At 68.7% G+C, this 57408-nt stretch carries 51 protein-coding genes and 2 pseudogenes (2 of these 53 only partly in view); 28 read left to right on the forward strand and 25 right to left on the reverse strand.

Annotated features, from left to right (window positions below; genetic code table 11):
* The 7 genes from pgsA to D7316_RS03540 all read left to right on the forward strand — a co-directional run.
* Positions 1 to 33, forward strand: partial view of a CDP-diacylglycerol--glycerol-3-phosphate 3-phosphatidyltransferase gene (gene pgsA, locus D7316_RS03510; protein ID WP_124707065.1) — the 3' portion only. Its footprint begins 666 nt before the window's first position; the window shows 33 of its 699 coding nt (coding positions 667-699); its start codon lies beyond the left edge, outside the window; it ends in the stop codon at positions 31 to 33.
* Positions 34 to 249: 216 nt separating this feature from the next.
* Positions 250 to 612, forward strand: a complete 363-nt coding sequence (locus tag D7316_RS03515) for a helix-turn-helix domain-containing protein (protein ID WP_124707066.1) — start codon at positions 250 to 252, stop codon at positions 610 to 612.
* Between the two features lie 133 nt (positions 613 to 745).
* On the forward strand, positions 746 to 1570 hold the full coding sequence (locus tag D7316_RS03520) for a PspA/IM30 family protein (RefSeq protein WP_124707067.1): 825 nt from the start codon (positions 746 to 748) through the stop codon (positions 1568 to 1570).
* Positions 1571 to 1692: 122 nt separating this feature from the next.
* Positions 1693 to 2886, forward strand: coding sequence for a glycosyltransferase (locus tag D7316_RS03525; protein WP_124707068.1), 1194 nt, complete (start codon positions 1693 to 1695; stop codon positions 2884 to 2886).
* A 9-nt stretch (positions 2887 to 2895) separates the two neighbouring features.
* Entirely contained in the window at positions 2896 to 3090 is a 195-nt protein-coding gene (locus D7316_RS03530) for a DUF3046 domain-containing protein (protein WP_124707069.1), read from the forward strand.
* A 240-nt stretch (positions 3091 to 3330) separates the two neighbouring features.
* The gene (gene recA / locus D7316_RS03535; RefSeq protein WP_124707070.1) at positions 3331 to 4374 is read left to right on the forward strand and encodes a recombinase RecA; all 1044 of its coding nucleotides are present in this window, start codon (positions 3331 to 3333) and stop codon (positions 4372 to 4374) included.
* Between the two features lie 8 nt (positions 4375 to 4382).
* The gene (locus D7316_RS03540; protein WP_124707071.1) at positions 4383 to 4898 is read left to right on the forward strand and encodes a regulatory protein RecX; all 516 of its coding nucleotides are present in this window, start codon (positions 4383 to 4385) and stop codon (positions 4896 to 4898) included.
* 74 nt (positions 4899 to 4972) lie between these two features.
* Here D7316_RS03540 and D7316_RS03545 read toward each other — a convergent pair whose 3' ends face one another.
* Genes D7316_RS03545 through D7316_RS03560 form a run of 4 tightly spaced genes read right to left on the reverse strand, consistent with a single transcriptional unit; the run spans position 4973 to position 8323 of the window.
* A complete protein-coding gene (locus D7316_RS03545) occupies positions 4973 to 5866 on the reverse strand; it encodes an amino acid ABC transporter permease (protein WP_124707072.1) in 894 nt (297 codons plus the stop codon).
* Positions 5863 to 6546, reverse strand: a complete 684-nt coding sequence (locus tag D7316_RS03550; protein WP_124707073.1) for an amino acid ABC transporter permease — start codon at positions 6544 to 6546, stop codon at positions 5863 to 5865. The genes D7316_RS03545 and D7316_RS03550 overlap by 4 nt, the downstream gene beginning before the upstream one ends.
* Before the next feature lie 18 nt (positions 6547 to 6564).
* A complete protein-coding gene (locus D7316_RS03555) occupies positions 6565 to 7593 on the reverse strand; it encodes a glutamate ABC transporter substrate-binding protein (RefSeq protein ID WP_124707074.1) in 1029 nt (342 codons plus the stop codon).
* Position 7594: 1 nt separating this feature from the next.
* The gene (locus D7316_RS03560) at positions 7595 to 8323 is read right to left on the reverse strand and encodes an amino acid ABC transporter ATP-binding protein (RefSeq protein ID WP_197718319.1); all 729 of its coding nucleotides are present in this window, start codon (positions 8321 to 8323) and stop codon (positions 7595 to 7597) included.
* Between the two features lie 156 nt (positions 8324 to 8479).
* On the opposite strand from D7316_RS03560, the gene miaB reads away from it, so the two are divergent.
* Positions 8480 to 10066 (forward strand): tRNA (N6-isopentenyl adenosine(37)-C2)-methylthiotransferase MiaB, encoded by a 1587-nt coding sequence (miaB, locus tag D7316_RS03565; RefSeq protein WP_408609963.1) that lies wholly within the window; start codon positions 8480 to 8482, stop codon positions 10064 to 10066.
* Positions 10066 to 10764: an Rv2732c family membrane protein gene (locus D7316_RS03570; RefSeq protein WP_408609964.1), complete on the forward strand. Its 699-nt coding sequence runs from the start codon at positions 10066 to 10068 to the stop codon at positions 10762 to 10764. Before miaB ends, D7316_RS03570 begins: the two co-directional genes overlap by 1 nt.
* Positions 10765 to 10781: 17 nt before the next feature.
* On the opposite strand, the gene D7316_RS03575 is transcribed toward D7316_RS03570, so the two are convergent.
* Positions 10782 to 11669, reverse strand: a complete 888-nt coding sequence (locus tag D7316_RS03575) for a LysR family transcriptional regulator (RefSeq protein ID WP_164473719.1) — start codon at positions 11667 to 11669, stop codon at positions 10782 to 10784.
* Positions 11670 to 11888: 219 nt separating this feature from the next.
* Between D7316_RS03575 and D7316_RS03580 the strand changes: the two genes are divergently transcribed.
* Entirely contained in the window at positions 11889 to 12665 is a 777-nt protein-coding gene (locus D7316_RS03580; RefSeq protein ID WP_232016740.1) for an SDR family NAD(P)-dependent oxidoreductase, read from the forward strand.
* Between the two features lie 16 nt (positions 12666 to 12681).
* Positions 12682 to 13380, forward strand: a complete 699-nt coding sequence (locus D7316_RS03585; protein WP_124707078.1) for a hypothetical protein — start codon at positions 12682 to 12684, stop codon at positions 13378 to 13380.
* A 57-nt stretch (positions 13381 to 13437) separates the two neighbouring features.
* Here the strand turns inward: D7316_RS03585 and D7316_RS03590 are convergent, their stop codons facing one another.
* Complete coding sequence (locus D7316_RS03590; protein WP_197718175.1) at positions 13438 to 14868, reverse strand: DUF349 domain-containing protein; 1431 nt, start codon at positions 14866 to 14868, stop codon at positions 13438 to 13440.
* Positions 14869 to 15064: 196 nt separating this feature from the next.
* Between D7316_RS03590 and D7316_RS03595 the strand changes: the two genes are divergently transcribed.
* From D7316_RS03595 to hflX, 4 genes are read left to right on the forward strand one after another with little or no spacing between them, the layout of a single operon-like run.
* Positions 15065 to 15805, forward strand: coding sequence for a class III extradiol ring-cleavage dioxygenase family protein (locus tag D7316_RS03595; protein WP_124707080.1), 741 nt, complete (start codon positions 15065 to 15067; stop codon positions 15803 to 15805).
* Entirely contained in the window at positions 15802 to 16731 is a 930-nt protein-coding gene (gene miaA, locus D7316_RS03600; RefSeq protein WP_124707081.1) for a tRNA (adenosine(37)-N6)-dimethylallyltransferase MiaA, read from the forward strand. Before D7316_RS03595 ends, miaA begins: the two co-directional genes overlap by 4 nt.
* Positions 16732 to 16765: 34 nt before the next feature.
* Positions 16766 to 17680 (forward strand): diaminopimelate epimerase, encoded by a 915-nt coding sequence (gene dapF, locus D7316_RS03605; protein WP_232016741.1) that lies wholly within the window; start codon positions 16766 to 16768, stop codon positions 17678 to 17680.
* Positions 17681 to 17732: 52 nt separating this feature from the next.
* Positions 17733 to 19235, forward strand: coding sequence for a GTPase HflX (gene hflX / locus D7316_RS03610; RefSeq protein ID WP_124707083.1), 1503 nt, complete (start codon positions 17733 to 17735; stop codon positions 19233 to 19235).
* A 152-nt stretch (positions 19236 to 19387) separates the two neighbouring features.
* On the opposite strand, the gene D7316_RS03615 is transcribed toward hflX, so the two are convergent.
* The 4 genes and pseudogenes from D7316_RS03615 to D7316_RS03630 form a co-directional block, all read right to left on the reverse strand.
* On the reverse strand, positions 19388 to 19648 hold the full coding sequence (locus D7316_RS03615) for an HPr family phosphocarrier protein (RefSeq protein WP_124707084.1): 261 nt from the start codon (positions 19646 to 19648) through the stop codon (positions 19388 to 19390).
* A gap of 147 nt (positions 19649 to 19795) precedes the next feature.
* Positions 19796 to 21883, reverse strand: a complete 2088-nt coding sequence (locus D7316_RS03620) for a PTS fructose transporter subunit IIABC (RefSeq protein ID WP_124707085.1) — start codon at positions 21881 to 21883, stop codon at positions 19796 to 19798.
* An 84-nt stretch (positions 21884 to 21967) separates the two neighbouring features.
* Positions 21968 to 22969, reverse strand: a complete 1002-nt coding sequence (locus D7316_RS03625) for a 1-phosphofructokinase family hexose kinase (RefSeq protein WP_232016742.1) — start codon at positions 22967 to 22969, stop codon at positions 21968 to 21970.
* Positions 22966 to 23735 (reverse strand): annotated as a pseudogene (locus tag D7316_RS03630) (DeoR/GlpR family DNA-binding transcription regulator). Before D7316_RS03630 ends, D7316_RS03625 begins: the two are co-directional and overlap by 4 nt.
* Positions 23736 to 23901: 166 nt before the next feature.
* On the opposite strand from D7316_RS03630, the pseudogene D7316_RS03635 reads away from it, so the two are divergent.
* Positions 23902 to 25571: pseudogene (locus D7316_RS03635) on the forward strand (putative PEP-binding protein).
* 92 nt (positions 25572 to 25663) lie between these two features.
* On the opposite strand, the gene lexA reads toward D7316_RS03635, so the two are convergent.
* Positions 25664 to 26434 carry a transcriptional repressor LexA gene (gene lexA, locus D7316_RS03640; protein WP_124707086.1) on the reverse strand — a complete coding sequence of 257 codons (771 nt, stop codon included), beginning with the start codon at positions 26432 to 26434 and terminating at the stop codon, positions 25664 to 25666.
* A 188-nt stretch (positions 26435 to 26622) separates the two neighbouring features.
* Between lexA and D7316_RS03645 the strand changes: the two genes are divergently transcribed.
* Positions 26623 to 27252, forward strand: a complete 630-nt coding sequence (locus D7316_RS03645; RefSeq protein WP_232016743.1) for a LysM peptidoglycan-binding domain-containing protein — start codon at positions 26623 to 26625, stop codon at positions 27250 to 27252.
* 102 nt (positions 27253 to 27354) lie between these two features.
* Positions 27355 to 27843, forward strand: a complete 489-nt coding sequence (nrdR, locus tag D7316_RS03650; protein ID WP_124711081.1) for a transcriptional regulator NrdR — start codon at positions 27355 to 27357, stop codon at positions 27841 to 27843.
* A gap of 15 nt (positions 27844 to 27858) precedes the next feature.
* On the opposite strand, the gene hrpA is transcribed toward nrdR, so the two are convergent.
* The gene (hrpA, locus tag D7316_RS03655) at positions 27859 to 32097 is read right to left on the reverse strand and encodes an ATP-dependent RNA helicase HrpA (RefSeq protein ID WP_232016744.1); all 4239 of its coding nucleotides are present in this window, start codon (positions 32095 to 32097) and stop codon (positions 27859 to 27861) included.
* Between the two features lie 109 nt (positions 32098 to 32206).
* On the opposite strand from hrpA, the gene D7316_RS03665 reads away from it, so the two are divergent.
* The gene (locus D7316_RS03665) at positions 32207 to 33436 is read left to right on the forward strand and encodes an aminotransferase family protein (protein WP_124707087.1); all 1230 of its coding nucleotides are present in this window, start codon (positions 32207 to 32209) and stop codon (positions 33434 to 33436) included.
* 100 nt (positions 33437 to 33536) lie between these two features.
* On the opposite strand, the gene D7316_RS03670 is transcribed toward D7316_RS03665, so the two are convergent.
* Entirely contained in the window at positions 33537 to 34070 is a 534-nt protein-coding gene (locus D7316_RS03670) for an alkyl hydroperoxide reductase (RefSeq protein WP_124707088.1), read from the reverse strand.
* 11 nt (positions 34071 to 34081) lie between these two features.
* On the reverse strand, positions 34082 to 34669 hold the full coding sequence (locus tag D7316_RS03675) for a peroxiredoxin (protein WP_124707089.1): 588 nt from the start codon (positions 34667 to 34669) through the stop codon (positions 34082 to 34084).
* A 133-nt stretch (positions 34670 to 34802) separates the two neighbouring features.
* On the opposite strand from D7316_RS03675, the gene D7316_RS03680 reads away from it, so the two are divergent.
* Positions 34803 to 35738: a hydrogen peroxide-inducible genes activator gene (locus D7316_RS03680; RefSeq protein ID WP_124707090.1), complete on the forward strand. Its 936-nt coding sequence runs from the start codon at positions 34803 to 34805 to the stop codon at positions 35736 to 35738.
* Positions 35739 to 35774: 36 nt separating this feature from the next.
* Here D7316_RS03680 and D7316_RS03685 read toward each other — a convergent pair whose 3' ends face one another.
* Both D7316_RS03685 and D7316_RS03690 read right to left on the reverse strand, forming a co-directional pair.
* Complete coding sequence (locus tag D7316_RS03685; protein ID WP_124707091.1) at positions 35775 to 37877, reverse strand: DEAD/DEAH box helicase; 2103 nt, start codon at positions 37875 to 37877, stop codon at positions 35775 to 35777.
* The gene (locus tag D7316_RS03690; RefSeq protein WP_124707092.1) at positions 37874 to 38857 is read right to left on the reverse strand and encodes a PAC2 family protein; all 984 of its coding nucleotides are present in this window, start codon (positions 38855 to 38857) and stop codon (positions 37874 to 37876) included. Before D7316_RS03690 ends, D7316_RS03685 begins: the two co-directional genes overlap by 4 nt.
* A gap of 241 nt (positions 38858 to 39098) precedes the next feature.
* On the opposite strand from D7316_RS03690, the gene D7316_RS03695 reads away from it, so the two are divergent.
* Together D7316_RS03695 and D7316_RS03700 are read left to right on the forward strand one after the other, a co-directional pair.
* On the forward strand, positions 39099 to 39755 hold the full coding sequence (locus D7316_RS03695; RefSeq protein WP_232016745.1) for a hypothetical protein: 657 nt from the start codon (positions 39099 to 39101) through the stop codon (positions 39753 to 39755).
* Positions 39756 to 39912: 157 nt separating this feature from the next.
* Positions 39913 to 41037: a DUF4192 domain-containing protein gene (locus D7316_RS03700; protein WP_124707093.1), complete on the forward strand. Its 1125-nt coding sequence runs from the start codon at positions 39913 to 39915 to the stop codon at positions 41035 to 41037.
* Between the two features lie 3 nt (positions 41038 to 41040).
* Here the strand turns inward: D7316_RS03700 and D7316_RS03705 are convergent, their stop codons facing one another.
* The gene (locus D7316_RS03705) at positions 41041 to 41724 is read right to left on the reverse strand and encodes a metal-dependent transcriptional regulator (RefSeq protein ID WP_124707094.1); all 684 of its coding nucleotides are present in this window, start codon (positions 41722 to 41724) and stop codon (positions 41041 to 41043) included.
* A 157-nt stretch (positions 41725 to 41881) separates the two neighbouring features.
* On the opposite strand from D7316_RS03705, the gene D7316_RS03710 reads away from it, so the two are divergent.
* Both D7316_RS03710 and D7316_RS03715 read left to right on the forward strand, forming a co-directional pair.
* On the forward strand, positions 41882 to 43147 hold the full coding sequence (locus D7316_RS03710) for an acetoin utilization protein AcuC (RefSeq protein ID WP_232016746.1): 1266 nt from the start codon (positions 41882 to 41884) through the stop codon (positions 43145 to 43147).
* The gene (locus D7316_RS03715; RefSeq protein WP_124707095.1) at positions 43140 to 46025 is read left to right on the forward strand and encodes a bifunctional acetate--CoA ligase family protein/GNAT family N-acetyltransferase; all 2886 of its coding nucleotides are present in this window, start codon (positions 43140 to 43142) and stop codon (positions 46023 to 46025) included. The genes D7316_RS03710 and D7316_RS03715 overlap by 8 nt, the downstream gene beginning before the upstream one ends.
* A 16-nt stretch (positions 46026 to 46041) precedes the next feature.
* Here the strand turns inward: D7316_RS03715 and D7316_RS03720 are convergent, their stop codons facing one another.
* A complete protein-coding gene (locus D7316_RS03720; RefSeq protein WP_124707096.1) occupies positions 46042 to 47061 on the reverse strand; it encodes a sigma-70 family RNA polymerase sigma factor in 1020 nt (339 codons plus the stop codon).
* 157 nt (positions 47062 to 47218) lie between these two features.
* On the reverse strand, positions 47219 to 47644 hold the full coding sequence (locus D7316_RS03725; protein ID WP_232016747.1) for a DUF3099 domain-containing protein: 426 nt from the start codon (positions 47642 to 47644) through the stop codon (positions 47219 to 47221).
* 154 nt (positions 47645 to 47798) lie between these two features.
* Here D7316_RS03725 and D7316_RS03730 point away from each other — a divergent pair, with 154 nt between their 5' ends.
* Entirely contained in the window at positions 47799 to 48068 is a 270-nt protein-coding gene (locus D7316_RS03730; protein WP_124707098.1) for a DUF3039 domain-containing protein, read from the forward strand.
* A 9-nt stretch (positions 48069 to 48077) separates the two neighbouring features.
* Here the strand turns inward: D7316_RS03730 and D7316_RS03735 are convergent, their stop codons facing one another.
* Positions 48078 to 49313, reverse strand: a complete 1236-nt coding sequence (locus D7316_RS03735; protein ID WP_124707099.1) for a YihY/virulence factor BrkB family protein — start codon at positions 49311 to 49313, stop codon at positions 48078 to 48080.
* A gap of 372 nt (positions 49314 to 49685) precedes the next feature.
* On the opposite strand from D7316_RS03735, the gene D7316_RS03740 reads away from it, so the two are divergent.
* Complete coding sequence (locus D7316_RS03740; protein WP_232016748.1) at positions 49686 to 51467, forward strand: DEAD/DEAH box helicase; 1782 nt, start codon at positions 49686 to 49688, stop codon at positions 51465 to 51467.
* A gap of 123 nt (positions 51468 to 51590) precedes the next feature.
* Here D7316_RS03740 and D7316_RS03745 read toward each other — a convergent pair whose 3' ends face one another.
* Positions 51591 to 51800, reverse strand: coding sequence for a DUF7455 domain-containing protein (locus tag D7316_RS03745; RefSeq protein WP_124707100.1), 210 nt, complete (start codon positions 51798 to 51800; stop codon positions 51591 to 51593).
* A 262-nt stretch (positions 51801 to 52062) separates the two neighbouring features.
* Positions 52063 to 53037, reverse strand: a complete 975-nt coding sequence (locus D7316_RS03750) for a sulfite exporter TauE/SafE family protein (protein ID WP_124707101.1) — start codon at positions 53035 to 53037, stop codon at positions 52063 to 52065.
* Positions 53038 to 53283: 246 nt separating this feature from the next.
* On the opposite strand from D7316_RS03750, the gene D7316_RS03755 reads away from it, so the two are divergent.
* A complete protein-coding gene (locus D7316_RS03755; RefSeq protein WP_124707102.1) occupies positions 53284 to 53658 on the forward strand; it encodes a DUF952 domain-containing protein in 375 nt (124 codons plus the stop codon).
* Positions 53659 to 53742: 84 nt separating this feature from the next.
* On the opposite strand, the gene D7316_RS03760 is transcribed toward D7316_RS03755, so the two are convergent.
* Positions 53743 to 55179 carry an RNA polymerase sigma factor gene (locus D7316_RS03760; protein ID WP_124707103.1) on the reverse strand — a complete coding sequence of 479 codons (1437 nt, stop codon included), beginning with the start codon at positions 55177 to 55179 and terminating at the stop codon, positions 53743 to 53745.
* A gap of 201 nt (positions 55180 to 55380) precedes the next feature.
* Entirely contained in the window at positions 55381 to 56175 is a 795-nt protein-coding gene (gene ppgK, locus D7316_RS03765) for a polyphosphate--glucose phosphotransferase (RefSeq protein ID WP_124707104.1), read from the reverse strand.
* A gap of 181 nt (positions 56176 to 56356) precedes the next feature.
* On the opposite strand from ppgK, the gene D7316_RS03770 reads away from it, so the two are divergent.
* Positions 56357 to 57259: an inositol monophosphatase family protein gene (locus D7316_RS03770; RefSeq protein ID WP_124707105.1), complete on the forward strand. Its 903-nt coding sequence runs from the start codon at positions 56357 to 56359 to the stop codon at positions 57257 to 57259.
* A gap of 17 nt (positions 57260 to 57276) precedes the next feature.
* Here D7316_RS03770 and cei read toward each other — a convergent pair whose 3' ends face one another.
* Positions 57277 to 57408, reverse strand: partial view of an envelope integrity protein Cei gene (gene cei, locus D7316_RS03775; RefSeq protein WP_124707106.1) — the end only. 576 nt of this gene lie beyond the right edge of the window; only the last 132 of its 708 coding nucleotides appear in the window; its start codon lies off the right edge, out of view — the gene reads right to left on this strand; it ends in the stop codon at positions 57277 to 57279.

Here is a 57408-nt window from a genome sequence, read left to right on the forward strand (position 1 = left end):
GGTGATCCGCGGACCGACGCCGGTCAGCGGTGAATCGGCCCTCGTTGTTCGCCCTCGGCGCAACCGCGGATTCACACGCGAGCCGAACGACGCCCACCGCGATATTCGACTACTGTCGTCGGCACGGACGTCAGGTGAACTGTCGGTGTGGATCGGCGGCCCCGGATCGTCGGGAACCCGGACCGGTGTCGCGGACGTTGTGTTGACGACATCATCAGTGACGGACAGTGAGCAGTGAGGAGGACCTCGATGGCAGTGCTACTGCGGGAGGCGCTGGGCGACAGTCTGCGCCGGGTGCGCACGGCGCAGGGGCGAACCCTGCGTGAGGTGTCCAATGGTGCCCGGGTCAGCCTCGGCTACCTGTCGGAGGTCGAGCGTGGACAGAAAGAGGCGTCCAGCGAGCTCCTCGCGGCGATCTGTGATGCGCTCGACGTGGAGATCGCCGAACTCCTGCTCGACATCGGCCATGCCATGCTCCCGGCCGGCGGTGAGCACCTGATCGGTGCCACCGAAGCGGCAGGCACCGGAGCGGAGGTCGGAGTGCTCGACGCCAAGGTCGTCATCCCCGGACCCGCCGGACACGCGGACACGGCAGCACTCGCGGCCGCCTGATCGCCTCGCCGTCCACCGGTCATCCGGTCGTCGCGTTGGTCGGCACGGAACCGCGGTGCCCCACCGGGCGACGGCCGCAGACGCTAGATTGGTTACACACTCACCGACCACCGGGAATGGAGTTGACGCAAGCATGGCGAACCCGTTCGTGAAGATGTGGCGATACCTGATGGCATTGGGTAACGCCAAGATCGACGAGAACGCAGATCCGAAGATCCAGATCCAGCAGGCGATCGAGGACGCGCAGCGTCAGCATCAGGCCCTGTCCCAGCAGGCTGCGTCGGTCATCGGCAACCAGCGGCAGCTGGAGATGAAGCTCAATCGCCAGCTCGAGGAGATCGAGAAGCTGCAGGCCAACACACGGCAGGCGCTGACGCTGGCCGATCAGGCCACCTCCGCAGGCGATGCGGCCAAGGCGCAGGAGTACACCAACGCGGCCGAGGCGTTCGCGGCACAGTTGGTCACCGCCGAGCAGAGCGTCGAGGACCTGAAGGTCCTGCACGACCAGTCGTTGCAGGCTGCGCAGCAAGCCAAGCAGGCCGTCGAGCGCAACGCGATGATGTTGCAGCAGAAGCTCGCCGAGCGGTCCAAGCTGCTCAGCCAGCTCGAGCAGGCCAAGATGCAGGAACAAGTCAGCGCCTCGCTCAACTCGATGAGCGAACTCGCGGTCCCGGGGAACACCCCCAATCTCGACCAGGTCCGCGACAAGATCGAGCGTCGGTACGCCAACGCACTCGGCGAGGCCGAACTGGCGAAGAACACCGTGCAGGGCCGGATGCAGGAGGTCGAGCAGGCCGGGGTGCAGATGGCCGGTCACGCCCGCCTCGAGCAGATCAGGGCGAGTATGCACGGCGGCGCGTTGCCGTCCGCGGGCACCGGGGCGGCACAACCGTCGGCGCAACCCGCGCAACCGGCGGCACAACCCGCGACCGAGCAGCCACCCCAGACCGGGAACTGAGCGGGCGTCACCAGCACCAGACCGAACGGCCTCCTACCGATGTGGGGGGCCGTTCGCTTGTCCACAGGGCGGCGTCGCCGTCCGCGAGACGACATCGGGCACCCGGCACGGCGAGGAGAACCATGGCACGCGTCGCGATCGTGGCGGGACCCGATGCGGGACATGCGTTTCCGGCGTTCGCGTTGGCCGATCGGCTGACCGGCGACGGGATCGAGACGGTGGTCTTCACGGGGACCCGGTGGTGTGCGCGGGCCGGGAACCGGGGCCTCGACGTCGCCGAACTCCCCGGTCTGGTCGCCCGGGACGCCGACGACGACACCGATGCCGGCGCCAAGCTCGGTCGCCGGGCGGCTCGGATCGCGGTGGAGCTGGCGCCGCTGCTGGCGCAGCGCGCTATCGATCTGGTGATCTCCGACGTGATCACCGTCGGCGGGGGATGGGCGGCCGAACTGACCGGGATCCCGTGGGTGGAGTTGTCCCCGCATCCGCTGTATCTGCCGTCGCGCGGGCTACCGCCGATCGGTGCCGGGCTGGCGCCCGGCACCGGTGTGTCCGGACGGCTGCGCGACACCGCCATGCGCGTGGCGACCGGGCGTTCCCTGCGGCAGGGCGAGCGGCAACGCGCGTTGGCCCGGGCGGACATCGGACTCGTCGGGCGCGGTGGTCCGGCGGCTCGCTTCGTCGCGACCCTGCCTGCGCTGGAGGTGCCCCGACCGGACTGGCCGGAGGACACCCACCTGATCGGACCGTTGCTGTGGGAGCCCACCGATGCACTGTTCGACCGTCCGGCCGGCACCGGTCCGCTGGTGCTCGTGGCTCCGTCGACGGCCGTGACCGGAGCCGCGGACATGGGTACCGTCGCCCTGGCCGCACTGTCCTCCGACAACCTCGGAATCCCGGTGCGAGTGGTGTTCTCGGCCCTGCACGTCCCGGCCGGAGTGGATCATGCCGATCATGTGGTGGCCGGCACGGCACGGCAGGACGAGATCCTCGCCGACACCGATCTGGTGGTGTGCGGTGGCGGACACGGCATGTTGGCCAAGGCGCTCTCGGCCGGTGTGCCGGTGGTCACGGTACCGGGTGGTGGCGACCAGTGGGAGCTCGCCAATCGCGTGCAGCGACAGGGCAGCGGACTCCTGGTCCGTCCGGTCGAGGTCGGGTCGCTCTCGTCCGCCGCGGGCCGCGTGCTCACCGAACCGGCCTTCGCCGCGGCGGCCGGGCGGGCATCGGCATCGGTGGACGGGGTGGTCGACCCGGTGCGGATCGTTCGGCGGCTGCTGCGGCTCCGACGCGACCGGGTCGCCGCTCGTCGGTAGGCTGGCCGCGTGCGTCTGACCGAATTCACCGAACTGATCACCGCCCAATTCGGGGAACTGTCGGCCGATTCGATCCTCGTCGACCACGTCCTGACCGAGTTCGGCGGCCGAACCGGTGCGCAGGCGATCGACGACGGCATCGATCCCCGCGACGTCTGGGTGGCCATCTGCCGGGACTTCGACGTCCCCCGCGACCGCTGGTAACCGAGCGGTCCACACGCCTGCGCGTGTCATGCTTGCCATCGAACACATGTTCGTTCATTGTGGTGTTCGAGGGAACCACGCTCCCGTCGAGAACGTCCAAGATACGGGAAGACGAGTAACCCGAGAGCTGAGCCGACGAACGTTGTCAGACCCCACGGCTAGCGTGCGAGTCACGTCAGCCAAACCACAGACCCACACATCACGGTCGGCTCACCGGCCGAGAGTTCGGAGGAGAACCCCATGGCAGCAGCACCGCAGGATCGGGAGAAGGCACTCGATCTGGCCCTCGCGCAGATCGACAAGAACTTCGGCAAGGGGTCGGTCATGCGGCTCGGCGAGGAGACCCGCCAGCCCATCGAGGTGATCCCGACCGGATCGATCGCCCTCGACATCGCGCTCGGCATCGGCGGTCTCCCGCGCGGCCGAGTCGTCGAGGTCTACGGCCCGGAGTCGTCGGGTAAGACCACTGTCGCCCTGCACGCGGTGGCCAACGCGCAGGCCGCCGGCGGGATCGCGGCCTTCATCGACGCCGAGCACGCCCTCGACCCCGACTACGCCGCCAAGCTCGGCGTGGACACCGACGCGTTGCTGGTCTCCCAGCCCGACACCGGTGAACAGGCGCTGGAGATCGCGGACATGCTGATCCGGTCCGGCGCCCTCGACATCCTGGTCATCGACTCCGTCGCCGCCCTGGTGCCGCGCGCCGAGATCGAGGGCGAGATGGGTGACAGCCACGTCGGTCTGCAGGCCCGTCTGATGAGCCAGGCGCTGCGCAAGATGACCGGTGCGATGAACAACTCCAAGACGACGGCCATCTTCATCAACCAGTTGCGCGAGAAGATCGGTGTGATGTTCGGCTCGCCGGAGACCACCACCGGCGGCAAGGCGCTCAAGTTCTATTCGTCGGTGCGACTGGACGTCCGGCGCATCGAGACCCTCAAGGACGGTACCGACGCCGTGGGTAACCGGACCCGGGTGAAGGTCGTCAAGAACAAGGTGGCGCCGCCGTTCAAGCAGGCCGAGTTCGACATCCTGTACGGGCAGGGGATCAGCAAGGAGGGCTCGCTGATCGACATGGGTGTCGCCGAGGGCTTCATCCGCAAGTCCGGGTCGTGGTTCACCTATGAGGGCGATCAGCTCGGCCAGGGCAAGGAGAACGCCCGCAAGTTCCTGCTGGAGAACCTGGACATCCGAGACGAGATCGAGAAGAAGATCAAGGAGAAGCTGGGTATCGGAGCGGTCGTCGACGCCGACGACGTCGCACCCGCCCCGGTGGAATTCTGATCGGCCCCATGAGTACGACGCCGGACCCCGAGGAACGGACCGGTCCCAGCGCCTGGGACGCGGCACTCCGACTCCTCGGGGTCCGTGCCCGTTCGCGGCACGAGATGGCCGAACGCCTCGCCCGTAAGGGATTCGACGCGGAGACGGTGGACGACGTGATGACGCGGCTGGACCGGCACCGCCTCGTCGACGACACGGATTTCGCGACCGAATGGGTGCGCTCGCGACACACGCACTCGGGGCGAGGTCGTGTCGCGCTGCGACAGGAACTACGCGCCAAGGGCGTCGACGCGGCCATCATCGAGGCGGCCCTCGCCGAGGTGGATCCCGACGACGAGCGTGCCGTGGCCGCCGATCTCGTCGCGAAGAAACTGACACCCACCCAGGTCGACCGGCTGCAGGCCGACCCCGCCATGCGTGAGACGCTCTTCCGGCGATTGGTCGGCATGTTGTTGCGACGCGGCTACCCTCAGTCGCTGGCGATCGACGTGGTCACCGAGTCGCTCGACGGCGTCACCGCCTGAGACCCGGTCGCCCGCAACGTCTCTGCTCGAGACCTGGCCGCCCGACCACTTGCCGCCTGATACCTGCCGCCCGACTACTTGCCGCCGAAGGTGGGCATGTTCTCCATGGCGGCCAGGTCCGCCTCCTCGGGGTCGGCGACCGCCGTCTTACGCCGGCCACGCCGCAGTCGGCCCTCGAGATAGGTGGCGAGAGATGACAATCCGAAGTTGATCAGGATCATCACGATCGCGACGACGACCAGTGCGGGCAGGTAGTTGCCGTAGTACGAGGCCGACTGGATGCCGGAGCGGACCACCTCGACATAACCGATGGCGAAACCGAGGGCACTGTCCTTCAACGCGATGACCATCTGGGACACCAACGCCGGCAGCATCGCCGTCACCGCCTGGGGGAGGAGGATCACCCGCATCATCTGGGACTTGCTCAGCCCCAGGGATTTCGACGCCTCGGTCTGCCCCTTGGGAAGCGAGTTGATGCCCGACCGCAGGATCTCCGCGATCACCGATCCGTTGTACAGGGTGAGGCCGGTGACCACCGCCGCGAATGCCAACTGCGACGACGGGAAGATGGCGTAGTCGGCGAACAGGTAGTAGGCGAAGATCATCAGGATCAGCACCGGGATGGCGCGGAACACCTCGACGAACAGCCCGGACAGCGCGCGCACCCAGGCATGGTCGGAGAGTCGGCCGATGCCGAGGACCGCGCCCAACAGCAGGGCCAGGACGATCGACAGCGCCGCCGCCTTCAACGTGCCCCACAGGCCGGGGAGGACGTAGGTCGTCCACGTCGTGGACTTGATGAAGGGATCCCACTTCTCGCCGGTCAACTGATCATTGCCGGCCAGCACCACGAGAACATAGGCGACGACCGCCACCACGATGGCGATGAACACCACGGCGATGATGCGGTTGCGCATCCGCCCCTTGGGTCCGGGGGCGTCGTACAGGACGGTGGCGTCGGAGCTCATCGCTTCACCGCCAGTCGCTTGGCGAGGTAGCCGAAGACGAAGCCCTCGGTGAGTGTGATGATCATGAACCCGATCGCGATGATGGCGAACACGGCGACGATCTGGTCGGAGAACGTCTCGATCTCCTCCTTCATCAGCAGCGATGCCTCGGCGACGCCGATCACGGAAGCGATGGTGGTGTTCTTGGTCAGGGCGATGAGCACGCTGCCCAGCGGACCGATGACCGACCGGATCGCCTGTGGCAGCACGATCAGTCCGAAGACCTGTGGGAACGTGAGGCCCAGCGAGCGGGCCGCCTCGGCCTGGCCGAGCGGAACGGTGTTGAAACCCGAGCGCAGCGTCTCACACACGAAGGTCGCCGTGTAGAGCACGAAGGCGAGGACCGCGAGCCAGAAGTTGTTGTTCTCGATGAAGTTCTCGTTGTCCGGGGCCAGCGCCAGCCCGAGATTCTGGTAGAGGCCGATCGAGCAGAACAGCACGATCAGGGTCAGCGGTGTGTTGCGGACGATGTTCACGTAGACCTCGGCGAAGCCGCGCATCACCGGCACCGGCGACACGCGCATACCCGCCAGCAGCGTGCCCCAGATCAGCGCGCCGATGGCCGAGTAGAAGGTCAGTTTCAGGGTCACCGAGAAGGCCGGCCACAACTGTGGCCCCATGTCCGCCCAGAGTTCGTTCATCGATGGTCTGCCCTTCCGTCAGCTCAGGCCCGGCGGGCACGGTGTGGACGGCGAATCGAGAAAGCCGAGGTCGCCCGGGTCGGGCGTGAACTTGTACTGCGAATCCGGGGCATCGGCCCGCGCGATCATCGAGTCGACCGTCGAGTTGCCGATCGCGTCGCGCAGAGCGCGGTCCCACGGCGACTCGCCGCCCGGCGGTGTCACCATCATCGCGTCGAGCGCCTCGTTGACCGCCGTCACCGCCTCGGGGTACTCCTTGGCCATACCGATGCCGTAGTACTCGGTCGAGAACGGCTGGCCCGCCTTCTTCAGGCTGTCCTTCACGCACGCGTCCTTCAGATAGGACATCCCGACCAGCTTGAACTCGCCGGGGAAGAAGTTGGCGTAACCCGCCAGGATCACCTCGTCGGTCGTCAACGCGTCGACCTTGCCTCGTCGCAGCGCCTCGACGCACGACGAGTACGAGTCGTATTCCTGCAACTGCACCGACGGCAGCTGGGACTTGACGTTCTGCGCCGGGGTCGACCCGGTGACCGAGCAGAGCTTCTTCCCGGCGCTCAGATCGCTGAGGGAGCTGATGGTGTCGTCGTCCTCGCGGACCAGCAGGCCCTGGTAGTTGATGAGGTAGGGGCCGGCGAAGGCGACCTCCTTCGCGCGCGCCGCGGTGATCGAATAGGTGGCGGCGATCATGTCCACCTCGCCGTTGTCGATCAGCGTCTCGCGCTGCGCCGACGGGGTCTCGCGCCACCGGATCTCCGGGTGGTCGACGCCCAGCTCGTCGGCGACGTGGTTGACCACATACGTCGACACCGACGGGTCGAATCCGGTGACGGACTTGTCCGGGTTGCGGATGCCGAGGCCGGGCTGGTCGAACTTGGTACCCAACACGACCGACCCGCTGCGGATCGAGTCGATCAGATTGCGTGGCTCGGTGTTCCCGCACGCCGCAAGGGTTCCGGCGACCAGCGCCAGGATCAGGGCGAGGAGTCCGATGCCCGAGGCGCGCTGCAGGGGCCGACGCGACGTCGGTGTTGCTGGCCGACCCATCTCAGTGGCCCAGGATCTTTCCGAGGAAATCCCGGGCGCGCTCGGATTTCGGACTCGAGAAGAAACTCTCCGGATCGGTGTCCTCGACGATCGCACCGTCGGCCATGAAGATGACCCGATCGGCGGCCTTGCGGGCGAACCCCATCTCGTGGGTGACCACCAGCATCGTCATGCCCTCCTTGGCGAGGGACACCATCACGTCGAGCACCTCGTTGACCATCTCGGGGTCGAGCGCCGACGTCGGCTCGTCGAAGAGCATGATCTTCGGTTCCATCGCGAGCGACCGGGCGATGGCCACGCGCTGCTGCTGGCCGCCGGACAGCTGGGCGGGATACTTGTCCTTCTGGCTGGCGATGCCGACCCGATCGAGGAGTTCGAGGGCGCGCTTGGTGGCGTCGGCCTTGCTCTTCTTGCGGACCTTGGTGGGTGCCAGTGTCACGTTGTCGAGAATCGTCTTGTGCGCGAACAGGTTGAACGACTGGAACACCATGCCGACGTCCGCACGCAGTCGGGCGAGGTCCTTGCCCTCCTCGGGCAGCAGACTGCCGGCGATGTGGATCTCGCCGCTGTCGATCGGTTCGAGTCGGTTGATGGTGCGGCACAGGGTGGACTTGCCGGACCCCGATGGTCCGAGGACCACCACCACCTGGCCGGCCGGTACCTCGAGGCTGATGTCGCGCAGGACGTGCAGCGAACCGAAGTGCTTCTGTACGTCTTTCATCACGATCATCGGCGGCGACGCGGTCGTCGTCCCGGGCGTTGCGGCATCGTCGGTCGGCGATTCGGTCATAGTGGCCCACACTAGTGCGATCGGGACTTCACGTCCTGTTCATCGGGTGCATGAGTGTCGCGAAGGCGATTTGCGCAGGCCCGTACCCTGGGAGGTGTGAGTATCGAGTTGTCCGAGCGGCGCGGCGCCCTCGATGTCGGGTCCGATGCCGTCGGGCTCGACGCGACTGCCGCCTCCTCCCGCAGCTACCAGGTCCGAACCTACGGCTGCCAGATGAACGTGCACGATTCCGAACGCATCGCGGGACTGCTGGAGGATGCCGGTTATGTCCGGGCCGCCGACGGCAGCGACGCCGACCTGGTCGTGTTCAACACGTGCGCCATCCGGGAGAACGCGGACAACAAGCTCTACGGCAACCTCTCGCATCTGGCCCCGGCGAAGTCCGCGCGACCCGGCATGCAGATCGCCGTCGGTGGATGCCTCGCGCAGAAGGACAAGGATTCGGTGCTGGCGAAGGCGCCTTGGGTCGACGTCGTCTTCGGCACGCACAACATCGGGTCGCTGCCCACACTGCTCGAGCGTGCCCGCCACAACGAGTCGGCTCAGGTGGAGATCCTGGAGACGCTCGATCGTTTTCCGTCCACGCTGCCCGCACGACGCGAGTCGGCGTACTCCGGTTGGGTCTCGGTGTCGGTCGGCTGCAACAACACCTGCACGTTCTGCATCGTCCCGTCGCTGCGCGGCAAGGAGGTCGACCGCAGGCCCGGCGATGTGCTCGCCGAGGTGCAGGCCCTCGTCGATCAGGGTGTGCTGGAGGTGACACTGCTCGGCCAGAACGTCAATGCCTACGGCATGTCGTTCGGCGACCCCGAGCAGCCACGCAACCGCGGTGCGTTCGCCGAGTTGCTGCGCGCCTGCGGCGGAATCGATGGCCTGGAGCGCGTCCGGTTCACCTCGCCGCACCCGGCCGAGTTCACCGACGACGTCATCGATGCGATGGCAGAGACGCCTAATGTCTGCCCGCAGTTGCACATGCCGCTGCAGTCGGGTTCCGACCGAGTCCTGAAGGCGATGCGGCGCAGCTACCGGCAGCGCAAGTTCCTCGGCATCCTGGACAAGGTCCGGGCCGCGATGCCGCATGCCGCGATCACGACCGACATCATCGTGGGCTTCCCCGGCGAGACCGAGGAGGACTTCCAGCAGACGCTCGACGTCGTGGCCGCCGCGCGTTTCTCCAGCGCGTTCACCTTCCAGTACTCACCGCGTCCCGGCACCCCGGCGGCGACGATGCCCGACCAGGTGCCGCCGGAGGTGGTCGGTGAACGCTACAAGCGACTGATCGCCCTGCAGGAGCAGATCTGCCTCACCGAGAACCAGGAACTCGTCGGTACCGACGTCGAACTGCTCGTGGTGGCCGACGAGGGGCGGAAGTCGGCACACACCCAGCGCCTGACCGGTCGCGCACGCGACGGCCGGTTGGTCCATTTCGCCGCCGGCGATCGTCGGGGTCATGACGTGATCCGCCCCGGTGACGTCGTGACGACACGGCTGACCGGCGCCGCGCCGCATCACCTCATCGCCGATGCCGGCGTCGGAACCCATCGTCGCACCCGCGCGGGCGACGCCCACGAGGCCAGCCGCATGCCGACCACCGCACCGATCGGTGTCGGACTGGGGATGCCCACGATCGGAGCGGCGCCCGCCGAACCGGTCACCGTCGGATGTGCAGGAGGGTGCGGCTGATGAGCGAATCCGAGAACAACCGCAGCGACAACACCAGCGGCGACGACCACCGCGCCGAGAACCAGTACGACGAGAACCAGCACGACGAGACGCGGTCGCAGGACGACGCCCGCAGCGCGCGAGCCGACGCCGGACGTTTCGCGGAGTACGAACGTGATCTGCGCAAGGCGGAACGCAAGGTGGCCGGCGAGATCGATCCCGGCATGCGCGCGGTCGTGGTCGCGGTCGCCGTGCTGGTCGCGATGCTGGCACTCGTGTTGCCACACACCGGCTCCGCGACCGGCATCGAGGTGCTGACCTTCGCCCCGGACGCCGCCGCCGAGCGTGTCACGATCGTGTCGAAGGTGTTCGTCTACTTCGTGGCGATCTTCGGGATCGGCGCCTCCGTGCTCGCGCTGCTGACACGGCGGTGGATCGTCGCGTGGATCGCATTGTGCGGCAACGCAATCGCGTGTGTCGCGGGAATGCTGGCCTGGTGGTCGCGGAATACGCCGGGTGTCGGCGGCGTGGATCCGCCGTCGGGCGTGGGCATCGGCCTGGTGATCGCATGGCTCGCGGTGCTGGTCCTGACCTTCCACTGGGCGCGGGTCGTCTGGGCGCGCAGTACGTATCACCTCGCGCTCGAGGAGGAACGGCGCAAAGAGGCGGCGACGCGCGACGAATTGGCGCGGTCACTCCAGCACAAGCCGAAGGACTGACCCGGCCCGCCCAGCCCTCAGCGCCGAGCCGGCGGTTCGGCTCGGGCCGCGCGGCGCAGCGCGCGGATGGCCGGCCGTTTGTCGGTGGACCTCGTGCACAGGTCGACCTGGCAGGTGCTCCCGTCCGTGAGGTCGAGGTAGGTCAGGCCCGTGTGCTGGTACCGCTTGGCGACCGAATCCGCGGTCACCATGATGTTCCCGCCCAGTGCGACACCGTTGATCGCCTCTTCCATCGTCGCCGCCCACACCCCGTACTCCACCGGTTCGCCACTCGGTCGTGGATCGACCACCCAGTACTTGGTCCACTCGCGGCTGATGCCCTGGGCGCCCACCACGGGATGACCGTCGAGATCGGCGAGCGTCAGTGAATCGTGCTCCGCGAGTGGTGAGTCGATCGGTACCGCGACCACACGTTTCTCGCGATGGACGGGGACCGTGTCGATGCCGGTCGCGTCGTCGTAGGGCGGGCGTGCCAGCGACGCGTCGAGGTCGCCGTCGAGCAGTCGTCCGATCTGCTCTCCCCAGCTCACCTGCACGAAAGTGACGTCGACGGTCGGGTTCTCGGCTCGGAACCGGATGAGGAAACCTTCGTCGGTGCCGCCCGGGTACCCGTTGATGAAGCCGATACGCAGGGTCTGCCGGTCGGCGTCGACGCCCAGGGCGAGGCGTGCCTGGGCGAGCGCTGCGCTCGCATGCACCATGAAGCCGGACCCGCGCCGGGTCAGCCGTACCGGTTTGCTGCCGCGCTCGACGAGGCGATAGCCCACGGCGGCCTCGAGTCGCTGGATCTGCTGGGTCATCGCGGGTGGTGTGATGAACAGCCGGGCAGCCGCACGCGAGAAGCTGCCTTCCTCGATCAGGACCTCGAGCGAGTTCACCAGCCCCAGGTTCAAGAACTCCGTCACGGCGTCTCCCGGTGTAGCGATCGGCGTTAAGCGATGGGTTAACACCGTGTCGTGGGTCTCAATGTACATCGGCTGTGACGGGTGTCAAAGTCGAAGAGGCATCAATGGAAAGGCAAGGGACGCAGCGCAGTACAGCGTACGGTCCCGGCCCGATGTCGCATGTCCGCATCATCCACGTCTGCATCATCCACGTCTGCATCTTCGTCGTCAGGAACACATGTGATCGAGAACAAGACACCCAAGCGGTCGATCGTCACCGGGGCGGCCTCCGGGATCGGCCGGGCCATCGCCGAGCAACTGATCGAGAGCGGTGGCCGCGTGCTGGCCTTCGACCTCGACAAGGAGAAGTTGACCGAATCCGCCCACCGGTACGGGGACGCCTACGTCGCCGTCGACGGCAGTGTCACGGACACACTGGCGGTCAGGTCGGCGGTTGCCACCGCCGAGTCCGAGCTGGGTGGCATCGACGCCCTGTTCAACGTGGCGGGCGGACTGCGCCCCGCCCCGATCATCGAGCTGGCGGAGGAGGATTGGGACTTCACCATCGACGTCGTCCTGCGAGGCGTCTTCCTCTGCACCAAGTATGCGGCGACGAGCATGGTGGAGGCCGCGCGGGGTGGGGCGATCGTCAACATCTCGTCGGTCAACGCGCACATGCCGCTGTACGGCGGAAGTGCTTATGCCGCAGGTAAGTCCGGTGTGGAGATGTTCGGACGCAACGCCGCCCTCGAGCTGGGGCGACACGGCATCCGGGTGAACACCGTGCTGCCGGGGCTCGTGGACACACCGATGGCGGCCATCATCCTGGAGAACGAGGGCATCATGGCCGAGTTCAACGCCAACGCGGTGCTCAAGCGTCCGGCCCAGCCATCCGAACTAGCAGCTCCCGCAGTGTTTCTCGCGAGCTCCGCGGCGAGCTACATCACCGGCACCGAACTCGTCGTCGATGGCGGCTACGAGATCGGTGGCTATCCCGACCTCAGCAAATACCTGTAGGAGTGAGAGGAAGACAATGAGTACAGCCCACACAACCCTGTCCGAGGCGTCGTCGGCGGTCCCGACGACCGTCTATGAGCACGAACTCGTCCACATGATGGACGACATCGACACGATCATCGAGTCGACCACGAATCCCGTCCACCGGGCGATCCTCGTCAACTATCGGCGCCACGGACTGCTCGAGGTGTCCGGACGCTACGACGAGCTGCTGGCCGCCGACATGACCGTGCGCCATCCTCATTACCGCATCTTCGAGGGCGGGAACGGGGTGATCCTCGACGGGCTCGACCAGGTCCGCGAGTTCTACCGGACCCTCGCGGAGATGGACATGCTCGTGATGTGGACGGGACGGCAGAAGATGGCCGTCGCCGACTGGGGCTTCGCCGGTGAGGCGGAGTTCAGCCAATTCGTCCCGGGAAGAATGCTGGGGGACAACGTCTTCGGCGCCCTCGCCGAGGACGGGGACGGGGCAGGTAGCGAGGAGACATCGGCCGGTTCCGGATACGACCCGGATGCCTACTATCTGGTGCGACGCACGCTGGCGTTCGTCTGGCCCTACGACGACGCGGTGAGGATGATCGGCGAACACGTCTACGAGGATGCCTCCTCGAAGGTGATCAGCAAGGTGTCCACCACCGATGTCATCACCGGAGCCAGGGCAGCCGAACTGCTTGCGCCGATCATCGACAAGTATCCGCTCGTCCGGCTCTGACCGGGAACGAGCAGCGATCTGCCCCGGTACCACCCACGGTGCCGGGGCAGATCGAGGTCAGCGGTCGGCGATGGCGCTCGCCGCGGCGTCGGCCCATTCTTTCCACTGGGCTGCCTGGTCGCGTAGCTTGGCGGCGTCCTTGGTCTTGCCTCGCTCGTCGGCCTTGCGTGCCTGGTCCTCGAGCTGTGCTGCGCGGTCCGCGAACTGGGCCGCACGGGCCTGCGCCTCCGGGTCGGTGCGCTGCCACTGGGCATCCTCGGCGTCGCGGATGCGCTTCTCCACGGCACGAGCACGGCCCTCGAGACTGCCCATCTGCTCGCGGGGCACCTTGCCGATCTCGTCCCACTTCTCCCGGAACGCCCGGAACTCGCGTCGCGCGCCCTCCAGGTCGGCGGCCGGATCGATCGCCTTCTCCGCGGCGTCGAGGAGTGCGAGTTTCGCGGTGGCGTTGGCGGCGAACTCGTTGTCGCGCTCGGAGGTCGCGGCGTTGCGCGCCGAGAAGAAGACGTCCTGGGCGGCCTTGAATCGTTGCCAGAGGGCGTCGTCGGCGTCCCGGGGAGCGCGGCCGGCCGCCTTCCATTCGGCGAGGAGGTCGCGGAATTTCGCCGATGTCGGCGCCCAGTCTGTGGAACCGGACAGTTCCTCGGCGCGGGTGATCAGCTCCTCCTTGCGGGCCTTCGCGCCCGCGCGCTCACGATCGAGCTCGGCGAAATGTGCTCCGCGCCTGCGGTTGAACGCATCCCGGGCCTTGGCATATCGCTTCCACAACGTGTCGTCGGTCTTGCGGTCGACGCCCTTGATGGTCTTCCACTCGTCGAGGATGGTGCGCAGCCGATCCCCGGCCACCTTCCACTGCGTGGACTCCGCACCGATCTCCTCGGCCTCGGTGGCGAGTTCCTCCTTGCGGGCGATCGCCGCGGTGCGGGCTTCCTCCCGTTCGGCCTTGATCGTGTCGGCCACCTCGTCGGCGCTCCCGACGATCAGGGTCAGACGCTCCTCGATCGCGGCGACGTCGCCGATCACCGCCGCGGTCGGGAGTGCGTCGAGAAGATGGCGGGCAGCTGCCTGGGATTTGCGGGGGTCGCCGGACCGGGCGGCGAGCCGCTCCTCGAGGATCTCCACCTCGGTGGCCAGGTCGTCGAACTTGCGGGCGAAGTGCTCGAGACCGTCGTCGATGGACCCCGCCTGCCAGGACCCGATCTCACGTTCACCGTCGGCGGTCTTGAGCCAGACGATGCCCTCCGCGTCGATCCGGCCGAACTTGTGGGGGTCACCGTGCGGAACCGGTGCCGGCACCGGCGGGATGTCCGCGGGACGCGGATGGGGCCCGGGTCGTGGGCCGGGTCGCGGTCCCGGCTTCGGTCCGGGATGTGGTTTCGGGGTCGCGGCTCCCGACGGCGGTGCCGCGGCGGATGTCGCCGACTCGGCAGGCGGGGCCTGCGTCGCATCGCTCTCGGAAGCTGTGGTCGGTTCGGTCGGATTCGTCATGTGCAGGTGCCCTCTCCCGCAGGTTGGTGCCGCGCGTCACGGCTGCCGTCGCATCGATGTCCCCGCGTCGGCGCACGATGCCGGCACGGAGGTCTCCTCATTCAAACAGGTCAGAGAGCTTCATGGGGGCGCTGCCGTGACATTGCGCCACGACTCGGTGGCATCGGGCGGGGTCCGGTCGGCTAGCGTCGTGGTCGTGCTGGCGTCCGTGGTCTTCGTGCCGAGTGCCCCGCTGCTGCTTCCGGCGCTCGCGGGCCCGCAGGCGATCGACACCGGACCCGTCCGTGCGGCCACGCTCGCGGCGGTCCACGATCTCGCCGATACGTCGACGACGTGGATCGCGATCGGCGTGGCCGACTCCGCCACCGCGTCGCGCCCGGGCCTTGGTCAGGACGTGCCGACGGCCGGGAGCTTTGCCCGGTACGGCGTCGACGTCGCGGCGTCTCTGCGTCGGGAGACGGCGTCCGGTGACTCGGGTCGCGACCTGCCGCTGTCGATGCTCATCGCCGGGTGGCTGCGCGCGGAGACGGAGGTCGGGACCGTCGAGCCGGTGGTCATGTCGCCGGACGCGACGCCGGCGGAGTGCGCTCGCATCGGCGTCGATCTCGGCGCACGTGTCGATGCCGCGGACGGGCGGGTCGGCGTCCTCGTGGTGGGCGACGGGGCGATCAGCCTGTCGGCGAAGGCGCCCGGCGGCGGGCTGCGTGCATCCGCGGTGGCGCTGCAGGCGCGGATCGACACGGCGATCTCCGACGCGGACACCGCGGCACTCGCGGCGCTCGATGCCGACGACTGTGCAGCCGAAGGGGTGTCCGGTCGAACTCCGTGGCAGGTGGCCGCGCAGCTGTGCCGTGATCGCCCGATGGTCGCCCACATGCATTATGCGCAGGCACCTTTCGGCGTCGGATACGTCGTCGCGACCTGGACTCCGCGATGACCGTCTCGTCGTCGGGGGACGGGGGAGGCGTTCCGGTCGCGATCGTCGGGCCCACGGCGAGCGGCAAGTCCGACCTGGCCCTCGACATCGCCGAACGGGTCGGCGGTGAGATCGTCAACCTGGACGCCATGCAGCAGTACCGCGGAATGGACATCGGCACCGCCAAACTCCCGGTCGCCGAACGACGCGGAATCCCGCACCACCAGATCGATGTGCTCGACGTCACCGAGACCGCCACCGTGGCGCGTCATCAGCAGGCCGCCTCCGCCGACGTCGAACGTCTGCTCGCCGCCGGCACGACGCCGGTCCTGGTCGGCGGGTCGATGATGTACATCCAGGGTCTGCTCGACGACTGGCAGTTCCCCGCGACCGACCCCGACGTGCGCGCCCGCTACGAGTCGATGCTCGCCGAACTCGGTGTGGCCGCCTTGCATCGCCGTCTCGGCGATGTCGACCCCGACGCCGCGGCATCCATCCTGGACACCGACGGGCGTCGGATCGTGCGTGCCCTGGAGGTCGTGGAGATCACCGGGCGGCCGTTCGCCGCGTCCGCGCCGACGATCGGGGAACCGCGATGGCAGACCCGGATCATCGCACTCGACCGTGAGACCAGCACCCTCGACGAGAGAATCCGGCTGCGCACGCGGCAGATGTTCGCGGCGGGATTCGACGAGGAGGTCCGCGCCCTGCGCGAGGTCGGCCTGCGCGCGGGGCGCACCGCATCCCGGGCGATCGGCTATGCGCAGGTCCTGGCTGCCCTCGACGGCGAGTACGACCTGGGCACCGCCGAGGAGCTCACCTTCATCGGGACACGGCGATATGTCCGGCGGCAACGGTCGTGGTTCCGCCGCGATCACCGCATCGTCTGGCTCGACGCGGCGCGGACCGATCTGTTGCCGGCCGCGATGCGGGTGGTCGGGGAGTGACGGGTCGGCGAGGCGACATCCGTACCCTGGAGGGGTGATCGCACAGTCCCCGGCAGAGCACCTGCGCTTCGTGAAAGGCCACGGCACCCAGAACGATTTCGTCATCCTCGCCGACCCCGCGGCGAACCTCGACCTCACCGAACCGTTCGTCGCCGCCCTGTGCGACCGTCGCCGAGGCGTCGGCGCGGACGGGCTCCTGCGGGTGGTGCGGTCGGCTGCGCTGGTCGAACGCGGCGTGCTGGACGGACTTCCGGACGGTGTCGCGCCCGACGACTGGTTCATGGACTACCGCAACGCGGATGGTTCGATCGCGGAGATGTGTGGGAACGGCGTACGGGTGTTCGCCCACTATCTGCGGGCGTCCGGGTTGGCGTCGGAGGACGCGTTCACGGTCGGCTCACGTGCCGGCGCCCGCCCGGTCATCGTGCACGGTCACGACACGGTGCGCGCCGACGTGACCGTCGAGATGGGCCGGGTGCGGATGGATGGCGAGTCGCTGGTCCGCATCGGCGACGACGCCTACCGCGGCATCAAGGTCGACGTCGGCAACCCGCACCTCGCGTGCGTGGTCCCGGATCTGACGTCCGAGGATCTCGCCGCCATCGATTTCGCGGCCGGCGTGGAGATCGACCATGACGCGTTCCCGCACGGTGCCAACGTCGAACTGGTGATGCCGCCGGGGCCGGTGGACGAGCTGGGACGCCTTCCGACCGCGATGCGTGTCTTCGAGCGCGGTGTCGGGGAGACCCGCAGCTGTGGGACGGGGCTGGTCGCCGCGGGGGCCGCCGTGCTCGCGGCGCGCGGCGAGTCGACGGGCACGCTGCGCATCACCGTGCCGGGCGGACGGGTCGACGTCGGCATCGGACCCGAGGGATCGTCGCTGCGAGGCCCATCGATGCTGGTCGCGGAGGGTGAACTGCGTCCGGGCTGGGACCGGCTCGACCACTGACGCGAAAATCGGATGCCTCCTGGTCACCGGGCGTGAGACCATGGAGCTGCCTATGACCGAATCAGCATCAACACCGTTTCCCCTGTCCACACCGGACGACGACGACCTGGTCGACCTCGCCGACATCGAATCCTCGCCCGGCGGCGGCCGTGACATCCTGCGCGGGCTGGCCCAACCCACGACGGGTGAACTCCAGCTCAACGAACGCGCGTCACTGCAACGTGTCGCGGGACTGTCCACCGAGCTCACCGACGTCACCGAGGTCGAATACCGCCAGCTGCGACTCGAACGTGTCGTGCTGGTCGGTGTGTGGACCGAGGGCAGCGCCGCGCAGGCCCGCGCGAGCATGGTCGAACTCGCCGCGCTGGCGGAGACGGCCGGGTCCGAGGTCCTCGACGCCCTGATCCAGCGACGTTCCCGACCGGATTCGTCCACCTACATCGGGTCCGGCAAGGCCGACGAACTCCGCGAGGCCGTGCTGACCTCCGGCGCCGACACGGTGATCTGCGACGGTGAGCTCACCCCGGCCCAGCTCACCGCGCTGGAGAAGATCGTCAAGGTCAAGGTGATCGACCGGACCGCTCTGATCCTGGACATCTTCGCGCAGCACGCGACGTCGCGCGAGGGCAAGGCCCAGGTGTCCCTCGCCCAGATGGAGTACATGCTCCCGCGCCTGCGCGGCTGGGGTGAGTCCATGTCGCGTCAGGCCGGTGGCCGCGCCGGCAGCAACGGCGGCGTCGGACTCCGTGGTCCCGGCGAGACGAAGATCGAGACGGATCGTCGGCGCATCCGTGAGCGGATGGCCAAGCTGCGTCGCGAGATCCGTGGGATGAAGAAGTCCCGCACCGTGATGCGGGCGGCCCGTGAACGCAACGCGATCCCGCGACTCACCGTTGCGGGCTACACCAATGCGGGCAAGTCGAGTCTGGTGAACGCGATGACCGGCTCGGGTGTCCTGGTCCAGGACGCGTTGTTCGCGACTCTCGACCCGACCACCCGCCGCGCCACCCTCGACGACGGGCGTGCGGTCGTCTTCACCGACACCGTCGGATTCGTCCGCCATCTGCCGACGCAGCTCGTCGAGGCGTTCCGGTCCACGCTCGAGGAGGTCGTCGACGCCGACCTGGTCCTGCACGTCGTGGACGGGTCGGATGCGTTTCCCGCGGAACAGATCTCGGCGGTCCGTCAGGTGATCAACGAGGTGGTCGCCGACGAGGGTGTGGCGCCGCCGCCGGAGTTGTTGGTGGTCAACAAGATCGACGCGATCGACGCAACCCGGATGGCCGAGCTGCGCGGTGCGCTCGGCGACGCGGCGTTCGTCTCGGCGCGCACCGGCGAGGGATTGCCGGAACTCTTCGATCGGATCCGCGAGTTCATCGGACGGTCCGACGTCGAGTTGACCATCGACGTGCCCTATACGCGCGGCGACCTGGTGTCCCGGATCCACGAGGAGGGTGAGGTGCTGTCGAGCGAGCACACCGCCGACGGCACCCGAATGCGCGTCCGCGTCCCCGCGGCATTCGCCGGGGCGCTGGAGGAGCTGACCGCACCGTAGCAGCGACACCGAGTGGACAGCAGAAATCCGCCGAGCAGTGCGCAGCCCGACCTGGGCCACGCATGCTCGGCGGATTCGTGTGCACGCTCGACGAGCGCAGTGCCCCCCGCGTGACGTGAGGTCCCCGCGACGCGAAGTCGCGGTGACGCGGCCTATTCGGCGTCGAGATCCTTGGCGACCAGCGCTGCGATCGCGTCGAGGGTGTTCTGATCCTCGGCGGTGACCACGACGTTGGTGCCCTTCTCGGCGCCGAGCGTCATGATCATCAGCGCCGACCCGGCATCCACCGGGTCGCCACTCTCGAGCGCCAGGGTCACCGTGCTCCCGGCGTCCGCGACGGCCTCGGCGATGATCGTGGCGGGTCGGGCGTGCAGACCGACGGCGGAACCGACGGCGACGGTGGTGCTGGGCATGGTCACTCCTTGACTTGTGTGCGTACGGATGGCGGTACCACCCGGGTCGGATGGTGGGGTGCCGGTCACCCGACACCCCACCCTATGTTCAGTTGTCAGCCATCCTGCTGCATCAGTGCTGCTGCATCAGTGTGGCCGGAATGCGGCTCAGGCGGGCACGGTTTCGAGTTCCGGCGCGACCGGCGCCTGATCGCGATCGGTCCGCCACTGCTTGGCCGCGATGACGAGGACCGCGCTGAGCACGGTGCCCGCGGCCAATGCGATCAGGAACAGGTACCAGTGGTTCATCGTGAAGAACACGAAGATGCCGCCGTGCGGGGCACGCTGGGTGACGCCGAAGGCCATGATCAGCGCACCGGAGAGCGCGCCGCCGGCCATCATCGACGGGATCACCCGGAAGGGGTCGGTCGCCGCGAACGGGATCGCGCCCTCGGAGATGAACGACGCACCGAGCAGCCATGCGGCCTTGCCGTTCTCACGCTCGGGCTCGGTGAACAACCTCGGTCGCAGCACGGTGGCCAGCGCCAGGGCCAGCGGCGGCACCATACCTGCACACATGACCGCGGCCATGATCTCCAGCTGCGCGGTCCCACCGATCGCGAGACCCGCGGTGGCGAACAGATAGGCCGCCTTGTTGACCGGGCCGCCCAGATCGAAGCACATCATCAGTCCGAGCACGATGCCCAGGGCGATGGCCGAACCGCCGGACATGCTGTTGAGTCCCTCGGTCATCTGCTCGGTCACCCATGCGAGCGGCTTGCCGAGCAGCATGTACAACAGCACGCCGATGATCAGGCTGCCGAGCAGTGGGATGATCACGACGGGCATCAGCCCGCGTGCCCACTGGGGCAAGGGGAGTCGGGAGATCCAGAGGCAGGCGACGCCGGCGATGAGACCGCCGATCAGACCACCGATGAAGCTGGCACCCACGGCCACGGACACCAGACCGGCGACGAAACCGGGCGCGATGCCGGGGCGGTCGGCGATGGCGAACGAGATGTAGCCGGCGAGGACCGGGACCAACATGCTCATGGCGAGTCCACCGACGGCGAACAGCACCGCACCGATGTACTGACCGAGGCCGCCGGCCGGGAGGTCCCAGAGGCTGTTGTTGAGCGCGATGAACTGGCCGTCGTTGAGCGCACCCGTGGTGTCGAGGGTTCCGTTCGCGATCTCGTAACCGCCCAGGAAGGGCAGGAACGCGAGGGCGATGAGCAGACCACCCGCGGCGACGAACGGGATCATGTAGCTGACACCGGTCATCAACGCCTGCTGGGTCTTCTTGCCGAGTCCCACACCGCCGTCTGCGGTGCTCTCCGGCAGCCCGTCGCCGTCACCCCCGGCGACCACCGCCGCGTTCGGGTTGTCCTTGGCCGCGACCGCCTCGGCGATCATCTTGTCGGGTTCGTTGATGGCGCGCTTCACGCCCGAGGCGATCACGGGCTTCCCGTGAAAGCGCTCCTTGCCCTTCACCCCGACGTCGGTGGCGAAGATGACCGCGTCCGCGTCGGCGATCACCTGCGGATCGAACGCCTTCGTCGCCGACGATCCCTGCGTCTCCACATGGAAGTCGACGTCGGCACGCTCGGCCGCGTAGGTGAGGGCGTCCGCCGCCATGTAGGTGTGCGCGATTCCCGTGGGGCACGCGGTGATCGCGACGATCGACGGGCGCTTCGCGGATGCGGTGTCGGCCGATGCGGCGGCCGCGGCACCTGCGGCACCGGTGGCTGTGGCGGCGGCACCGGCACCCGGGGACGCGGAGCCGGCGGGCGGGGCCGGCGGCGGGTTGATCGCCTCGTCGACGAGTTGCACCACACGCTCGTCACTGTCGGCCTCGCGCAGGGAGGCGACGAAGTCGGGGCGCACGAGGGAGCGGGCGAGCGAACTCAGCAGCTTCATGTGCTCGGTCGCGCCGCCGGACGGTGCGGCGATGAGGAACACGAGGTCCGCGGGGCCGTCGGGGGCGCCGAAATCGACCTTGTTCGACAACCGGGCCATCGCGAGGCCGGCGTCGGTGACGGATTCGGCGCGGGCATGGGGGATGGCGATTCCGCCCGGCAACCCGGTGGCCGACTTGGCCTCGCGATCGAGAGCGCCGCGGGTGAGGTCGGCGGCGTCGGTCGTCCGGCCGGCGGCGGCGAGCGCCTCGGCGAGATAACCGATCACGGCGGCGGGGTCGTCGCCCGCGTCCACGTCGAGACGCACTGTCTGCGTCGTGATGATCTGTTCTGACATCGGATTTCCTTCTACTTCAGGGTGTGCTGTCGTCGTTGGCAGGTCGTGCCGACCGGATGGCGATCGTGTTCGTGGTGGTGGGAGTCATCCGACCTGGGCGGCTCCCGAGAGGTCGGTGATCGATACGCCCGCGAGGTCGAGCAGGTCGGGCCGTGGCGGCTGGGTACCGGCGAGTGCGGTGGCGGCCGAACCATAGGCGACGGCGGTGCGGAGCCGGTCCGGCGCGGCGTCGCCGCGACTCTCGGCGATGAGGTAACCGGCGAGTGCGGAGTCGCCGGCACCGACGGTGCTGCGCGGAACGATCGGTGGCGGTGTGGCGAACCATGTGCCCGAGTCGGTGATGAGCATCGCGCCTGCGGCGCCCAGTGTGGCGAGGATGGCCGCGCCGGTCCGGTCGACCAGGGTGCGTGCGGCGTCGATCAGCGGCGCGTAGTCGCCGTGTGCCGTCGCGCCCACCAGCCGGGCCGGATCGACACCGGTCGCCTCGGCGAGCTCCTCGTCATTGGGCTTGAGCAGGTCGACCCGCCCCTGCACGGTTGCCGCGAGTGGCGCCCCGGACGTATCCACCGCCACGAGGCAGTTCGCTTCCGCGAGAGCATCGATGACGGTGCGGTACCAGTCGTCCGGGAGTCCGGGCGGGAGCGAACCGCACAGCGCGACCCATCGGGCGCCGCGGGCGTTCTCGACGACGAGCTCGGCGAGTCGGTCGGCCTGCGCGGCGACGAGGGCGAAGCCCGGTGCGTTGATCTTGGTCGTCGTCCCGTCGGGGTCGGCCACCGTGATGTTGGAGCGGACCTCGCCCTCGATGGGCAGCGTCAGGTAGGGGAGTGCCACGTCGTCGAGCGCGGTGAGCAGGGGATCGCCGGTGCGGGCGGGCAGGACTGCCCGGGTCGACAGACCGGCCTCGGCGACCACGCGGGCGACGTTGACGCCCTTGCCGCCGGGCTCGGCCCGGACCGAGGTGGCACGCTGCACACCGCCGTGGTGCAGCGGCGCGGACAGCTCGAGGGTTCGATCGAGGCTGGGGTTGGCGGTCACGGTCAGGATCGTGACGGCGGACTGCGTCATGGGGCTTCTCTCGGTCATGCGATCACCATCTCGATGCCGCGGGCGGACAGGGCGGCGGATGTGACCGCGTCGATGCCGGCGTCGGTGACCAGCACGTCGATGTCGGCCAGATCCGCGAAGGAGGAGAGGTCCTCGCGATCGACCTTGGACGAATCCGCCAGCACGACAACGCGGTTGGCGACCCTGACGATGGCCGCCTTGATGGCCGCCTCCTCGGGGTCGGGGTGGACAGGCCGTGTGCCTCACTGATCCCGTTGGTGCCCACGAAGGCCGTGGAGATGCGCATCCGCTCCAGCGCGGCCACCGTCTCGGCGCCGACGGTGGCCTGGGTCAGGCCGCGCACCCGCCCGCCGAGGACGTGCAGGTCCGACGACCCGTGGCCGGCCAGGACCGCGGCGATCGGGATGCTGTGGGTGATCAGGGTGAGCTTGCGGTCGCGCGGCAGCGCGCCGGCGGCCTGGAAGGTGGTGGTCCCGGCGTCGAAGAAGACCGACCCACCGTCGGGCGGCAGGAAGCGGGTCGCGGCCCGGCCGATCGCGACCTTCTGCTCGGTGCGCGTCATCTGGCGCACGTCGATGCCCTGTTCGCCGACGACCGGTGTGGCGCCCGGGCGGACCGCGCCGCCGTGCACCCGCTGCAGATGGCCGGCACGTTCGAGGACCGCGAGGTCGCGGCGCACGGTTTCGCTGGTGACCTCGAACAGCGTCGCCAACGCGGCGACCGAGGCGCGACCGTTGGCACGCACCTGGTCGGCGATCGCCTGCTGACGTTCTTCCGCGTACACGATGTCCTCGTCTGTTGGAATGTGTGGACTTTGATGTTGCTATATCTGTGTTTACGCCTGTTTGTGTTGACAAGTCAAGGATTTCTTGTAACTTGAATCACAGAAGTGGCCGAACACCTTCGCAATCCACATTTGGCCGCCCGGTCGACGTACAGATAGGACTTCGGTGGAGCAGACACACGTACTGAACGGAACGCCGGTCGTCGGGGAAAGGCCTACGGGCCGACGGTCTGGCCGGGTGAGCGTCCCGTCTACGACCCCGACACAGCACCGCCGCTGCCCGCGGACGAGCGTGAGGCCGAGACCAAGCGTTTCGCCGACGCCGCCTCCGCGGTCGCCGGCCGACTCCGTGACCGTGCCTCACACGCCTCGGGTGCGGCGGCCGAGGTGCTGTCGGCGACGGCCGGCCTCGCCGAGGATCGCGGCTGGGTGGGCGCCGCATCGGCACTGATCGCGAAGGGCACCGCGGCACCGGCCGCGGCCGTGGCCGCGACCGAACAGTTCGCCGCCATGTTCACCAAGCTGGGCGGGCTCATGGCCGAGCGCGTGACCGACCTGAACGACGTACGCGACCGGGTCGTCGCCGAGCTGTTGGGAGTGCCGGAACCGGGCGTGCCCGAACCCGACGTGCCGTCGGTCCTGCTGGCCGACGACCTCGCACCCGCCGACACCGCGGGACTGGATCCGACCCGGATCACCGCGCTCGTCACCCGACTCGGCGGCCCGACGAGTCATACCGCGATCATCGCCCGCCAGTTGGGGATTCCGTGCATCGTCGCGGTCACCGGCCTGGCATCGGTGCCGGCAGGCACCAGCGTCCTGGTCGACGGCACGGCGGGCACGATGGAGATCGAGCCCGACGCGGCGAGTGCCGAGTCCGACGTCGAGGAGAGTCGACGCAGTGCCGCCGCCATCGCCGACTGGTCCGGTCCGGGCCGGACCGCGGACGGACACGAGGTGGCCGTGCTGGCCAACGTGGCGGACGGGACGTCGGCGCGCACGGCGACCGGATACCCCGTCGAGGGAGTGGGGCTGTTCCGGACCGAACTGGCGTTCCTCGACCGCACGGACGCACCGACGGTGGAAGAGCAGACCACGCTCTACAGCGAGGTGATCGATGCGTTCCCCGGCCAGAAGGTGGTCATCCGCACGCTCGACGCCGGGTCGGACAAGCCGCTGAAGTTCGTCACCCAGCTCAACGAGGCCAATCCCGCACTCGGTGTGCGGGGCAACCGGATCGCCCTCGACCACCCCGAGATCCGGGCGACGCAGCTGGACGCGATCGCGGCCGCGGCGGCGAAGAGTACGGCCGAACCCTGGGTCATGGCGCCGATGATCGCATCGGCCGCGGAGGCCGCCGAGTTCGCCGGTGAGGTGCGCAGCCGCGGGCTGGTCGCGGGAGTGATGATCGAGGTACCGGCCGCGGCGATCCTCGCACCCGCGATCCTCGCCGAGGTCGATTTCGTCTCCATCGGCACCAACGACCTCACGCAGTACACGATGGCCGCCGATCGGATGTCGGCCGAACTCGCGACGCTGACCGATCCGTGGCAGCCCGCGGTCCTGGCGCTGATCGCGACGGTCGCGCGGGCCGGACGCGATCTCGACAAGCCGGTCGGCGTCTGCGGCGAGGCGGCGGCCGATCCGCTGCTCGCGTGCGTCCTGATCGGACTCGGCGTCACCTCGTTGTCGGCGGCTCCGGCAGCCGCGGCCGCGGTGGGCGCGCGCCTGGGTCTCGTCAGTACCGAGCAGTGCCGCGTCGCAGCGGAGGCCGCGCTCGCCACGGCCGATCCCGCCGCAGCGCGAGCCGCGGCCGCGGCGGCGCTCGCCGGCTGAGTCACCGGCGCACGGGCGAGCGAGCAACGGTTCGGCGGCCGGGAGTCCCGGCCGCCGACAGTGCTCGTCGCGGGGTGATCAGAGCGGGGTGATCAGATGCGACGCATCACCGTGACGACCTTGCCGAGCACGGCCGCGTCGTCCCCGGGTATGGGTTCGAACAGCTCGTTGTGCGGCATCAGCCAGACGTGACCGTCTTTGCGCTTGAACGTCTTCACCGTCGCCTCCCCGTCGATCATCGCCGCGACGATGTCGCCGTTGTCGGCGACGTTCTGCTGCCGGACGACAACCCAGTCGCCGTCGCAGATGGCGGCGTCGATCATCGATTCACCGACCACCCGAAGCAGGAACAGCGAGCCCTCGCCCACCAATTCGCGTGGCAGCGGGAACACATCCTCGACGGCCTCCTCGGCCAGGATCGGGCCGCCGGCCGCGATCCGACCGAGCACCGGGACGAAGGTCGGTGTCGGCAGCTGTGGGTCGTCGGCCTGAGCCGAGGTCCCGCCGGGTGGGTTGTGGTCGCCGTCCTGGATGTTCACCGCACGCGGACGGTTGTGATCGCGCTTCAACAGGCCCTTTCGCTCCAACGTGCGGAGCTGATGTGCGACCGATGAGGTGGACGTCAGGCCGACGGCATCGCCGATCTCCCGGATGCTCGGCGGGTAGCCGCGCTCACGCACCGATTGACGGATGAACTCGAGGACACCGCGCTGACGGGGGGTCAGGGTCGACTCCGCCACCTGTGGATCGACGACGACCGGGGCATCCGCGACCGGGTCCGACGTCGGGCCCGTCACACCATCGGGCTGGCTGTCATCGATCCCGCGGGGCGCTGGACGCCGCCCGCCGGCCTTGTCGCTCATCGGTGAGTCCTCTCTGTCGGTGTCTGCGCGTCGGCTGGTGGCTGTCGCGCTGTCTGGGGAGCCTCGCTCGCAAAGTGGCTGGTCGATGCGTTCCTGTAGCGCCGACAGTAACCGACCGTTCCGACTTGTTCAAACATTTGTTCGACGCGTGTCGAGACTTTGTCGGCGACACGTGCTACAAATCGAACATGCGTTCCATCGAACATGTGATCGACACCCGTCGATCGGGAACCGAGGAGGACACGATGAGCACGTCGACTCTCACCCGCACCCGTCCGGCGACCACCGGCGTCCCGATGCGTGACGCCGGCAGCCCGACACATCGGGCCCGCGGCCGCGCGGCCTCGCCCTTCGGCACCGGGCGGACCGGCCAGGTCGGCCGTCCGGTCACGGGTGTCAGCACCCGGCCACGGCGCGGCGCCCAGGTGGAGCGCACGCGACCCGCGGATCGCCGACCCGCGGGACGGGTCGCGGCGCCCGTCGTCGCGGGCACGCGCTGCGCAGCACCCGCGGTCGACCGACGCATCTATGTGCGCCGGCGCACCACGGCCCTCGCGGTCGTGCTCGGCGGGGCCCTGGCGGTGTTGGTGTGGGCGGTGGCGATCATCGGGTCGAACTACGCGGCCTCGGTCGCGCCCACCCCGGCGGGCACCGAGATCGTCCACGTCCGACAGGGTGACTCGCTGAGCTCCATCGCGGACCGGGTCGCGCCGGACGTGCCGCGCGCGGCGGTGATCCAGCAGATCGTCGAGCGCAACGACCTCCCGTCGTCGGGTCTCCGCGTGGGTCAGGCGCTGATCGCGCCCGCCTACCGCTGATCGTCGGACGGTATCCTCGTGACACAGGGTCCAGCCGGAAACCGGCACGGCGCAGCGAGCATCCGGTGCGCCGGCGTGTCCCGAGATGTGCGTGAGGACGACATGCGCTGCCCGTTTTGCAAGAACGAAGACACCAAGGTCATCGACTCGCGTGTCGCCGACGAAGGGCAGGCGATCCGACGACGCCGTTCGTGTGCGGAGTGCGGGCGCCGGTTCTCGACCGTGGAGAGCGCGGTCCTGTCGGTGGTCAAACGCAATGGGGTGACCGAACCGTTCAGCCGCGAGAAGGTGATGCGCGGTGTCCGCCGGGCCTGCCAGGGCCGGGCGGTCGCCGAGGACGCCCTGGCACAGTTGGCGCAACAGGTGGAGGACGCGGTCCGCGCGTCGGGTTCGGCCGAGATCCCCAGCAACGAGGTCGGTCTGGCGATCCTGCGGCCGCTCCGCGATCTCGACGAGGTCGCCTATCTCCGGTTCGCCTCGGTGTACCGCTCGTTCGAATCGTTGGAGGATTTCCAGCGGGAGATCGACGACCTACAGGGAAATCTGACGCACGAGAACACGGTCGACACCGCGGGTTCGGTCTCGGACTGAGCGGCCCGGGCGGCGTCAGCGGAAGTCGTCGAGGGCGCGGATGGCACGCTTCTCCGAGATCGGGTAGGCGGTACCGAGGCGCTGGGCGAAGAGCCCGACCCGCAGTTCCTCCACCAGCCAGTGGGCACGGTCGTTGAACGCGTCACGGCGACCTGCCGGCAATTGGTCGATGCGCCGATTCCAGTGCGCGATCACCCGATCGACGGCAGCGAGTCCGTCCCGATCGCGGGTCGTCGAACCGACCAGATCGGCCAAGCGGTTCTCGGCGGCCTGAAGGTAGCGGGGTATGTGCGTGAGGTGGATTCGCGGGGTCGCGGCGACGAACCCGTCGAACACCAGATTGTCCAGCTGCTCGGCGACGTCGTCCGCGGCAACCGAACCACTGACCTCGTCGATCTCCGACCGTAGGGGTGCGAGGTGCCGGAGCACGTCGGTCGCCATCCGGAAATACTCCGGGGCGGCGTCGATCACGGCCGGCCGCAGTGAGTCCCGCAGGCGGGCGAACTGATCGGGGGTGCGGATGGTGGTCAGGTCGCGGGTCGCCGCCAGGTCGCGAATGGCGCGCCGCGTGCAGTCCGCCACCAGCTCGTCGGGACGATGATACGGATTCTGGCTCAACGCAAGTCGGCCCTCGGGATCGAGAGTACCGGTGATCTTTCTGGACAGCGTGGGGATCGCCGACTCGAGCAGGACGACGACGGACTCCGCCAAACGGCGGTCGCGCTCGGCGGCATTCGCGAACTCGGCCGGCGCGACACCGGTCGCCCGGCCGGCATCGTCGCGTACCACCTCGAGTCCCGGGTGGCGGGTGATCGTCTGTCCGGCAACAGTGGTCGTGGTGGTGTCCTCGAGTTCGCCGATCCCGTCCGCGGTCCATGACGTGAAGCTCGCCCGGCGTCGCGGCGCGTCCTCGTCGTGATCGGCGAACCGCTTCTTCAGGTCGGCGAGCGACTTGCTGCCGGCGATCGTGGCTCCCGTGCGATCGATCACCGCGAAGTTCATCGTCAGGTGCCCGGGGATGCGGTCGGGTGCGAAATCAGCGGGGGACACCGTCATCGACGTGATCGTGGAGAGTTCCCGGGCGAGACCGGTCACCAGCGGCTCGGCGCGGGGCGTCAGGCGGGACAGCGCGAGATCGGCGAAGCGCTGGGCCGGAGCCATGGACTTGCGCAGTGCCTTCGGCAGGGACTTGACGAGTTCGGTGGCGAGTTCGGAGCGTAGTCCCGGAACGGTCCAGTCGAACCCGGCGGATCGCACATGATCGAGGAGCGGCAGCGGGATCACCACGGTCACCCCGTCATCGGGCGCGCCCGGCTCGAATCGATAGCGGAGTTCCAGCCGCGTCTCGCCCTGTTGCCAGGCACCGGGGAAATCCGTGTCGGCGACCGCGACGTCCGCGGCGACGTCCTCTCGGCGCAGGTCCAGCAGATCGGGCTGCTCTCGGCGCGTCTTCTTCCACCAGGTGTCGAAATGCCGTGCCGACACCACGTCGGCGCCTACCCGTGCGTCGTAGAAGTCGAACAGTTGCTGTTCGCTGATCACCACATCTCGGCGACGAGCACGGTGTTCGACGTCGGCGGCCTTCTCGAGCAGGTCGCGATTGCGATGGAAGAACGCGTGATCGGTGCGCCAATCGCCCTCGACGAGCGCATGCCGGATGAACATCTCCCGGGAGGTGAGCGGATCGATGGAGCCGAACGGCACACGACGCTGTGCGACGAGGGTCACCCCGTACAGCGTCACCCGCTCATAGGCCATCGCGGACCCGCGCTTGGCGGACCAGTGGGGTTCGCTGTACGACCGGCGAGCGAGGTCGCCCGCGAGTCGCTCCGCCCACAGTGGGTCGATCCCGGCGACCGTATGCGCGAAGAGCCGTGACGTCTCGACGATCTCGGCGGCCATGATGAAGGGGGGAGGCTTTCGGGACAGCGAGGAGCCCGGGAAGATGGCGACGCTGGTGTTGCGGGCGCCGGTGTAATCGCGGGTATCCCCCTGCCGCACGGCGATGTTGCCGAGCAGGCCGGCCAGGATCGCCCGGTGGATCGCGTCGCCGTCGCGGGTGGTCGGCGTTGCCGACCACTTGAGGTCCGACACGATGCGGGTCAGCTGACGATGGAGCTCCTGCCATTCCCGGATGCGCAGGAAATGGAGGAACTCACGCTCGCACTGACGGCGGAACTGGTTGCCGGACAGCTCTTGTCGTCGATCCGACAGATACGACCAGAGTTCCAGGTAGGTGAGGAACTCCGACCCCGGCACGACGAACCGCCGGTGCGCGGCGTCGGCGCCCTCGCGATGCTCGGCAGGCCGCTCCCGAACATCCGGGATCGACAGGGCGGCGGCGATCACCAGGACATGGTCGAGACAACCGCCCTCATGCGCGGCGATGAGCATCCGGGCCAGCCGCGGATCCACCGGAATCCGGGCCATGTCCCGGCCGACCGGGGTGAGGACCGGCTCATGATCGTCGCGGTGGGTTTCGCGGATCGCACCGAGCTCGGTGAGGACCGCCATGCCGTCCCTGATGGCGCGGGTGTCCGGCGGTTGGACGAACGGGAACGCCGACACGTCACCGAGACGCAGTGCCGCCATCTGCAGGATCACCGCGGCGAGATTGGTGCGCAGGATCTCGGGGTCGGTGAATGCGGGCCGGGCGTCGAAATCGTCCTCGGCGTAAAGGCGGATGCAGACGCCGGGGGCGACACGGCCGCATCGGCCGGCGCGCTGACGCGCAGAGGCCTGCGAGACCGGCTCGATCGGCAGCCGGTTGACCTTGGATCGCGTCGAGTACCGGGAGATCCGCGCGGTCCCCGTGTCGATGACATACCGGATACCGGGCACCGTCAGCGACGTCTCGGCCACATTGGTGGCCAGCACGATGCGCCGACCCGACGACGGGGAGAACACCCGCTGCTGATCCGCGATGGACAGGCGGGCGAAGAGCGGGACGATCTCGGCGCCGGCGGCAGCCCGATGACGGAGGGCGTCGGCGGTCTCCCGGATGTCACGCTCGGTCGGCAGGAACACCAGGATGTCGCCGCGGGCGTGCGACGCCCACAGTTCGCCGACGGCCTGATCGATCGCCTGCGCCTGATCGAGGTCACGATGATCGGAATCCGGCTCCCGGTCGTCGCCGAAAGGCCGGTAACGGACGTCGACGGGATACGCCCGCCCGGACACCTCCAGGATCGGTACATCGCCGGGGGCACCGGGCACATTCGGCCCGCTCGCTTCGCTCCCGGCGCCGGGTCGATTCGGCCCGCTCGCTTCGCTCCCGGCGCCGGGTCGATTCGGCCCGCTCGCTTCGCTCCCGGCGCCGGGTCGATTCGGCCCGCTCGCTTCGCTCCCGGCGCCGGGTCGATTCGGCCCGCTCGCTTCGCTCCCGGCGCCCGTTCGATTCGGCCCGCTCGCTTCGCTCCCGGCGCCGGGTCGATTCGGCCCGCTCGCTTCGCTCCCGGCGCCGGGTCGATTCGGCCCGCTCGCTTCGCTCCCGGCGCCGGGTCGATTCGGCCCGCTCGCTTCGCTCCCGGCGCCGGCAGTGGAGAAGTGGCGCGCGAACCGATCCGGCTCGATCGTCGCCGATGTGATGATCACCTTCAGATCGGGTCGTCGGGGCAGCAGACGTTTCAGGTAGCCGAGGATGAAGTCGATGTTGAGGCTGCGCTCGTGGGCCTCGTCGATGATGAGGGTGTCGTATCCGCGTAACAGTGGATCGGTGCCGATCTCGCGCAGCAGGATGCCGTCGGTCATCACCTTGACCAGCGTGTCGGCGCCCGAACGATCGGTGAACCGCACCGAGAAGCCGATCGCGTCGCCGATCTCGGTCCCGGTCTCGTCCGCGATGCGGCGGGCCACCGAACTCGCCGCGATCCGTCGGGGCTGCGTGTGCCCGATCGCGCCCCGCACCCCACGTCCGAGCTCCAGGCAGATCTTCGGCAACTGCGTCGTCTTCCCCGATCCGGTCTCACCGGCGACCACGACCACCTGGTGATCGGCGATGGCCGCGGCGATCTCCTCGCGCGCCGCGGACACCGGGAGGTCGGGCGGAAAGGTGAGCACCGGCAGCGCGGCGCGGCGACGGTCGATCCGCGCCTGCGCCTTCTCGACATCGGCGACCAGTGCGTCCCAGGCCGACTGCTTAGGCGACCTGCCGAGCTTCTCGAGCCGTCGGCGCAGACGGTGTGCGTCGACGATGGTCAGGTCGGCGAGCCGATCGGTCAGCGCTCGGCGGTCCTCGGTGGTCGGTGCGGGCATGATCTGTCCAGGATATTGGGTCGCCCGGGGTGGCCTCGCGCACGCCCGTTCTCAGTGATCTCGCCGACCTGAATCCCGCCGCTCGCGCCCGGGACGGCATGATTGGGGCATGGCAGGTTCACTGTGGCATGGTTTCGCCGACATGGGTTCGGTCTCCACCAAGGGTCAGTTCGTGGTGGCTCGCGGGCAGGGCACGCGGATCTGGGACACCGACGGTCGTGAGTATCTCGACGCGACGGCGGGGCTCTGGTTCACCAACATCGGACACGGACGCACCGAGGTGGCCCAGGCGGTCGCCGACCAGCTCGGTCGTCTGGCGCACTACTCGGGCTTCGGCGACATCACCGCCGACGTGACCGCGGAGCTCGCCGATCGCCTCGCCGCGATCGCCCCGGTGCCGGGAAGCAAGATCTTCTTCACCTCCGGCGGCAGCGACTCGGTGGACACCGCGGCCAAACTCGCCCGCCGCTATTGGCATGAGCAGGGCCAACCGGAGAAGAACATCATCGTGGGCCGGACCAAGGCCTATCACGGCATGCACGTCGCGGGCACCGCGCTCGCCGGGATCCCGCTCAACCGCGAGGGATACGGCGAGCTGATGGCCGACGCGGAGACGGTCGAGTGGGACAACGCGAAGAGCCTGCTCGGGCTGATCGAGCGCCTGGGCGCCGACCGGATCGCCGCCTTCTTCTGCGAACCGATCATCGGCGCCGGCGGGATCTATCTCCCCCCGGAGGGCTACCTCGCCGAGGTCCGGCAGATCTGCCGCGACCACGACGTGCTGTTCGTCGCGGACGAGGTCGTCACGGGCTTCGGCCGGATCGGCGGTGAATCCTGGTTCGCCTCCACCCGTTTCGACCTGGCGCCGGACATGATGACCACCGCCAAGGGCCTGACGTCGGGCTACGTGCCGATGGGCGCGGTGTTCATCGCGCCGCACATCGCGGAACCGTTCTATGCGGGCGGAGTCTGGTGGCGCCACGGCTACACCTACGGCGGGCACGCCGGTGCGGCGGCGGCCGCCATGGCCAACCTCGACATCATCGAGTCCGAAGGACTGCTCGCCGAGGCCGATCGGTTGGAGTCCGATCTGGCCGGGGCGCTCGCGCCCTTGGCCGAGCTGGATGCCGTCGCCGAGGTGCGGACCGGACTCGGCGCGGTGACCGCGGTACAACTCGCCGATCCGGCGCGGGCCGTGCCCATGGTGGGCGCGCTGCGCGAGCACGGCGTCAGCGGTCGGGCGGCAGGCCAAGGCGCGCTGCAGATCTCGCCGGCGTTCGTGATGACCACCGACGAGGTCGGCGAACTCGCCGATCGTATGCGGGCCGCGTTGTCCTGACCGACCGGACCGCGCCGACCGCGGTGTGACCACCACCGACAGACGACGACGCCCTGCCGAATCCCGGCAGGGCGTCGTCGTCGGTCAGTGCGTCTGGGTGTCAGACCGTTGCGAGCACCTCGGTGGTGGCGATCGCCTGCGCGACACCGGCCACGATCGAGGCGACCTTGAGCGCCTCGAAGATGACCTCACGATCGACGCCCGCCTCACGCAAGGTGTTCTCGTGCGCTCCCACGCAATGCTCACACCCGTTGATGGAGGACACCGCGAACGACCACAGTTCGAACACGGCCTTGTCCACGCCGGGGTTGCCGATGATGTTCATCCGCAGGCCGGGGCGCAGGTCGTCGTACTTGCCGCCGAGGAATCCGCGACCACGGTAGAAGACGTTGTTCATCCCCATGATCGACGCGGCACCCAGCGCTGAGTTGTAGGCCTCGGCCGACAGGATGTCGGCGGCCTCGTCGGCGATCTCGGCCAGCACCTTGGCATTTCGGGTGGCAGCCGCCGTGGACAACAGGGTGCCCCACAGTTGCTCCTCGTTCAGCGCGGTGGTCCGGCTGATCGAGCCGAGGTTCAGCTTCAGGTCCTTGGCGTACTCCGGGAGTGCGTCCTTGAGATTGTCGATGCTCATGCGGTCTCCTCTCAGACGCTCGCGGTGAGCAGTTCGCCGGCGTCGATGGTGGGATCGCCCTTCTTCCAGTTGCAGGCGCACAACTCGTCGGACTGCAGGGCGTCGAGGACGCGGAGGACCTCGTCGACATTGCGGCCGACGGACCCGGCGGTCACCGAGACGAACTGGATCTCGTTGTTCGGGTCGACGATGAAGGTGGCCCGGTCGGCAACCCCATCGGCATTGAGAACTCCTGCGGCGGTGGCGAGTTCACGCTTCAGGTCGCTGAGCATCGGGAAGGGGAGGGTCTTCAGGTCGTCGTGCTGGGCCCGCCACTGGAAGTGGACGAACTCGTTGTCCACCGAGGCGCCGAGTACCTGCGCGTCACGATCGGCGAACTCGTCGTTCAGCTTGCCGAAGGCGGCGATTTCCGTGGGGCACACGAAGGTGAAGTCCTTCGGCCAGAAGAAGACGATGCGCCACTTGCCGGGGTGGTCCTCGTTGGTGATCGTGGTGAAGTAGTCGTCGGGCTGCTGGGCGTCGACCTTGGAGAGGTCGCCCCCGATGACGGCGGTGAGGTTGTAGGCGGGGAACTGGTCGCCGATGGTCAGCAGAGCCATGCTCGTTTCGCTCCTAGATGCTCGAATCCTGGTGGTACGTCATGTGCGCGAATGTCTTCGTCGTCAGACATGCACCATCGTGCCGGAATCTGGGCGAAAGCGAAACGTGATGATAGGCACTATATTGATAGGTATGTCCAATAGAAGTCATCAGCCGTCGGTGACCGGCCTCCGGGCTTTTGTCGCGATCGCTCGACGTCGTCACTTCGGTTCTGCGGCAGACGATCTGGGGATCAGTCAGCCCACCCTGTCGCAAGCGCTGGCCGGTCTCGAATCGGGTCTCGGAGTGCAGTTGGTGGAGCGGACGACGCGGCGCGTCTTCCTGACGGCGGAGGGGGAGCGGCTGCTGCCCGGCGCGATCGCGGCCGTCGACGCGATCGACGATCTCGTCGCGCAGGCGATGGGCAACGGGGATCCACTGGCGGGCGTGCTGCGTCTGGGGCTGATTCCCACTGTGGCGCCGTACATCCTGCCGCGAGTGCTGCGTGGGGTGGGCGAGCGCCTGCCCTCGCTGCGGTTACAGGTGGTGGAGGATCAGACCGCCCGGTTGCTCCGCCAGCTGAGAGAGGGCTCACTCGACGTCGCGATCGTGGCATTGCCCACCAATGAGCGGGGGCTGGCCGAGGTGCCCATGTACACAGAGGATTTCGTGCTCGCGCTACCCGCCGACCATCCGCTCGCGGGGCGGCGTCGGGTCGATCCCGCCGCGCTCGCGGACCTGCCGCTGCTGCTGCTCGACGAGGGGCACTGTCTGCGGGATCAGGCCCTGGAGGTCTGTCGCCTCGCCGGTGTGCGCGCCGACGTCGGACAGACGCGCGCCGCATCGCTCGCCACCGCCGTCCAATGCGTGGAGGGTGGCCTGGGCGTGACGCTGATCCCGCAGACCGCGGTCGGGGTGGAGACCGGGAGCGGCCATCTCGCCACCGCCACGTTCACCCGGCCGCGGCCCGGGCGTCGGGTGGGCCTGGTGTTCCGTGAGTCGGCCGGGCGAGCCGACGCCTACCGCACCTTGGCCGGCGTCATCGCGGACCTGGTGGAGGCCGGCGACGACGTCCATCGGGTGCGGTGATCGTTCGACTTGACCAGAAGTGACCGGGCCGGACGACTATGGTGCGATCGGTCGGCTCAGTTGTTCCCATTCGTCCACGAGGCTGGAGTCGATGCCCCGCACCATCTCGCCGACGTGTTCGGTGATCTCGGTCACGGCCGGTGTGCTGACCGCGGTCGGAAGGCCCTGTCGCAGAACCCGATAACAGTCCGACAAGTAGCGAAGTACCACGCCCTCGCTCCGTGCGAGGCCGTACGCCGAGATCAGCTCGGTGAAGGTCATGGAGCGCTCGAGCATCTCACGCAGCACCGATTTGGGTGACGGCGGATAGGGCGACACCCAGGGGTGACCCTGGCGGTATACGCCGTAGGCATAGTCGATCTCCTCGGCGAGGGGACGTGGCCAGGTGATCTCCTCCAACCGGGTCATGCGCTCCTCGTACTCGACGCCGTCGGCCTTCATCTCGGCGATCGCCACATCACGCGCCGCCTTGCGCTGCGCGAACAGCAGCGGGCGGGGATCCTCGAGCGTCGATTCGAGCACGGAGACGACGTCGAGCGCGTACGTAGACGAGTCGGGGTCGAGGATCTCGAAAGCGGCCAGCGCGAACGACGACAGCGGGTTTGTCAGCGCGAAGTTCTCCGGCATGTCCACCGACAGCGCGACGTTCTTGCCGTCGATGTCGGGAGAATCGAGCTGCACCACGATGCCCGACTCACGCAGTCCCCGGAAGAGCTCGATGGTGTGCCGGATGTGGCGCAACTGGCGGTTGCGCGGTTCGTGACTGCCCTCCAACAGATGTCGCAGCGCCGCGAAGCAGTCCCCGGGCCGCGACAACACCTCCATGAGGATGGCGGTCGTCATCCGGAAGTGGGACCGCAGTGGCTCGTCGGGGGCATCGATGAGCTGGACGAACGTCTTCTCGCCCCAGGACACGAAGCCCTCGGGTGGCTTCTTGCGCACCAGTTTGCGGAGCTTCTTCGGATCGTCGCCGGCCTTGGCGACCGCACGCGCGTTGTCGACGTCATGGTCGGGGGCCTGCGCGACCACGTAGCCCACGGTGTCGAAGCCGGCACGTCCCGCCCGACCCGCGATCTGGTGGAACTCGCGTGCCCGGAGTCGGCGTACGCGGGTGCCGTCGTACTTGCTCAGACCGGCGAACAGGACGGTGCGGATGGGCACGTTGATGCCGACGCCCAGGGTGTCGGTACCCGCGACGACCTTCAGGAGACCTTGCTGCGCAAGACGTTCGACGAGCCGGCGGTAGCGCGGAAGCATGCCGGCGTGATGCACGCCGATCCCGGATCGCAAGAGTTTCGAGAGGGTCGCGCCGAAACCGGTGTGGAAGCGGAAGTCGCCGATCGCCTCGACGATCGCCGCCTTCTCCGCCTTGTCGGCGATCTTTGCGGACAGCAACGCCTGGGCCCGCTCGACGGCGGATGCCTGGGTGAAATGGACGACGTAGATCGGTGCGCGTCCGCGGGAGATCAGATCCTCGATGGTCTCGTGGATCGGTGTCATCGCGTAGGTGTGTTCGAGTGGCACGGGCCGCTCGGTGCCGGTGATCGCCGAGGTCGGGCGCCCGGTCCGCTGCCGTAGGTCGTCGACGAAGAAGGACACGTCGCCGAGCGTCGCCGACATCAACAGGAACTGTGTGCGCGGCAACTCGATGAGCGGGACCTGCCAGGCCCAGCCGCGATCGGCCTCGCCGTAGTAGTGGAACTCGTCGGCGACGAGTGTGCCGATGTCGCTGCGTGCCCCGTCCCGCAGCGCGAGGTTGGCGACGATCTCGGCGGTGGCGCAGATGATCGGCGCATCCGCGTTCACCGACGCATCGCCGGTCAGCAACCCGACTGATTCGGCGCCGAACATCGCGCAGAGTTCGAAGAACTTCTCGCTGACCAGGGCCTTGATGGGCGCGGTGTAGTAGGCCCGCTCGCCGCGGCAGCGGGCGAAGTGGATCGCACCGGCTGCGACGAGGGATTTACCCGATCCCGTCGGGGTCGCCAGGATGACGTTGCTGCCGGCGACCAGTTCCAGCAGCGACTCCTCCTGGTGTGGGTAGAGGTCGATGCCGCGGTCGTTCCACCAGTCGGTGAAGTTCTCGAATGCGGTGTCCTCGTCGGCGACGGGGACCAGATGGTTCGCCGTCTCGGTCAGATCGGCGATGGCCGACCGCCTGCATCGCCGCCGTCGTTCCCGCTGCCGTCATCGCCACGGAGCTGTTCGGCCAGGAACCGCTCGAGCTCGGCGCCGAGTTCGTCACCGCTGGGCAGATCCTCTTCGGCGGCGAGCAGTGACGCCCGTTCGGCCTGCGCCTGGGTGAACGTGTCGTACTGGGTTTCCAGGGCCGCCACCACCGACTCGATCTCGGCGTTGCCCGACACCTCGTTGTCGATCTGGCCGCGGACCTTCTCGGCCGCATTGTCGAGCGCGGCGATGGGCAGTGCGAGACCGGTCAGATCGCCGACGGCGTCCAGCAGACGAGCCGAGGCCGCCGGATAGTCGGTCTGCGAAAGATAGTGCGGCACATGAACGGACAGGCCTGCCGCACGATAGTTGTGCTCGCTCATCCGCAGCTCGAGGAGCATCGAGGCACTCGCCGGGAGCTTCATCGCCGAACCCCACCGCGGCAGGTCGCCCAGGCGGTCGGGGTCGCTGCCGTGGGCGGTGATCGACGGTGGCCGGGTGTGCGGCACCGCCATCGGGATCGCGTTCAGGCCGATGACGTCGGTGACGCCGAACTGCTCGGCGAGCCGGCGGACGGCATCGACGAACTGCTCCCATCGCAGGTCCGGCTCCGACCCCGCGAGAAGCAGGAACGGACGCCCGGCGGTGTCCCGGATGGCGTGCATGGTGAGAGTCGGCATCTCGATCTCGGTGAACTTGTCGCCGCTGAAGCTGATCGTCGGCCGGCGGGACCGGTAGTCGATCAGCTCGTCGGCGGAGAACGTCGCCACCAACTCGGAGTCCAGTGCATCGCGGAGGTGCTGCGCAGCCAGTGCGACGGCGTGCCCGGCGTCGGCGAAGCCGTTCAGGGCGTGGAGGAGCACCGGGCCGCTGCCCTCGTCGTTCGAGACCTGGGGCGCGGGGAACTCCAGCGAGTACAGCGCGCTGTGCTCGGGGGACCGCTCGTCCATGGGTCTTCCCTCCTCAAGTGGGTGTCTGTCGATTCTCCCGCATCGGTGGCCATCGGGGCCAATTTCGCAGTTGAATGCGGGGTCTGCCCGGTGCAACAAGCCCGCGTTGTCGACGATTCCCGCAGCGGCGACGAACTTCGGGGTGACGTCGGGGGGCCGGGGTGTCGGTGCGCCGACGTCGCGCCCGGCGATGGCACAGTAGTGCCCTGTGACATGTTCTCAACGCAGCCGGGTACGAGACGTGGGCCGCATCGGCCGGATCGTGCTGGCCGCGGCGTGCCTCGTCATCGCGGGATGCACCGTGGACGGTCAGGCGAGCGCGGGCGCGGTCGACCTGTCGCCGCGTGCGGTGCCGTCGACCGACTTCCCCGGCGGTTCGGCATCGCGGGTGCCGCCGCCGGCGGTACCCGGGGCGCTCGCCGATCTGACCGGCCGTCCCCTGCACGGTTCGGTGATCCCGGCACAGTGCACGCCCGCCGCGGTCAGCGCAGACGGTGCCGCTGTGCTCGTCGGACCCGATCCGGCGGCGTCGACCGCGACCTTCACCGAAGCGATCGTGCACGCCGACGTCCCGCTCGACGAGGTGACCGCACTGGCACGTCGATGTCCCCGGACGGCGTCGGGAAGCTCGCCCACCGCGATGTCGGCGGTGATCACCGAGGTGCTCCCGGCACCGCGGCGATCCGGGGTGGCGACGGGGGCCGAGCGCCGACAGCTCACCACCGGGGGAACCGGATCCTCGGCCATCACGACCTCGACGACGACGCTGCTCGCGCAGCGTGACGGCGTGCGGGTGATCGTCGAATACCGTCACCAGGGTGCGGCGCCCATGTCGGCGCAGGCGGGTGCCCGACTCGATGCCCTGTTCAGCCGGGCGGTCGACGCGGCATTCGGCTGACCCCGGCGGGCCCATCGGGGCGGGCCGGCCGTGCCGGTGGAATGCGCCGGCACATCGCACCAGCGTGATCTGTGGACGCCGGCGAGAACGTGGACAACCCGACGTCCCGGTCCGCGACGTCGGGGAGCATGGTGCCGGTGGTCCTCAGGATTGGCGCATGCCTTCCTCGCACAGCGGCCGCCCGCTCGCACCAGCCTCCCTGCTCACCGCCGTACCCGGGCTGCTCGGCTTCATCCCGGACCGGTCGCTCATCCTGATCGCGTTCGGCGACGACACGCGAACCGTGCGCACCGCGATGCGCCATGACCTGGTCCTCGACGACGCAGGCGAACTGGTGCCCACGCTGAGGACGGTCCTGACCGAGCTCGCCGAGGTGTGCGCACGCAACGATGTGCGTGCGGTCGTCCTGGTGATCGCCGACAACCGGTACCCGTCGGGGGACGACCGGTATCGGCGGGTGTGCGCGCTCGCGGACCGCCGGTTCGTCGATCTGGGCGGGATCGCAGCGGGGTTCGTGGTGCCCGAGTTCGTCGACGGCGCCCGCTGGCAGACCGTGTGGGGTCCGCGGCCGTCGCGGATCGGGGCATCGTTCGACCATTCCTCGCTCACTCCGATCGCCGGTACGGCGCCGACCCGCGGCCGGCTCGGCGACCCGCACACCAGCCCGACCGCGGTCCATCGCGCGGTGCACAGCGGGCGGCGGGTGCTGGCGAGACGTGCCGACATGGAGGAGATGCTCAAGTCCCTCCCGCATTGCGCGGGACCGCACCGCGATCCGTCGGACCGGGCGGACCTCGCCGCAACCGGGGACGGTGCTCTGTTACGGGCCGTCGTGGGGCAAGTCGTCGCGATCGCCGCACCCGGCGGCCGCGCCGAGCCGCCGGTGCTCGACTGTGCGACGGTGACGATGCTCGGCGTCGCCCTCACACGTCTCCGTGTCCGGGATGCCCTCCTGGCATTCGCGGTCACCGATCACCGGCACGCGGCCGAGACACTGTGGCGGGACCTGGCACGGCGACTGACCGGCACGCCGAAGGCGAGTGCGGCCACGCTGCTCGCGCACCTGCACTACATCAACTCCGAAGGCGGCTACGCCGGGGTCGCGCTCGACTGCGCACTGACCGCGGACCCGGTGTGGTCCTTGGCGAGGCTGCTCGACAGCGCGCTGCGCGCAGGGCTGCCACCCGACTCGCTCAAGGGGATGATCGACGACTGCTACGACGTCGCGCAGGAACTCGGTGTCCCTCTGCCGGCGCCGACGATCGAACGCGAAGTGGGTTGAGGGTCAGACTTTTTCGACGAACAACGAGTGCGCCATCTCCTCCGAGAGTTCGAGGCCTTCGTGGCCGGCCGAGCTCACCACGGCCTTGTCCGGCGTGATGGTGACGGTCACCCGGGCGTTGGGCACCACGCCGGCTTCGCGCAGATCGCCGATCAGGGCCTGATCGGACTGCGCGTGCTCGGAGAGTCGGCGGACGATGACGGCCACCGGTGCGCCCTGCGGGAGATCGGACAGCCGGGTGGCGGTGTCCGCCGGCGCGGCGTGTTCGACGCCGAGCAGGTCGAGCCCGGGGATCGGGTTGCCGTACGGCGAGGTGGTGGGGTTGTCGAGGACGGTGAGCAGGCGGCGCTCGACGTTCTCGCTCATCACGTGCTCCCAGCGGCAGGCCTCCTCGTGGACCTCGTCCCACGGCATACCGATGACGTCGACCAGGAGGCGCTCAGCGAGGCGGTGCTTGCGCATGACCGCAATCGCCAGGTCGCGACCCTTCTCGGTCAGCTCGAGGTGTCGGTCACCGGCGACCTGGAGCAGTCCGTCGCGCTCCATGCGTGCCACTGTCTGCGACACCGTCGGGCCGCTCTGCTCCAGCCGTTCGGCGATACGTGCGCGGAGGGGGACGATTCCTTCTTCCTCGAGGTCGTAGATCGTCCGCAAGTACATCTCTGTGGTGTCAACCAGATCGTTCACTGTGCGCAGTCCCTTCGTCTGCACCAAGGTTACCCTGACCGGGGAGTACGGCGGCCGTCCCGCGTGTCGCGAGGGTCGCGCGAGGCCGGTGGCCGGGTCGGTTGCCGCGTGTCGGCGAAGTTCGTCGGCTCCCCGCGCCAGGCACTAGCCTGAGGTCGTGACGCGGACGACGAGCGACGAGGCGGCGGCAGTCATCTGGAGCGAGGACTTCTTGTCCTACAAATGGGCTCACACCCACCCGATGAATCCGGTGCGGCTGGCCCTGACCATGACGCTCGCGCAGAGCCTCGGCCTCCTCGACGGAGTGGACAGTCGCGCGCCCCTCGACATCGACGACTCGGCGCTGACCGTGGTGCATTCCACCGACTACATCGACGCGGTGCGCGCCGTCGGCTCGGGCACCGCATCCCTGTCCGGTCCGTTGCTCGAGCGACTCTTCGGGCTCGGCGACGCCGACAACCCGGTGTTCGACGGCATGCACGAGGCCGCCCGGCTGTTGGTCGGCGGCACCCTCGCGGCGGCGCAGGCGGTCGGCTCGGGGTCGGTCCGACGGGCCGTGAACATCAGTGGCGGCATGCATCACGCGATGCGGGCGAGAGCCGCCGGATTCTGCATCTACAACGACTGCGCGATCGCGATCCGATGGTTGCTCGACAACGGGTTCGACCGGGTCGCCTACATCGACATCGACGCCCACCACGGGGACGGGGTGCAGGTCGAGTTCGCCGCGGACCCGCGGGTGCTGACCGTGTCCCTGCACCAGCATCCGGCCACCCTGTGGCCGGGGACCGGTTGGCCGACGGAGGTGGGCGACGACGCCGCGCAGGGCAGCGCGGTCAATGTGGCACTCATGCCCGACGTCACGGATCGGTTGTGGCTGCGGGCATTCCACGCGGTGGTGCCGTCGGTCCTCGAACAGTTCCGGCCGCAGATCCTGATCAGCCAGTGCGGCGTGGACAGTCATCGCGCCGACCCGCTCACCGACCTCGCACTCACCGTCGACGGACAGCGCGCCGCGATGCAGGCGATGCGCGGATTCGCCGAGAAGTACTGCGACGGACGGTGGATCGCGGTCGGTGGCGGCGGATACGGCGTGGTCAACGTGGTGCCGCGCAGTTGGGCCCACCTGCTCGGCGTGGTCCTCGACCGCGACGTCGACGTCGACACCACGATCAACGAATCCTGGTGTGCCACCGCGGAGGAGATCGCCGAACAGGTGCACTCCGACTACGCGCAGGCGCCGGTCGGCGTGATGGGTGACGGGGGAGACGTTGCGTTCGTGCCCTGGGACGGCGACACCGGCCAGGAGCCGCCGGAGGGCATCAGTGAGTCCGCACAACGTCAGACCGATCGCGCCATCCTGGCCACCCGTCGTGCCGTCTATCCCCTGCACGGCCTCGACCCGGAGGACCCGCGTGACTGATCAGGACCAGACCGAGGCATCCACCGCTGCTGCGGCACAAGCGAACCCGCCGGAAGCGGCGAGCGGCGAGGCGGCCGACCAACCGCAACCCCGTGACCCGTGGGCGTACCCGCGGCACTGGATCGCCGACGTCCTCGCGTCCGACGGCGGCGTGGTGCACCTGCGGCCGATCGTGCCCGACGATGCCGACCGCGTGGTCCGGTTCCACGGTGGCCTGTCCGAACGGACCCGGTACATGCGGTATTTCGGCCCGACGCCGACGCTGCCGCCGCGCGAGGTGGCGCGGATGACCACCGTCGACTATCAGAAGCGGGTCGCGATCGTGGCCGTGCTCGGCGGAGACATCATCGCGATCGGGTTGTACGAGGGTCTCGAGTTCGACGGCAAGCCGGAATCGGCGGAGGTGGCGTTCGTGGTGGCGGACGACCACCAGGGGCGCGGGCTCGGACCGATCCTGCTCGAACATCTCGCAGGGGCGGCCGCGGAGAACGGGTTCACCCGTTTCGAGGCCGAGGTGCTGAGCGAGAACCCGAACATGGTGGCGGTGTTCCGCGACGCCGGGTACCAGTTGTCGCGCAGCTTCGACGGCAGCACCGTGCACGTGGAGTTCCTCATCGACCCGACCGAGGCGATGCTCTCGGTGCGCAACGCCCGGGAGCGCGCCTCCGAGGCGCGGAGTGTGGCCAACCTGCTCCGGCCGGCGTCGGTCGCGGTGATCGGTGCGTCCACCGATCCCAAGAAGGTCGGCAATGCGTTGCTGGCCAACATCATCGCCGGCGGCTTCACCGGCCCTGTGTTCCCGGTGAACGGGCCGGGCAACGGCGACGGCGAGGACGGGCAGGACGAGGCGCCCGGATCGCACGGCCCGGGGCCAACGCGCAGCACGCCTGCTCAGCGTCGTGGTCATCCGCGGCCGCCGTCGGTGCGGGGCATCCGCGCCTACCGCACGGTGCGTGACGTCCCCGATCCGGTGGATCTCGCGGTCGTCGCCGTGCCTGCGGGCGTCGTCGACGACGTCCTCGACGACTGTCTGGTGAAGGGGGTCCGCACGCTGGTCGTGGTGTCCTCCGGGTTCGGCGAGGCCGGTGAGGCAGGACTCGAGAGCGAACACCGGCTCGTCGAACAGGTGCGGGAACACGGCATGCGGCTGGTCGGACCGAACGCCCTCGGGGTGGCCAACAACGACCCGACGATCGCGCTCAACGCCACCCTGGCGCCGCGCATCCCGGCGGCCGGGCGTGTCGGGTTCTTCTGTCAGTCGGGTGCGCTCGGTATCGCGATCCTGGACACCGCGGCGCGTCGGCAGATCGGGTTGTCGACGTTCGTCTCCGCGGGCAACCGCGCCGATGTGTCGGGCAACGACCTCCTGCAGTACTGGGATTCGGACACGACGACCGACGTGGTCCTGCTCTATCTCGAGAGCTTCGGCAACCCGCGCAAGTTCTCCCGGATCGCCCGACGGGTGTCGCGCTCGAAGCCGATCGTCGCGGTCAAGTCGGGCAAGGGGGCGATGACCGCGGCCCGTGCCGCGCGGTCGTCGGCGGCCAGCCTCGACGATCAGATCGCGCAGATGGTGCTCGAGCAGGCCGGCGTGATCCAGGTCAACACCATCTCCGAGCTCTTCGACTGCGCGACGGTCTTCGCCTACCAGCCGCTCCCGCGCGGTCCCCGCACCAGGATCATCGGCAATTCGTCGGTGCTCGGGAGTCTGGCCGCGGATATCGCGCGCGGCGGTGGGCTCGAAGTCACCGACGCCATCGACCTCGGGGCCGGCGCGACGGAGGACGAGTTCGAGTCCGCGGTGTCCGACGCGATGTCGGACCCGGCGGTCGACGCCGTGATCGTGGTCTTCGTCCCGCCCGTCGCGGTGGACGCCGACTGGCACGCCCGCGCGCTGATGGCCGCCGCGAACACGCCGTCCGCCGACGGTCCCAAGCCGATCGTGACGACCTTCCTGGCCGTGGAGGGCATCCCGCCCGGACTGATGAAGCCCGGGGCGAACGGATTGCCCGACGTCGGTTCCATCCCGTCCTACGCCAGCCCCGAGCGGGCTGCGAACGCCCTCGCCAGGTCTTGGCAGTACGCCCGGTGGCGGCAACGGCCCGAGTCGGAGGTCCACCGGCCCGACGACACCGATCCCGAGGCGGCGCGGATGTTCGTGCGCGAGTCGATGGACGGACCGGACGACGGAGCGGACTCGACCGGCGAGCGAACGCTGGGTCATGTCGAGTCGGCGACGTTGCTGGCCTGGTACGGGATCTCTGTCGTCCCGTTCCGCGAGGTCAGCACCATGCACGAGGCGTCTGCCGCAGCCCGGGCGATGGGCTTCCCGGTGGCGGTGAAGGCGACGTCGCAGACCTGGCGAGGACGGCTCGACCGTGAGGGCGCCCGACTGGACCTACCCGACGCGACCGCCGTGATCACCGCGTTCGCCGAGCTCAGCGAACTCACCGGGGACAAGATGCTGCACGTGCAGAAGATGGCGCCGAAGGGGATCGGGACGATGATCCGGGTGCGCGACGACCGCTCGTTCGGTTCACTGATCTCGTTCGGGTTGTCCGGGCGGACCTTCGACCTGCTCGGAGACCACGGTTATCGGGCCATCCCGATCTCGCCGCTGGACGCCGCCGAGTTGATCGACGAACCGCGGTCGTCCCCGTTGCTCGGCGGTTACGCCGGCGAGCCGCCGGTGGACCGCGACGCGCTCGCCGACCTGCTGCTGCGCATCTCCACGCTGGTCGACGACATCCCGGAGGTGCGTGAGGTGCTCTGCGACCCCATCCTGGCGTCACCGGACGGCGCGGCCGTGCTCAATGCCCTGATACGCGTCGGCCCGGTGCCCACACGTGCGGACACCGGACCGAGACGGTTGGGTTAGGGCGCGACCCCGATGATCAGCTGGCGTATGCGCGTAGCCGCTCGGCGCGCTCACCCTGGCGCAGCTTGCCCATGACCTCGCGCTCGATCTGGCGGACACGTTCCCGCGACAGACCGAACATGCGGCCGATCTGGTCGAGTGTCCGCGGCTGCCCGTCGTCGAGGCCGTAGCGCATCCGGATGACCTGCTGCTCCCGCTCATCGAGAGTGGCGAGCACCGAACGGATGTCGGAGTGCAGCAGTCCGGCGATCACCGCGTTCTCGGCCGAGGTCGCCTCGGCGTCCTCGATGAAGTCGCCGAGCGGGGCCTCCTCGTCGCTGCCGACCGGCATGTCGAGGCTCACCGGGTCGCGGCTGTGGTCGAGCAGGTCGGCGATCTTCTCCGCCGGGATACCCGATTCGTTGGCCAGTTCGTCGTCGGTGGCCTCACGCCCGAGCTGCTGATGCAGTTCGCGCTTGATGCGCGCCAGTTTGTTGACCTGCTCCACCAGATGGACGGGGAGGCGGATCGTGCGGCTCTGATCGGCCATGCCGCGGGTGATCGCCTGCCGAATCCACCAGGTCGCATACGTGGAGAACTTGAAGCCCTTGGCGTAGTCGAACTTCTCCATCGCACGGATCAGGCCGAGGTTGCCCTCCTGGATGAGATCGAGCAGCGGCATACCGCGGCCCGTGTAGCGCTTGGCCAGCGACACGACGAGCCGGAGGTTCGCCTCGAGCAGATGCGAACGGGCGTACTCGCCCTCACGCACGATGACCGCGAGGTCACGCTTCCGCGTCGGCGAGAGGCGCTTCTTGGTCGCCAGGAGGTGCTTCGCGTAGAGGCCGGCCTCGATCTGCTTGGCGAGCTCGACCTCCTGCTCGGCGTTGAGCAGGGCGGTGCGGCCGATGCCGTTGAGATAGACACGGACGAGGTCGGCGGCCGGGGACTGGGCGTCGAGATCCTGCTCCGTCATCGGGGGGCGGATCCTGGCGGATGCGGGATCGTCGGCGTATCCAGTAGTCGTGGTCGGGCGTGAAACTGTCGAGCGTGACATTCGGCCTCCTGACTTGAGTGCATTCATGGGGTTCAACGCGAACAGGTGGGCGAAAGTTCCCGGAGCCGGTGGTGCCGCGATGGCCGAGGAACGGTCTGACCTGGTCATTTCGGCGTCGAGTACGCCGACGTAGATGAGAAGTTGCTGAGAGTGTGATTCAGCGGGAACCGGGTTCGCGGTCGGTGCGCGGGGGATCGGTGGGTGAGTCGACCGTGGAGTCGACGATCCGGTGTTCGACGCTCGGTCGAGCACTGCTCAGCGGTGGCGGTCCGACGACCGAATGATCGGCGCCGTACTTGTATTGCGGGACCTCGCCGCGCTTGCGCGGCGGACGATCGTTGGCGATCAGCACCGCGACCCAGGGGATCGGGATCGAGATGGCCACGATCGCGAGTGCGAGCAGGCCGGATCCGGTGGCGCTGTAGACGATTCCGGCGATGACGAGCGCCGGCACACGGAAGGCCATCAACGTTAGGTACTTGCGCACGCGGGCCCGGTGCTGATCGTCGAGGGACTGCTGGGCCCCGGTGATCAGGAATGCGTCGGGGTCGGTTCCGTGCCCCGTCGATCCATCTCTGCCCATACTCTCCACCATCCCACTTCGTCGTCCAGGATGCACCCGTGGGTCCCGTCGTCGCGCACCGCCGGCGAGCCCACGGAAACGAGTGCACCAGGTATTCGGTGCGGTCGGCGTTCCGGCTTGGTCAACGGGCACCGTGGTGACGCACAATGGAGGCATGGGAACCGAGACAATCGAGCGGCCGGACCTCGACGAACGGACTGACGTCGACGAACGGCCGGACGCCGACGCCACCGACCGGGGTGATGACGACCGCCCCAAGTTCTTCCACTACGTGAAGAAGGACAAGATCGCGGAGAGCGCCGTGATGGGCAGCCATGTCGTCGCGCTGTGCGGAGAGACCTTCCCGGTCACCCGTTCGGCCAAGCCGGGATCGCCGGTCTGCCCGAAGTGCAAGAAGATCTACGCGCGGATGCGCAAGGAATGACGCTCCCGGTCAACTCGTCGGTGGTTCGGCCGGTGGGCGGTCGGATGCCGACGGGGGCCGGCCGCTGCGCTTGATCGGGCCGGAGGCCAGTCGGTCGGGCAGCGTCTTCAGCTGCCCGGTGATGTCCGAGGTCTGCGACGACACCCAGTCGCGCACGTGTGCCGTCGGCTTGGCCGGCCACATCGATTGGACGGCGGCATTGAATTCCGCGCCGGCGACGATGGCGAAGCCCAGGAAGAACGTGAACAGCAGGAACGCGATCGGAGTGGCCAGCGCGCCGTAGGTGTAGCCGGCCCGGGTGATCGCGGTCAGGTAGATGCGCAGGATGTAGCTTGCCACCCAGAAGAACACGCCGGCCACGATCGCGCCGCCGACGAGGCGATGCCACGGCAGCGGATTGGGCAGCGCCAGGTGGTAGAGGGTGGTCAGCACGATCAGCATGAGGGCGGCGACGAACGGGAAGTAGCCGTAGTCGATCAAGTTGGTGACGATGGGGTCCCACGAGTCGGGCACGATCTCGTGCAGGTAGTTGGGTCCGAGCGCCACCAGCGGCAGCAGGAACACCGAGACGATCAGGAATCCGATGTAGAGGAACAGCGCGAAGAAGCGCTGCCACACCGGGTTCCGGACCTCGTGTTGGTCGTGCGCGCGGACGATCGAGGCGACGAAACACGACACGGCCGACGACCCGGCCCACAGCGAGATGATGAAGCCCACCGAGATCACGCCGACCCGGCCCCGGCCGAGCACGTTGTCGACGGTCGGTTTGATGAGGTCGCCGACCACATTGTCCGAGAAGGTCCGGTTGGAGAACGAGATGATGCGCTCGTAGATGACGTCGACGGTGTCCGGGCCGAACCATCCGGACACGTAGCCGACGCTGCCGAGCAACCCGAGGATCAGCGGAGGCAGCGACAGGGCCTGCCAGAACGCCGCCTGGGCGGCCCAGCCGACGATGCCGTCGTCCCAGGCCTTCACGATCGTGCGCCACACCAGGCGATGCAGATTGGGCAGCACCGGCGGCCCGGGCTCGTGGGCATCGACGATCGGGTTGTCGTGGCCCGGGTCGCGGGACTTGTCGTGGTCCTCGGTGCGGTCGGACTCGGATCGTGCGCCGCGGTCGGGTGCGGGCGAGGGTTGGCGGGTGCGCCGGGGGCCGGCCGGGACGTTCTGACGGGGCGGTCGGGCCGCGAGCGGTGCGGTCGGCTGCGTGGTGTCGATGATCGGGCGGGTCGGTGCGGTCATGTTCGCCGTCGCTTCGCTCGCCCCGGTGCCCGGCGGCAGCCCGTCATCGTCGTGCGGCGGACGCCGATGCCCGGTCCCCGGATGCGCGACACCGGCCGACGACGTGCGGTCCTCGGTGATCGGTACGGGGTTACGGTTTCGACTGCGTATGGGTCCAGCATCCCTGATCACCGGAAGAATCGGGTGACCGGTCCGTCCATGGTGCGTCGCCGTGAGGGATCGGACACGCCGGAGGCCCGGGCGCGACGCGCCACGACTGCGCGTCGCCCGAGCCGTCGCGGGCGCTCCCCGGTACGATGGCGCAGGTCCCCTCGGGTCGCTGGATCACATGCGCGAGGGGATGTTTCATGCCAGTTCCCAACCCGGAATGAGATGTCCGGTCCGGATCGGAATACAGGTGTCAGGAGCAGTGCCGGAGTGACCTCAGCAGCCGAAGACCCGACAGGCGACGAACGGGCCATCCCGGCCGGTCCGCCGCTGCGCGCGTGGCAGCGACGTGCACTGACCAAGTACCTGACCCGCCGCCCCGTCGACTTCCTCGCGGTGGCGACCCCCGGCGCCGGCAAGACCACCTTCGGGCTGCGGGTCGCGCGTGAACTCCTCGACGACCGGACCGTCGAGCAGATCGCCGTCGTCACCCCCACCGAACATCTCAAGCACCAGTGGGCCGAGGCGGCCGCCCGGGTCGGAATCGCACTGGACTCACGGTTCCGCAACGCCACCGGACAGACGAGCTCGGACTACCACGGCGTCGCGCTCACCTACGCCCAGGTCGCCGCCCATCCGACGCGGCACCGCGTACGGACGGAGAACCGCCGCACGCTGGTCATCCTCGACGAGATCCACCACGGTGGCGATGCCAAGTCGTGGGGAGAGTCCATCCGGGAGGCGTTCTCCGACGCGACCCGGCGTCTGGCCCTGACGGGAACGCCGTTCCGGTCCGACGACTCGCCGATCCCCTTCGTCACCTACGAACCCGAGGCGGCCGGGGTCCTGCGGTCGAAGGCCGACCACAGCTACGGGTACGCCGACGCGCTCAAGGACGGCGTGGTCCGACCGGTGGTCTTCCTGGCCTACAGCGGCCAGGCCAGCTGGCGCACCAGTGCCGGTGAGGAGTTCACCGCACGCCTGGGCGAGCCGCTGTCGGCCGAACACACCGCACGCGCGTGGCGGACCGCCCTGGACCCGCACGGCGACTGGATTCCCTCGGTGCTGGAGGCGGCGCACACGCGGCTGCGGCAGCTGCGGGCCTCGGGCGTCCCGGACGCCGGTGGGCTCGTCATCGCCACCGATCAGACGGTGGCGCGTGACTATGCCGAACTGCTCACCGCGATCAGCGGCAGGAAACCGACCCTGGTGCTCTCCGACGATCCGAAGTCGTCGTCGCGGATCGCGGAATTCGCGGCATCCGACGACGAGTGGATGGTCGCGGTCCGCATGGTGTCCGAAGGCGTCGACGTGCCGCGACTGGCGGTGGGCGTATACGCGACCAGCTCGTCGACCCCGCTGTTCTTCGCCCAGGCCATCGGCCGGTTCGTGCGCTCCCGGCGGCCGGGGGAGACCGCCAGCGTCTTCCTGCCGTCCGTACCGGTGCTGTTGGACCTCGCGAGTCAGATGGAGGCCGAGCGCGACCATGTGCTGGGCAAACCGCACCGCGAGAGCGACGGACTCGACGACGCGCTGCTCATCGACGCGAACAAGCAGAAGGACGAACCCGGCGAGGACGAGAAGGCGTTCCAGTCGCTGCATGCCGACGCCGAGCTGGATCAGGTGATCTTCGACGGCGCGTCATTCGGCACCGCGACCTTCGCCGGCACCGACGAGGAGTCCGACTATCTCGGGCTGCCCGGACTCCTCGACGCCGATCAGGTCCGTGAACTGCTCCGCAAACGGCAGGCCGAGCAAGTTACCCAGCGGACAGCGGCAACGGGTGCGGTCGCGACCGAGACGTCGACGGTGCGCCCGGCAGGCGAGAATCTGCATGCCCTCCGCAAGGAGCTCAACACGCTGGTCGCGATGCACCATCACCGCACCGGCAAGCCGCACGGCATGGTGCACAACGAGCTGCGGACGCGCCTCGGGGGCCCGCCGACAGCGATGGCCACCGCTGATCAGCTCCGCGAGCGGATCTCCGCACTCCGCGAGTGGCGCTGAGGCACACGACACAGCAACAGGCACCGGGCGCGCGACCCCGATACAAGACAACCCGGATATGAGACGACCCGGATATGAGACGACCCGGCCGGTGTACCCGGCCGGGTCGTCTACTCGTTCCGATCAGACCAATTCGCCTGCGGACTCCTCCACGACGGTGGCGGAGAGCTCGACGAGCTTCGCCTCGTGTTCGTTGAAGTGATGACGGCAGAAGAGAAGTTCTCCGCCCGCGGGCAGCACGGCCCGTACCTTCGCGGCCGCGCCGCAGCGGTCGCAGCGGTCGGCAGCGGTCAGCGGCATGTAGATCGGGGGTGTGGTGGCGGTGTCTGACATGATTCCTCCGTCCCGGTCCGGCGTTCCGTTCCTTGCCGGTCGCCTTTCCCTTCGTGAGCCGACACATCGGTCTGATGCGTCACCCTCACCCTTTCAGACGTTTGGGGGTTTCGTATTGTTCCATGGGCCTCCCGGGTGTGTCGTCACTCACCCGTAACACGGTGGGCAACAGGGGCAACACGACCTCAATCGGGCGTTACGTTCCGGCACCGGTGGGCGGGCCGATCGTCGACGACGCCGGGAGTGTGGCTGCGGCCGCGGATCAGCCCGCGGCGACGGCGTCGCCGTCGTCGGCCTTGACGGTCCGGGCCTCGGCAGCGTCGACTTCCTGCTGCTCGCGCAGGCGGGACACCGCGTCGGACGACTCGTGCTCGCGGTCGGCCAGGTACTGGCGCAGCGAGTAGACGAACGCGGCGACCCAGGCGGCGACGATGAGCGTGTAGACGACGGTCTGGGCGACCGGTGGGACGTCGATGAGGTCGCTGCGGAACAGGCTGCGGACGTTGGTCAGGACGATCAGACCGCCGACCGAGGCGCCGAGCAGACGCGGAGGGATGTGACGGACCAGCCACGCGGCGATCGGGGCCGCGATCACGCCACCGACCAGGATCGCGCCGACCCAGGCGAAGTTGATGCCCTGGGACCCCAGGCTGAACAGGAAGCCGAGGCTCGCCGCCACCGCGATGATGAACTCGCTGGTGTCAATCGATCCGATGACCTTGCGCGGCTCCAGGCGACCGCTGGCCAGGATCGCCGGCGTACCGACCGGCCCCCATCCGCCGCCGCCGGTGGCGTCGACGAACCCGGCGACAAAGCCGAGTGGACCGAGGAAGCGCTTGCGCAGTGGCTTGCCGAGGTTGTGCTTGGGGATGCCCTGGAAGGTGAACCGGACCAGGATGTACAGGCCGAGCAGCAGCAGGATGATGGCCATCACCGGTGCTGCGGCCTCGGTCGACAGATTGGACAGGATGGTCGCGCCGAGGAAGGCGCCGATCGCGCCCGGCAGAGCGATCCGGCGGACGACCTTCCAGTCGACGTTGCCGAACTTCCAGTGCGAGACGCCGGACACCAGCGTGGTACCGATCTCGGCGAGGTGGACGGTCGCCGAGGCGGCCGCCGGATTGGTGCCGATCGCGAGCAGCAGGGTGGTGGTGGTGACGCCGTAGGCCATGCCCAGGCTGCCGTCCACGAGTTGGGCGGCGAAGCCGACGAGGGCGATCAGGACGATGGTTCTCATGAGTGCAGGGTGACTTTCCGGTCAGGGTGGCGGTGGCGAGAAGCGCCGCGGGAGATCAGACGATCGGGCCGCGGCGCGGACGACACAGCATCGACGCCACCCGGAGGAGGTCGACGGTCGGTCGGGTCACCAGCATGCGGAGAATCGTAGGTGGAGAACGCCGGAAATCGGGCATTCGAACCGGAGTCGAAATCTGTGGGGGCACAACTCTTGACAAAACCCTGGACCTGCGGCATTGCTGACGGCATGACCGCACCCGACGACCAGCCCGCCGCCTCGGTGCTCGTCCACCTCTGCACCGACGACGAGTGGGCGCATGCACTGACCGTCGGACACCGTGAACCGGAATCGTTCGCGACGGTCGGCTTCATCCACCTGTCGGCTCCGGAACAGGTGCACCTGCCGGCCAACCGGCTCTACGCGGGGCGGGCGGACCTGCTGCTGCTCGTCATCGATCCGGGCCGGCTGTCGGCGCCGGTCGTCTGGGAGTCGGGCGTTCCGAGCGATCCCGACGGGATGCGCTTTCCGCATCTGTACGGACTGCTGCCCGTCGATGCGGTCGTCGCGACGCGGCCCTATCGGCCCGACCCGAGCGGTGTCTTCGGTCCACCGCAGCTCTGAGGACGACCGGGCAGACGCGAATCGGGGACCACCGCGATGCGGTGATCCCCGATTCGATGACTCGTCACGGTCGAAGCGACGTCATCAGTCCAGGTAGTCGCGCAGGACCTGCGACCGCGACGGGTGCCGGAGCTTCGACATCGTCTTCGACTCGATCTGACGGATGCGCTCACGGGTGACCCCGTAGACCTGGCCGATCTCGTCGAGAGTGCGTGGCTGGCCGTCGGTGAGACCGAAGCGCAGGCGGACGACGCCGGCCTCGCGCTCGGACAGCGTCTCCAGCACCGACTGCAGCTGATCCTGCAGGAGGGTGAAGCTCACCGCGTCGACGGCGACCACGGCCTCGGAATCCTCGATGAAGTCGCCGAGCTGGCTGTCGCCCTCGTCGCCGATGGTCTGGTCCAGCGAGATCGGCTCACGCGCGTACTGCTGGATCTCCAGCACCTTCTCCGGCGTGATGTCCATCTCCTTGGCGAGTTCCTCCGGCGTCGGCTCGCGGCCGAGGTCCTGGAGCAGCTCACGCTGGATACGACCGAGCTTGTTGATGACCTCGACCATGTGCACCGGGATACGGATGGTGCGGGCCTGGTCGGCCATCGCGCGGGTGATCGCCTGACGAATCCACCAGGTGGCATACGTCGAGAACTTGTAACCCTTGGTGTAGTCGAACTTCTCGACCGCGCGGATCAGACCGAGGTTGCCCTCCTGGATGAGGTCCAGGAACGCCATGCCACGGCCGGTGTAGCGCTTGGCCAGCGACACCACCAGACGGAGGTTCGCCTCGAGAAGATGATTCTTGGCGCGGTTGCCGTCACGCGAGATCCAGTTCAGATCGCGCTTGGACGCGGTGCTGATCTTGTCTCCGGAATCGACGATGCGTCGCAGCCGCTCGGTGGCGAAGAGTCCGGCCTCGATCCGCTTCGCCAGCTCGACCTCCTCCTCGGCGTTGAGGAGGGCGACCTTGCCGATCTGCTTGAGATACGCGCGGACCGAGTCGGCGGAGGCGGTGAGCTCGGCATCCTTGCGTGCCTGACGGAGGGCCTCCGACTCGTCTTCGTCCCAGACGAAGTCTCCGGCGGTCTTCTCCTTCTCGACGACGACTTCCTTCGCCTTCTCCGTCGTCGTCTTCACGACCGGGGTGGTGACGGCGGGGGTGGCGTCGGCCTCGTCGTCATCGGAATCGTCGTCGGCTTCCTCGTCCTCTTCGTCGACGGTCAGATCGTCGTCGATCTCGACGTCCTCGTCGAGCTCGGCGTCGGGGGCGTCGATGTCGTCGATCGAACCGGCGTCGTCGCTCTCCTCGGTGGCGTCGACGTCGTCCGCGTCGGACGGCTTGCCGGCCTTCTTCGCCGCACGCTTGCCCGGGGCGGCCTTCTTGGCTGCCTTCTTCGCTGGAGCTTTGCGGGCGGTCGCTTTCTTGGCGGCCTTCTTTGCCGGTCGCTTCGCCGGGGCGTCTTCCGTGGCGATCGTCGCGTCTGTCGACTCGTCGACGTCGGCCTGTCGGGTCTGGGTGGCTGCCACGTACAACCTTTCGGGACTGACTCTCGTGAATCTCTCACGGCGGCATACGCCGACGCGGATCAGGGCTTGATTTCTCGGTGCGTGATCACCGGTGATGACCATTGTAACGACATCGCATCGCGTGATGTGACAAAGCCCAGGTCAGTGGACTGTCGCCGGTGCACAAACCTGCGTGCAGCAGTGGACGCACATCGGTCGACATCACGTACGCAGGCCGGCGTCCACGGCCATCGCGGCGCCCACGATACCCGCCGTGTTCTGCAGGGTGGCGGCGACGACGGGCGTCGAGTTGGTCAGCAGCGGAATCCACTTGTCGGCCTTGCGGCTGATGCCGCCGCCGACGATGAAGAGCTTCGGCCAGAACAATGCCTCGTAGGTCTCCAGGACGCGCGACAGCTTGCCCGCCCACTTCTCGTAGCTCCAGCCCTTGTCCTCCTTGACCTTCGACGACGCCTGGTGCTCGGCCTCCTTGCCGTGGATGACCATGTGGCCGAGCTCGGTGTTGGGCACCAGCGTGCCGTTGATGAGGATCGCGGTGCCGATGCCGGTGCCCAGGGTCAGCAGCATGACGACGCCGTCCACGCCCGCGCCACCGCCGTAGCGGTCCTCGGCCATCCCGGCGGCGTCGGCGTCGTTGAGCACGGATACCGGACGACCGCCGAGATGGGAGCTGAAGAGTTCGTACACATCGGTGCCGATCCAGCTCTTGTCGATGTTCGCCGCGGTGCGCATGATCCCGTCGGTGACCACCCCGGGCAACGTGATGCCCACCGGCCCGCTCCAACCGAAGTGGTCGACCACCTCGGCGACCCCGCCGGCGACCGACTCGGGCGTTGCCGGCTGGGGGGTGAGCACCTTGAATCGGTCACCGACGAGCAGGCCCGTGTCGAGGTCGACGATCCCGCCCTTGATGCCGGATCCGCCGACGTCGACGCCGAAGCCGAGATTTGTCGCCCCCGTCGTCGCGGCGGTACTCGTGGTCTCGGCCTCGGTCATGTTCGCGTCCTCTCTGGTACACCCCTCGGGAACTGCTGTGGTCTAAGGCTATCCAGGTCACCGGTACCATGCTCGGGGTCGACGCAAAGTCGTCACCGTTTCGCGTCGTCGCCCCGACTCCCTGATCGCCGGCGGTGATCCCGTGCGCGCGCCGGAGTACCCGGTGTGTTGCCATAGGGGAGTGACCGATGAAGCCGGCCCGGACCAACTCGAACGCGTCGCGATCGACGTGGCCCAGATCGCTGCCGAGTTCGTGCGGCGGCGGCGACCGGAGCTGTTCGGTCCACGACCGGGACACGACCCGCATGCCGTCGACGGGGCGGTGCGCGCCGACGCGGCCGCCGCGGCCGCAGTCAGCACCAAGTCGACGCCGACGGATCCGGTGACCCTCGCCGATACCGAGACCGAGAACCTGATCCGCGCCGAGCTGCATGCGCGACGTCCCGGCGACGAGATCCTCGGCGAGGAGTCAGGTGGATCGGTGGACGTGCCGTCCGGCGTCCGCTGGGTCGTCGACCCCATCGACGGCACGGTCAACTTCATGTACGGCATCCCCGCGTACGCGGTCTCCGTGGCCGCCCAGATCGACGGCCGGTCGGTGGCCGGCGCGGTGGTGGATGTCGCACGCGGCGTCACCTACTCGGCGGCTGTCGGTGGTGGTGCCCGCGTGGATGCGGGTGAGGGCCCAATCGAGCTGTCCTGCAATCCGATCCGGCGACTCGACCTCGCGCTGGTGGCCACCGGTTTCTCCTACGACGCACGACGTCGGGTCACGCAGGGCGCGATCGTCGCGGACATGCTGCCGCAGGTGCGTGACCTGCGTCGCGTCGGCGCCGCCGCCCTCGATCTCTGCATGGTGGCGAGCGGGGCCGTCGACGCACACTTCGAGCACGGTCTGAGTCCGTGGGACTGGGCGGCGGGCGCGTTGATCGCGGCGGAGGCGGGTGCGGTCGTGCACACCCCGCCGCCGGAGTCACGGTCCTCCGACGGGGACGTGACCATCGCGGTCGCACCGGGTATCGCCGAGAGCTTCGTGACCCTGCTCGACGATCTCGGCGCGCGTGCACCGATGCCGTCGCACTGAGCGCCCGCGTCGGGGGATCAGCAGGTGGTCGAGTGCACGGCCTTCACCAGTACGGGATCTGCGCCGGTCTGCGGGTTCTTCGGATCCGCCGAACGTAGGGCCTCGAGAGCGGCCTGTGCATCCTGCGACTGTTCGCGACCCTCGTAGTA

Source organism: Gordonia insulae, from assembly GCF_003855095.1.
GTDB lineage: Bacteria > Actinomycetota > Actinomycetes > Mycobacteriales > Mycobacteriaceae > Gordonia > Gordonia insulae.

Excerpts from the sequence above, each read along its gene's own strand:
- D7316_RS03670 (WP_124707088.1), bottom strand. The coding sequence starts at position 34,070 with ATGAGCATCGACAATCTCAAGGACGCACTCCCGGAGTACGCCAAGGAC.
- D7316_RS03540 (WP_124707071.1), top strand. The coding sequence starts at position 4,383 with ATGAGTACGACGCCGGACCCCGAGGAACGGACCGGTCCCAGCGCCTGG.
- D7316_RS03525 (WP_124707068.1), top strand. The coding sequence starts at position 1,693 with ATGGCACGCGTCGCGATCGTGGCGGGACCCGATGCGGGACATGCGTTT.
- D7316_RS03700 (WP_124707093.1), top strand. The coding sequence starts at position 39,913 with ATGCCTTCCTCGCACAGCGGCCGCCCGCTCGCACCAGCCTCCCTGCTC.
- D7316_RS03720 (WP_124707096.1), bottom strand. The coding sequence starts at position 47,061 with ATGTCACGCTCGACAGTTTCACGCCCGACCACGACTACTGGATACGCC.
- D7316_RS03725 (WP_232016747.1), bottom strand. The coding sequence starts at position 47,644 with ATGGGCAGAGATGGATCGACGGGGCACGGAACCGACCCCGACGCATTC.
- D7316_RS03620 (WP_124707085.1), bottom strand. The coding sequence starts at position 21,883 with ATGTCAGAACAGATCATCACGACGCAGACAGTGCGTCTCGACGTGGAC.
- D7316_RS03570 (WP_408609964.1), top strand. The coding sequence starts at position 10,066 with ATGAGCGAATCCGAGAACAACCGCAGCGACAACACCAGCGGCGACGAC.
- D7316_RS03675 (WP_124707089.1), bottom strand. The coding sequence starts at position 34,669 with ATGGCTCTGCTGACCATCGGCGACCAGTTCCCCGCCTACAACCTCACC.
- D7316_RS03735 (WP_124707099.1), bottom strand. The coding sequence starts at position 49,313 with ATGACCGCACCGACCCGCCCGATCATCGACACCACGCAGCCGACCGCA.
- D7316_RS03555 (WP_124707074.1), bottom strand. The coding sequence starts at position 7,593 with ATGGGTCGGCCAGCAACACCGACGTCGCGTCGGCCCCTGCAGCGCGCC.
- D7316_RS03755 (WP_124707102.1), top strand. The coding sequence starts at position 53,284 with ATGACCGCACCCGACGACCAGCCCGCCGCCTCGGTGCTCGTCCACCTC.
- D7316_RS03545 (WP_124707072.1), bottom strand. The coding sequence starts at position 5,866 with ATGAGCTCCGACGCCACCGTCCTGTACGACGCCCCCGGACCCAAGGGG.
- ppgK (WP_124707104.1), bottom strand. The coding sequence starts at position 56,175 with ATGACCGAGGCCGAGACCACGAGTACCGCCGCGACGACGGGGGCGACA.
- D7316_RS03690 (WP_124707092.1), bottom strand. The coding sequence starts at position 38,857 with ATGGACGAGCGGTCCCCCGAGCACAGCGCGCTGTACTCGCTGGAGTTC.
- nrdR (WP_124711081.1), top strand. The coding sequence starts at position 27,355 with ATGCGCTGCCCGTTTTGCAAGAACGAAGACACCAAGGTCATCGACTCG.
- D7316_RS03745 (WP_124707100.1), bottom strand. The coding sequence starts at position 51,800 with ATGTCAGACACCGCCACCACACCCCCGATCTACATGCCGCTGACCGCT.
- miaA (WP_124707081.1), top strand. The coding sequence starts at position 15,802 with ATGACCGTCTCGTCGTCGGGGGACGGGGGAGGCGTTCCGGTCGCGATC.
- D7316_RS03730 (WP_124707098.1), top strand. The coding sequence starts at position 47,799 with ATGGGAACCGAGACAATCGAGCGGCCGGACCTCGACGAACGGACTGAC.
- D7316_RS03645 (WP_232016743.1), top strand. The coding sequence starts at position 26,623 with ATGCGTTCCATCGAACATGTGATCGACACCCGTCGATCGGGAACCGAG.
- D7316_RS03585 (WP_124707078.1), top strand. The coding sequence starts at position 12,682 with ATGAGTACAGCCCACACAACCCTGTCCGAGGCGTCGTCGGCGGTCCCG.
- D7316_RS03625 (WP_232016742.1), bottom strand. The coding sequence starts at position 22,969 with ATGACCGAGAGAAGCCCCATGACGCAGTCCGCCGTCACGATCCTGACC.
- recA (WP_124707070.1), top strand. The coding sequence starts at position 3,331 with ATGGCAGCAGCACCGCAGGATCGGGAGAAGGCACTCGATCTGGCCCTC.
- D7316_RS03750 (WP_124707101.1), bottom strand. The coding sequence starts at position 53,037 with ATGAGAACCATCGTCCTGATCGCCCTCGTCGGCTTCGCCGCCCAACTC.
- D7316_RS03590 (WP_197718175.1), bottom strand. The coding sequence starts at position 14,868 with ATGACGAATCCGACCGAACCGACCACAGCTTCCGAGAGCGATGCGACG.
- hrpA (WP_232016744.1), bottom strand. The coding sequence starts at position 32,097 with ATGCCCGCACCGACCACCGAGGACCGCCGAGCGCTGACCGATCGGCTC.
- D7316_RS03615 (WP_124707084.1), bottom strand. The coding sequence starts at position 19,648 with ATGCCCAGCACCACCGTCGCCGTCGGTTCCGCCGTCGGTCTGCACGCC.
- D7316_RS03515 (WP_124707066.1), top strand. The coding sequence starts at position 250 with ATGGCAGTGCTACTGCGGGAGGCGCTGGGCGACAGTCTGCGCCGGGTG.
- D7316_RS03550 (WP_124707073.1), bottom strand. The coding sequence starts at position 6,546 with ATGAACGAACTCTGGGCGGACATGGGGCCACAGTTGTGGCCGGCCTTC.
- D7316_RS03665 (WP_124707087.1), top strand. The coding sequence starts at position 32,207 with ATGGCAGGTTCACTGTGGCATGGTTTCGCCGACATGGGTTCGGTCTCC.
- hflX (WP_124707083.1), top strand. The coding sequence starts at position 17,733 with ATGACCGAATCAGCATCAACACCGTTTCCCCTGTCCACACCGGACGAC.
- D7316_RS03680 (WP_124707090.1), top strand. The coding sequence starts at position 34,803 with ATGTCCAATAGAAGTCATCAGCCGTCGGTGACCGGCCTCCGGGCTTTT.
- D7316_RS03740 (WP_232016748.1), top strand. The coding sequence starts at position 49,686 with ATGTCCGGTCCGGATCGGAATACAGGTGTCAGGAGCAGTGCCGGAGTG.
- lexA (WP_124707086.1), bottom strand. The coding sequence starts at position 26,434 with ATGAGCGACAAGGCCGGCGGGCGGCGTCCAGCGCCCCGCGGGATCGAT.
- D7316_RS03520 (WP_124707067.1), top strand. The coding sequence starts at position 746 with ATGGCGAACCCGTTCGTGAAGATGTGGCGATACCTGATGGCATTGGGT.
- D7316_RS03560 (WP_197718319.1), bottom strand. The coding sequence starts at position 8,323 with ATGATCGTGATGAAAGACGTACAGAAGCACTTCGGTTCGCTGCACGTC.